Genomic DNA, 57,671 nt, shown 5'->3' with positions numbered 1-57,671 from the left:
TCTCACAATTTTTATTGCTGTTATGGGTAAAAGTACAGATAGCCTTAAAACAGGTCTTCTATGGGGATCATCAGTCTGCTTGGTTATTTTTGTGCTTTATATTTGGTGGGACAAACAAAGAAAAAAGTCAAAAAAATAGTGCCATCTGAATTGTCGAACTCGATTTCAGAATGGATATGTCAATATAATAATGTGATTGTGATAGCTACTGACACCTATTTATATAATCTTTCCGTCTCAACGCTATACCATTTGAGTAGCTGTAAATTCAAAACATGAGGAAAATAAGTTTTTAATACACGAATAGCTCCTTAAAGTTTTTTGTTAGCTAATGACTTTTATTATATAGAATACTGAATCTAAGTTCTATAATTTTGTCTCTCTAGGGATTGAAGTGAGGAATTCTGCATTATGGAAATTGTTTCAGATGGAAACAAGTTTCCCCACATTCTTAACAGGTTCGTAATTCGGTGAGTAAATTTATGGTAATAATTTCAATAAATTGATTATCAAAATTTTGCTTTTATTGAAATTGGCCATTTTTTGGCTGGAGATCCCCGTAAACACAAGTGTTTACGGCGTTTTATTTTTACGATGTCGAATTAGTTGTTATGACGGATAAAGGATCATGTCAAACTTGTGCGATTTTAACATAGTACATGAGCATAGATTGTTTATAGTTACAATACTCCTAATTGATGAGTACTTTTTTAATTTGGTAATGTGTGCCATTACTTAATTTCACAACATAGATACCGGTACCTAAACTTTTGGCGTCTATCGTGTTTTTTTCTGAGAAAGCTTTTATTATTGTATTGAAAACCAAACGTCCTTGAAGATCATATATCGATATTTTGGCATCAGCCTGAAGTTGACCATAAATAAAAAGGATCCGATCTTTTGCAAAAATTTTCAATTCTTTCATTTCACTATCACTATTTGATAATGCTTTATTCTGAAATTGCAAGTAAAAACGTCCGGTTTCTGAAATGGTTTTTTCAGTTTTAAAACTGTAATTGCTGTCATTTAATAACGTTACATTATTTTTATGGTTGTCGTGCAAATAAACGCTTATATTTTCCGATAGCGTGGAGGTTTCAATACCTAATGTAATGTTATTGCTCATTGGTGCTTTTAAACCTAAGGGAATCATCACATCATCCAAATCATTCAAGCCAATACTTTGAATCGCCATGCTTTGTCCTGTATCATTTTTAACCAAACGAGAGTAAATCGTGAATCCAGACCCCAAGCCATCAAACAGAGCAGCATCATACCCCGGATCCACCCCTAAAGTTGAACTCGAATTAAAATAAATCTCTGTAGCGAACGCATCAGAACCATTGGTTGCTTTTAATCTAATCATCAGATTAGAATTGGCATTGCGTCCTAATATAAAATCATCATTTCCTGAAAAGACGCGCATGGCCGTCGTAAAAAAAAGTTGATTAGATAGCGTGTTAAGCTTGTTTGCAACCAGAAATCCCTGACCAGGTGCAATGTTTTCATACCTGTACGTCAACCTATTTATGATCGTGAAGTTCCCAATAGTACCAGGACCTTCTCTTGTTCCGCTATTGTAACCATAAATTGCCGCCGCATTTTCGTCCAATTTATTAATATTCTCATCTAAAAATTTTTGTGAATCGAGATACGTAGGGTACGGATTTCCGACCAAGTTCCATCTATTTTTACCAGCTGTAGTAATGTCTACAGTTTCTGTTACTGTGGAAACCGTACCTGTAAATCTTACGGTGTGGCCAGTGCTTTTGGCAGCTGCACGATATCCAGCGCCTCTCTTAAGAACAACCATGCCATCGGTAAAAGCATCATAATTAAGATATTTTTTTAAGATATTATTATAAGTTCCAAAGGCATATGTAGTTAGAAAAGTAGGATGCTGCGGTAACACATCTGTGTTTGATAATAAACCATTTGAATAGCTTAAAAACTCCGAATAAGTTACTGTCCCATCTTTCTTGACTGGCATTGAAATTAAATCATTCCCACCATTAACTCCAGAAGATCCCATAACGTTTACAAATCGATCGTAGTTGACCACTGTAGAAGACCCTAAGGGTTCATTTAAAAATAAACTTGAAAAGCTGTTGGATGTCGATTTTAAATTGAATTCTGATGCGGCAACTGCTGTACCTGATTGGATATAAACGCCCGTGCCACCAATAACGGTTATAGCTTGTGACTTGTCCTGTGCTTTACCAGAAAAACAAAATGTTACGGAAAAAATAATAAGATAAAAATGTTTCATAAAAGTAGGTTGTACCATAAATAAAAGAGTGGGGCTCTAATTAAATACCTTGATTTTTTAACATGGGATTGGTGATTACCGGAGTAAGAATATAGATGCGGTGATCTTCTACTTCTCCGTATAAAGCATTCCCGGTTGATTTAGTAGCATCATCAATGGCACCAAAATACCTCAAGCGCACATAAGTGCTGTAGGCTTTACGGGACTGAGGAACCGTCCATTGTAAAACTACATTCCCATTACCAGAGGTGGTAACGTTAGCTGTAACGCGTTCATTCTCATCAAAAGTTCCATTCAGGTTAAAATCAATCCAACCAGAAATTTTATCTCCAGCAACACCGTTTTTATAAGGAATGTTAACGGTAATTTTGTCTCCTGGTTTATAGTATTCTTCAGCCGCAAAACGTCTGAACTGTAAGGGTCAGGCATCTTCTTCATTGCTACCTGCCGTACCAGAATTATCATCACCTAGTGCATCTATGGAAAACATCGTATCAAAATCGGCATCTGGTGCCGTGCTTCCTAAGTAACGTCTTTTCTCACTTGTTAATGATCCTGGGGTGTATGCAGCTGTATTGATGTTAACGGCAGGACCATTCTCTACCACCCCATCCGGACCAAAAAAGATATCATCGATGAGATGAATTGGTTTTCCATAAGATTCAGGAGCATCTCCAAAATCATATCCTGATGTCAATAAGCCAAAGGCAATCGCCGTTTTTCCGGCCCCTTGAAATTCTGCTGAAAATTCTACAGCATATCCGTCCGCTTCTGAAGCATAAGCGGAATTATTATATTTAAGAAAAGCGACGGCACCAGTTCTTTTGTTATTTCCCTTTTGAAAAATTATACTTTTTGTTCCAGAAGAATTGTTCTCCTTGCGCATCACATATTCTCCTTGACCAATGTTTTTTTGCACTCTCGCGACCGTCCAATTCCCATCGCCAGATGCAATTATATGTTCATTTTTATCTTCCAATGCCTCGGCATCTGCTAATACCATGCCCCGTATTCTTACCGGTTTACCATCTGTAGTAGCCTTCACTTTAATGACTATATTAACGGTTCTTCCAAGATTATAATCATTTATAATGCCCGAAGCCATTTTATTGTTGGGTTTTCCATTAGACACTCCTTGTCCCCCTATGTTGTATAAGATGTCAAGAAAATCGCCCTCTTGTCCTGAAGCTTGATAAGTTCCTGGAATATAAGACACAATTTTTTTCCTAGACGCCGCAACTCCAGAGACATCTAAAAGCATAATCTCGGCTTCAACACACATAAAGCGTCCTGCACCAAGAGGGATACTCCCATATGTCTTAGACCCGACGTTGAGCTGAACTCCCGGCTTACCGTATGGATATGCACCAATACTTTCCGCATAGGTTGATCCCCAAGTAAGCCAAAAGACTCTATTGGCATTAGGACTTGCACTCGTCGCAGGATCTGCAAAGGCACTTGTGGCCGGTAAATTTGGAAAACACTGGGCCATACTTTGCTGATCCACAGCTAGCAACAACACCATTAGCGGTAGTATTCTAATATATAGTTTCATGGCACTCTATTTAATAAAATAAGGATTAAGGCTTTACTGCAAAAACAATGTTCATGAACGTACGAGAAGAAACTACAGCATTAGCTTTTACCTTATAAGATAAGATACCTGCATCGGTTATAGTAATATTTTCAAATACAGCCTTGTCATAACCTGTGATATAATAATCCATTTCATTGGCGGCTAAAACAGGAAGTGATGTGGTCCTTGTTGGATTTGAAATTTCAGGAGCACCAAATTGCTCTAGGTATCGCGCATATAAACTCACTGAAAATACACCGGCAGTTACTGAAAAGCCGTGCCGTCCCCGCTAACGATATGAGTTCCAGCCGTAGGCAAAGAGATGGATGGCATATACAAGAAGGTTGGCATAGCAGCTTTCATTTGCTTTAAAACACCAGAAGTTTTATCAATACCCACGATATCATTGTTGTGAGAAGCTTTTACCAAACCTCCAATGGCCAAGGTATTTGAAGCACTGGTCATGATTGCGGTGGACTTATTTAAGTTTCCACCTAATAGAATAGCACCAGTGTTCTGGTCAATACTTAAACCATTATTCACCTCAAGTTCTGGCAAATCAGAATCAGTGGCCAATCTTTTCCATGCGCCTTCAAACCAATAATAATACCCCGGCGAAAGCGAATTGGTGGTCGAGGTATTATAGACCAATAAACTATTGACATTGCCGGCCGTAATGGTTGTCATATCAGATAAACCGGTTAGCGTTACTTGAGGAATCAATACACCACGATTCGTGGCAGAGATATCCAGTTGTGAAGAAGGATCCGGGGTTTCTGTGCCAATTCCCACTTGTGCATATAGGAAGTGACCAGCTAGTAAAATAACTAGGAATAATTTTTTTTTCATAGGTTAAAATGTGAGAATTGGGATTCTGATGAATAAATAATCAATTTAGAACTTTACATATTTTGTTTCTTTTCTAGTTATGATGTCTAAAAAGTGCTGCCAATTTAAATTAGGGGCACAAACATAATTTATATTTTAATTTAAAAAATTTTTATCATTAAAATTTTTTGAATTTAACAATTTTCGAAATCAATTGAATGTAAAATTAATCGTCTCGTTTTCATAATAGCCCATTAACTTATTCATCGATAAAAAGCTATAACCAAAGACTAAAACCTATAGGCTTAAGCAATCCATATATATCTGCATGGAACCAAAACTTTTCTTAGTTTTTAAAAAGCTTGGCGGAGATCATCGCTCGATAGGGATCTTTATGCTCAATGATTCAATAATTTAATTAACATTGAAACATAGGTTTCAATAGTTGTAAACAAACAGCGCTAAAGTCCATCTTTTCATAATTGCAAGGAATTATCGTTAAGAGAATATTTCAACTTTGCTATCTGCAATCATCTTTAATTTTTCGTAAAGATGATCAGGATTAAATGGCTTGGATAAATAGTCGTCCATGGTGGCTTTTAAAACTTTTTGAGCTACTTTCTCATCAAATTGGGCTGTAAGGGCGATAATGGGAATATCTGACTTACTTGGGTCTTTTAGTTTTCTAATTTTAGCAGTTGCTTCGTAACCATCCATTATCGGCATAAATAAATCCATCAGTATCAAATCAAAATTGCCCTGCTTTAATTTCTTTAAGGCAACGGCGCCATTTTTTGCAATTTCTGGAACAATATTCCATTGTTCTAAAGTTTTTTTGATCACCAATTTATTTACCTCGTTATCTTCAGCTACCAAAATTCTGAGATGTCCTATATCCACATCTCCAGTTAACTGATCTGTCACTACCGACTCAGTTGATACCTCATATTCTAAATCTATATCAAAAGAAATTTTTGTACCCATATTTGGTGTGCTTTCTAACTGCAGCTGACTCTTAAACATGGCCAAAATTTTCTTTACTATTGGCAGCCCCAGTCCTGTACCTCCGTAGTGCCGTGTGGTATTTGAGGCTGCCTGCACGTATGGTTCAAAAATGCTCTCCTGTCTATTCATTGCTATTCCAATACCCGTGTCTTGTATACTGAAATAAACTTTTAATGTAGTGTTAGATATAGGTTTGGCACTCACAGACAAACTCACAGAACCTTTCTCTGTAAAGCTTAGGGCATTGTTCATTAAATTCGATAAAACTTGGGTAATCTTGGTTGGATCGCTAATCACACTAATATCTTTTAATTTTGGATCCATTTCAAGATACATTTCCAGTGATTTTTTTTGTGCTCTCTGTTCAAAACTGTGAAAATTATTACTGATCAGCGCGGAAAGATTAAATGAAATCCTTTCCAATTCCATCTTGTCCCAATCGAATTTATTAAAATCGAGAACGTTGTTTATGAGAGATAAGAGATTCTCAGTTGAAAATTTCAGGAGCGCAAGATTCTCTTCTTGATCTTTCCGGGGGGTTTTGGAGCAACAATATATTTGACATACCAATGACGCCGTTTAAAGGAGTTCGCAACTCGTGAGACATTGTTGAAAGAAACTCCATTCGGGCATTGGACAATTGTTCAACTTCCCACAGACTTAATTTAAGCCTGTTATTGAGGTCTCTAAGCTCATTTTTGGTGTTGGTCAAATTCAGGAATTTCCGATTAAACTCCTTAAAGAAATAATAATGTAGAAATAGGATAAGCAGGAAATTATAAAAAACAACAAATAGATAAGAAATTCGGCTTTGCACAGGATTATTGACACCTAAGCTAAATAAGCCTTCACTATTATACGTCGTAAAAATAACGACTGGCAAAATATAAAGCGTCGAATAAATCCATCCCCATTTTGAGCCATGCATGTAAAAGCTTAGCATACATCCCAGCCAAATACACTGTATTGTTTCTAGATCAAGACCTTGATCGAAAACCAATAGATTACTCCAAATAACCAGACCACAGATAAATAGTACAACATGTGATACAAGCCTCCAAACATGTGTAACATAAAGTACCACTAGTAATGACAGCGTTCCACTAAAAACAACAATTACCCTTATCAGGTGCAAAGTTTCGCCAGTGATGAGGTAGGCCATGATAAGGATACCCGTAAATAAAGGATACAAGATCAAAATATAGGTAAGCATCTTAATGCGCGCTCTATCTATAGGATCTTTTTCACTAAATAATATATGGGTAAAAATACGATCAATTTTTTGGAAAATATAAGTCATTCTAAATGAAATGGGGATTCATTGGCAAAGTTACAATTTATTAATGCAAAACAAACAATAAACAACTCAAGGACAACCCAAAAGAGTGTATTTACCGTACTCTATTCGAAAGAAATTAACAGCCCCAAAAATTATCCATATGCATTCAATAATGCTGCTATAATGTTCAAGAAACTATTGAAGAAATTAGGAGACTGATGCTCTGTAGTTATAGCTGATTATCTTTTGAAGTTCATAGGTGTCATTAAAAATATAGACACTTCATATATCTTCTCTAAAGTAACGATTGAATAACTCTTTGTCTCCATTTTGCATCGATCTACTAGGTTAGGTGCGCTTGATTTTTAAAATTTTCATTTTGCACCTGACACAAATGTTCCACTTTGGTGATACCACATTGATTTGTTATGAGCCAAAATGTACCACGCACGTCTTATGGGAATCACCTATTTTTGATAAGATATGCTACGCAAACTTTTTTGTCGGAAGGCCTTCGAGCTTTTTTGGTAATACCCCCTTAAACGTAAATCTTGCTGCGTTTAAATGTGATAATTTGAGTTTACAATGAGTAAGTTCAAGTTAATGCCTGTTCTAATTAAGAAAAAGTCTACAGAATGTCTTTGTTATTTTTAGTATTTTTACACGCTTGCATTAGTAAAGACTATTTGATCCAAAATAAACACGGAAATTTTGCACATATTGGATGTTATAAATGTGATTACTTATTTCTAATAGAATTGATGCGTTACAGAGTACAACCCTACATTTGCACTACATTAAAATCCTTAACGCCTAAATCAGAAGTGCAATAAATATTGAGTTTTTCGCTCGAGAACACGGACCTAAATTTCAAAACAGATCTTTTAAATTAAATGAAACATATTGCAACAAGTCTCATGCTTTGGTTTGGTTTATTCACTGCCAGCGCACAAATTGCCGAAGATATCACAATCTTAGAAACACCTGCCCTAGACGAAACTTCCGGTCTTCTTTTTTATAACAACATCCTCATGACACATACTGACAGTGGTGGAAAAGCAGAATTATATGAAGTAAATGCCACCACCGGTGAAATCACAAGAACCGTTGAAATAACCAATGCTACCAATGTTGATTGGGAAGATATCGCCCAAGATGCCTCTTTTATCTATATTGCCGATATTGGAAATAACTCTGGAGACCGAACTGATTTAAAAATCTATAAAATCTCAAAAGCAGATTATAATGCTGCTGAAAATGCCGTTACGGCAGAAATTATAGCTTTTACCTATGCCGATCAACTTGATTTTACGCGGCAACCAAACAGAAACAATTGGGATGCCGAAGGACTAATTTCGTATAGAGATAAGCTGCTTATATTTACAAAAAACTGGGAAGACAACACGACGAATGTTTATGCGGTACCAAAAAACAGTGGCACCCATAGCGCAATTTTAGAAAGCAGCTACCTAATTAACGGCCTTATTACAGGTGCTGATAGTTCTCCTGATGAACGAGTAATTTACCTTGTGGGATATAGTACTTCAGAAGCACCATTTGTTTGTACCATCCATAATATTCCTGAACATAGTCTAGATGTGTTTTCAGGGGAAATCTCAGAAAAAATTTCGGATATTGTTACCCTGGGACATCAAGTTGAAGGGATTGCACTTTATAAAATAACACCAACTTCGCATCGTTTATATCTTTCCAATGAAAAATTCAATGCTACCATTGGTCCCATTAAGATAAGAGTGCCGGCCAAATTAATGGGTATCGACATTGATACGCAAACCTTCTCTAATTAAGTCCGGCTTTTCAAGTTTGAAAAGGACTATTTTAGGCCTTGTCTGACTCAAACGCAGCGATGGCGCTCAAAAAGTAGCGACTGTACCGTTCAGCCTTCACTTTACCAATCCCTGATATCTCTTTAAATTCTGATTTGGTCTTTGGCCGTCGTGCTTCCATATCCTTTAAAGTCGCATCACTAAAGACGACATATGCTGGCACTTTCGCTTCTTTGGCAATCGCTGAGCGGAGTTCACGTAATTTTTGAAATAGTTTGGAATCTGATGTATGCTTGGGGCGATCTGCCTTAATTGCCAATACTTGTTTTGGAGGAGTGGCCAAACGCACAGGTCGGTCATCAAATAAAATAGCATTGGCCAACGGCGTCAAGAGTAACCGCCCATTTTCATGAAAGCGGATTTCCAAGATTCCTTGATTCAACATCTGAATAATATACTGTTGCAAATCTAACCAGGACATATCTTTTAGCAGTCCGTAAGTTTTGATATTCTGATACCCTTTTCCTAGAACCTGAGCATTTTGTGCACCTCTTAACACATCAATGACCATCCCGGTTGACTCTTGTTCTTTAAGCCTGTAAACCGCTGAGCATACTTTTTTGGTAAGAAGTGTGCCGTCAAAATAACGCGGCGGCGATTTGCATACATCACAATTATTGCAGTTTTCCGTGTGGTGCTCTCCAAAATAATTAAGAAGCGCAATGCGACGACAGCTGAGAGCCTCGGCGAATTGCTGCATCCGGTCCAATTTTGCTATTTGATAATCAGCGTTGGTAGCACCATTCGTAAACTTTCTAAGCTGAACGACATCAGCATAAGAATAAAACAAAATGTTATACGCAGGAAGTCCATCGCGTCCACCACGTCCTATTTCTTGGTAATAGCCTTCAATGTTTTTGGGCAAATTGTAATGGATGACCCAACGCACATTACTTTTGTCAATGCCCATTCCAAAAGCTATGGTAGCCACAATAATTGGGGTGACATCATTAATAAAACTTTCCTGAATGTTGTTTCGCTTGTCGGCAGAAAGCCCAGCATGATACGCTTTGGCTTTAAATCCACTTTTATTAAGTTTTGTGGTGACCTCTTGCGTGCTTTTTCGGCTCAAGCAATAAATAATGCCACTTTCCTCGGGTCGTGTCTTTAAAAATCGTGTAATCTGATTGATGCGATCGGTTCCGGGGCGCACTTCTAAATAAAGGTTTTTCCGATCAAAAGAGGACAGATGCACTTTGGCATTCAAAATATTCAGTTGTTTAAGAATATCCTGTTGCGTAGCGCCATCGGCAGTCGCTGTAAATGCAGCGATCGGTTTGTTGGGAAATTGCCGTTTCAGGTAGCCCAATTTGGTATAAGCGGGTCTAAAATCATGACCCCAAGATGAAATACAATGCGCTTCGTCAACCGCAATTAAGCTAACATCTATCTCTGAAAAATATGGCGCAAGGGTTTGCAAGCTTTCTGGTGCAACATAAATCAATTTTAAGTGGCCTTTTTGCAATTTTTTGAGAGTCTCATTCTGTACCGAAACCTCCTGACTACTATTATAATATGCAGCTGAAATGCCATTGGTTAAAAGCGCATCCACTTGATCTTTCATTAAAGCAATCAAAGGCGAAATGACAATGGCCGTTCCTGGAAGTGCCAAGGCTGGCAACTGAAAACATACCGACTTCCCTCCTCCCGTTGGCATAATGGTCAAAACATCTTTGCCATTGATGATATCATTGACAATCCGCTCTTGGTTAGGCCGAAAACTACGGTATCCGAAATGGGTTTTTAAAAGTTTTAAAGTAGTATCTGTAGTAATCATTTTTTATTTTAAAGAGACACTGATCCTAGTGTCTATACTATTTTGACATTTGAATAATCGCTTAGCATTCAAAAACACATTTGTAATTGATGTCGATCAATATCATTAAAAGTGCAGAAATATAGTTTTAATTGATAAACTACAAAGGCATAAATTCACTTTTATAAGCGGCGTCAAAGGTACAAATTTCAGGATTGAATTATAGAATTCTGGAGAACTGAACTTTGCTTAATTCTCAACCTGCTTTGTGATGGAATTTATATTTTCTAATCATGTATCTCATATACATTTTGTTGGCATTTTAAGGGCTCTTTATGGGCACTCCTTACAAACAAGCAAACGGATGGACATGCAAAGCGAACAGCAGCGGACAAACGAATAGGCATCAGGAAAGCGGTTAATACTGCCTTCTAAAAAGCTGCAAAACACCTAGATCCATCTATTGAATATTTTAGGGAAAGGTGTTAGATTGGCGGCTGGAAATTCGTATCAATACAGTATTTTATGAAAAAATTGGGTGGCGACAATTACTGTCACATTCATAAAAACGTAGGTATAGATAGGTTTATTACTTTTAAATATATACTGTAAGACATTATGAAAAAAGCTTTAATGCTCATCATTATAATTCTGACTTCAAATTTAGCCGAAGCACAATTTATTAAAGAAAAATCAATAAATGCCCAAATTGGATATGGATTAAGCGCTCCGTACAATAGCGTTGACGAAATTGTTGACACTGGTTTTTTTGCACAAGGAGAACTGATAATGAAAGTTACTTCTTGGGTTGAATTTAGGCCGTATGCAGGCTTCATTTTAACAAACTCAAATGGAAAAGATCTAAATGACAATCCAACGGATGAAAAAGCTGAAACAAAAGCCTTTTTACTTGGTGGAAAAGTAAGATTACGTGCGCCAATTCCTTGGGTGGCACCTTACGTTGAAGTTGGCATAGGGACTTCAATTGGAAAATTTGATACCTTCACAACCTATGATACTTTTGACAAAAGTGGCATTATTTACCATATTCCTTTTTCATTTGGACTTGAATTGGGAAAGAACAATAATGTGGATTTAGGATTTTCTTATTACTTTCAACCATCAGTGCAACAATACGCTGGAGCATTTGCTGTAGGAATCGCGTTTCCGTTGAATAATTAGAGAATAATAGATTTCTCGCTTGCATTCATTTGCAATGCATAAATCTTCATTTGTCCACAGCTCACGCTAGCACGTCCTAGTTTTTACAACCATCATTTGTCACAATAACTCCAACCGTGTGAGCATCTTTCATGTTTCAACTAACACCATGATCAAGACCCGTTTTATTTACGTATGACACGCGGATCTGAACCCCAATTTGAGAACCTCTTTTTCTTTACATTTTAAAATACAACAAGAAAACCCCTTCAAAATTGAAGGGTTTTCATTCTCATAAGAAGCATTACATTCTAATTGTTTTGAATAGAAGTTTGTAAGGCTTCTACATAATTATTTCTTTGATTCCGCAATAGAAACCTTACGGAATTCTTTTAACAATTTCTCTAAGGCCAATGACGATTTTCTCGCTCTTGTACCTGCTGATTTATTTCCGCTTTCTGACTGTAATTTAGCGTCACTTTCAAACGATTCGTAAGTGCTCTGCATGTTCTCAATAAGTTCTTTCATAAGATTTGAATTTAAATTTATTTTAAAAAAGCGAAAATATAGTTATTCAGACTAAAAACCCACAATAGTTTTATCAATGTTTTCATAATTTTATGGAAATCCCGTTTAACGCTTCTATTCCATAGCTGTTTTTTACGCAACTGGAACTTAAAACATTTATTAATCGTTTTTTTTTAATGAAGGCCTTGCCTGATTAAAACACTTCACCAACATTTTATAAAGTTCTGGATGCTTCCTTTTAAGCAGGTCTGGACGCTCAAAGAAATATTCCGAAGCTACCGCAAAAAATTCCGCTTGGTTGGTACCTCCATATTTTCGAATATCAGATTTATTGTCATTTATGGCCTCCATTTCTTTGTGGATTAAATTTAACCAAGGAATGGTATATTGATGTTCTAATAAGCGTTCTGGCACACCATCTACGTTATCATCCAGCTTATCGATAAGATGAACAAATTCATGAATTGCAGTATTGTTTTTATCAGTGGTATTATTAAAACCGTGATATAATGCTTTCTTGGACAGAATCATTTGTTTCTCAAACCTTCCGTTGCCAACTATGCCTCCTATATTACGTGAATCGTCTTGAGCGCTAAATTGCATATCCTCGTTAAAATTATCTGGATACAAAAGAATGCCACTTAAATTGGTATAATGCCATTCATTAAAGCCAAAAACTGGAATTACCGCACTTGCGGCAATTAAAATTTTGTCCAATTCCTCCAATTCAATCTGGACGCCATCTATATAAACCTCACTTAGAAATTCCATCATACGCTGTTCAAAAGTAATCTTCCTGTCTTTTGATAGCTTTCTATAATAAAGAACATTATCCGTCAACAGTTTGCGCCAATGCCAAGGAAAAGGCTGAATACTCTGGCGTTTGGATTTTCTATAAAAATGAATTCCAAATATCAAGGTCACAACTAAAACAACTATATAAATCATATTACATCAAAATTATTAATCAAAGATTCCGTTTCAACATCTACCTTCCGCAAAGTAACCTAAATAAACTTTATACTTTTCTCTTAAAAAATTTAGTACATCCATTTTTAGCTCTACATATAGAAACACTGCGAAACCTGCTGATCAATTTAGTACTTATACATATACGATGTGGTGCATTTGAAAAAAAAGTAGACAATTGAATTTTAATAAAACTATTTAATTTGATAAAAACTTTTAGACCTATATTAGCTTGCTCAGTGTAACATTCAAATATTATTTAAAAGCTATCATGGAATATTTAAAGACTTTATGGGTAAACCTTAAGTATTTGATTTTAACCGTAGTCTTGTTTGCTCTTTTAATCCCACCCTTCATTATAAAGTTAAAAAATCGGAATTTGGAGATTTTTCCGTCTATTATTATGCCTTCAGGAGCTGGACTGATTTATAAAGATGAATTGATAACATTTGCAGCTTATGAACTCTACGCTAAACAAAATGGCGTTCTAAAAAAAGTGGAGATTAAATCCTTTTTGGCGCCAATTCCAGAATGGTATATCAACCACATTGCCCAAAGTGATTTTGGCTTTGATTCCGTCTCTAATGAAATTACGATAACTAAATTCCCTATAACATTCAGAAACTTCAATAGATTCGTGTCTTCAGAATTACCGAATGTTAAAACTTTCTATAAAAAGAAATTGCAAAAAATAGGGTTTGATGACTCTTTATTTATCTATAGAAATTATAATATTCAAGTGTTGGACTCATTTAAAAATAAAATCTTAGTCAATGAAAAGACTTATTATATTAAATGAAAACCTGCGTTTAATTTTCCATAGATTAATTCGAAATACCAAGGTTGATAATCTTCATTATTTTAGAATTTTAATCGGTAGCATTTTTATTGGAAGAATCAAAAATCTTAGCTTTTTAAGTGAACTTCCCCACTCATTATTTAGACCTAACATCCTTAATTTCACGAATCTGTTTGACGCGTGGCCTTCTGTCTTATTTTTCAGTTCATTGTTCTACCTAAATATACTGTTAGGCGTTTGTGTCATTATAGGGATTAAAACTCGAATAGCTTTCATCTTAATTGGAATCATAGCACTAATTGAGAATGGTTTCCTATATAGTTTCGGCAAAATAGATCACGGGATCCTATTGAATACGATTCCTTTTGTAATGGCTTTTACCAATTGCGGTACTAAAAAAGCCTTATTTCCGGATAAAATTGTAAAATCAGAAAGTTTGGCGATTGCGATTTTAGCCATTTTTGTCGTCTTTGGTTTTTTCACGGCCGGACTTGAAAAAGCATTCGTATGGGTAGATTTTGACATTTATTCGTCAGGGTTTCTCTCATGGTTTTATGCTTCCTATTACTCCATTGGAAGAACCGAGCTCTTGGCACCAATGGTTTTACATTTTCCGTGGTGGTTGACTGAAATAATGGATTATACTGCGGTGCTGTTTGAGCTGAGTGGAATTATATTTTTATTAATCAATCGTAAAATCTGGTATGCCTATCTTTTTATTGCCTGTATCTTCCATCTCTTAAATACGCTGTTTTTAAATATCGGATTTGAGATTCATATCATCATCTTTGCAACTTGGTTGATCACACCTTTCTTAGCGAGATTCAAAGCATTGATAATCATCTTTCCGATCCTCTTATTTTTTGATGCTGTAATATTCAACTTAATAGCTTGGCTTTTAACTATTGGTTTAGGGGTCTATGGTTTTATGAATCATTGTTATTGGCCGAAAACAGAAAGGAAATTGACGAACATAAATAATTCTTGATAAAGTGCTTAACATAAGTCGTTACTTTTTAGGAAGTGTTATAAAAACCTAAGAATTATAAAGCAAAGCCCAACGCAAAAGCCACACGGAAGCCATCCATAGAATGAAAAACACCAAGATTGGCGGAGATTATATCAACACCTGAGATAAAAAAACCGCCGCCGTAAGAATTATGCCATTTATGCGTATCCTCGCCCTTTAACCATACCCTGCCATAATCGAACCCTGTAAACACTCCTACTCGGATAGGTAAGATTTTGGTTCTGAACTTCCCAAAACTATATCTTATATCCGTGTTTTGAAAAAAGGATTGGTTGCCTGTAAAGCGTTGGTTTCTAAACCCTCTTAATCCATCCGTACCACCAATGGAAGCGGCCTGATAAAACTCAAAATTCTCTCCAAAATTAATCTGGCTTTTAATCCGAGTGGCTAAAACAAACTTTCCTGAAGATACAAGTTTATGGGTAAAACTTAATTCAGGAATAAGGTAGGTATAGCCTATATTGTCATGATGTAGATTAATCTTATAACCAAATTCAAGACGTGATTCAAAACCTAAGGTAGGATAGGCATTGTTGTCATAATTTTTAAATTCGAATTTAGTTGTTACGCTGGCATATTGATTGCTCTCAAAAATATAACTTGGTACTTCTGGACTTTCTGAAACATATCTATTTTCAGTATTTTCAACCTTTACAGATTCGTAACCTACCCCTAAACTAAATTTACTGCCACCGTTGGCTCTATAAATAAATGATGGTTTGATCAAGAACTCGCGCATGCGTACCCGGTTGTAATCAAAACCGAGATCATCATCCAAATTTATGGTTTCGTTACCATATCCAAAAAAGTTAAAGGTGTAATTAGAACTCTGATAATGAGCGTCGATTTTCAAATTTAAATTGCCAATAATATGTGCAAACTCACCTTGATACTTAAACTCAAAGGCGCTGGTTGCAAAATAATAGGCGACGTCCATTTTATGCTGACTGGTAAACGGATTCCTTTCAAAACCATATCTTGTATAGACATTAGTGGCACCTAATTTTAATCCGTCATCGGGATTTAGACCCATCGAAGGAATAATTCGGTTGGTATTGTTTCTTAGTTTTTTATAATCGTAAACATTTGCGGAATAATTATCTTGTAATTTTACAGAGGCATTACCAACTTCATTTAGAGTATTTGGCCGAGATTTATAATCATAAATTTTAATGTTTTTACCATCCTCAACGATATATTCATCGTTATTTTGACCGCCTATAATACCAATTTTCATTTTTTTAATGGTTCCGGTTATTTCAAAAGTGTCAGAATCGTCCAGGCCATAAATCCAAAGTTCCTTGGTTAATTTCGGACTGTAGGTTCTATTATGGTAACTTTCTTTAATGGAATCTCCCTTTTTTCGAAATACAGTAACTTCTACATCGCCATTTTCCAGTCCATTAACTTTTATATAGTCTTCTTTATTGGTGCCAACAACCACTGCATATTCATTGATAAGCTTATAATAAGCATCAGAAATACTCTGTAAATTTCTTCTTCGTCCCTTTAACAGCTCCTTAATGGATTCTATGGTTTCGCCTTGGACCTCTTTAGGAACTGTATTAAAAGCATCGTCAATAACGGCATCAGTAAGATCGTTTTGAATTGCCGCAACCTGTTGATCCCAAACCTCCTTATTAGATTGGACTATGAGAGCCATATCCAAAGGAAAGGGTTCGATATTAAATCCTTTGACATCTTTTAAATCCGATGCATATTTCCGCAGTAATTTGGCTACTGGAATTAAATAAATTGAAGCACCAAGCAAAAAACCGTCGGACATTTTCGAAAAGGCTTGGTCCCGATCTCTCGGCAATGCTTTATAAACCATTTTGTTATCTTCTTGAAACTCCAACCATCGCCATTGGTCGTGATGCCGGTCCCAATCACCAATCACCATGTCAAATAAACGTGCTTTTATATAGGAAGGTTCGTCAACAATTTTAGATTCATCTTCATTAATTTTTAGTAAAACATCTGTAGTGCTTATAATATTTCCGGTGAAATTTCCGGTAGCCAAATGCAAATGGCCTTTAGAAGGATGTTCTTCAAACACATACAATTCATCGCCATATTCGTCATTATAATTACCTAAAGCGTCTTGTTTGGGAATGTAGTATAAATTGGAATTTAAGTACGGAATGTTTAAATCTTTAGACAGCGATGCTACTATAAATGGAGCATAGGGATAAGACCCCGTAAACACATCTTTTACAAGCGCTTCTGAAACCGTATTTTCAAAAGAACCTTCAACATATTGGTCTTTAAATGCAAAGGACTGTATATATTGAGCGGCATTCTTTTCAACCGCTCTCATGACAAATCTTGTGCCATCCGCTGCTTTTAAATGCAGTGTCTTGGACTGTGTTCCGCCACCTTTGCGCAATGGTGTGAGTCCACCCATTAGGGTGTCTAAATACGCTACTTTCGCAGTTACTGGTTCACTAAAATATTTTCGGTAGCGTTCTCCCCATAAGAATTTATAAAAACCACCTTTTTTAGTCTCTTCTACGGAATATACAGAGGCCATAATTGAATCTTGACGGATTATAGGAAATCCACTCGAAATTATTTTAGAATCCGATTTGAACACTTCGGTTTGGTAGACTACCTCCCGATCTTTAGCGGAAATGAACTTCACTTCGGAAGCACCATCCTTAAAAATATTCAGTACTGCAAATCCATTGTCAGGATAGGCAAACTTAGCGCCCTTAATCAATCTGGTGGCAGATGTTCGAGACCCTGAACCACTTATGATTTGAGGGATGTTATCCTTGACCAGATATTGCAGATTTTGCTCATGTCCGGAAATAAAAATAACCGAATTATTTTGTTGGGAAGCGGCCACCAAGTTCCGTTTTAATTCATTGTAAAACACATTGGATAGATCCGTATTATAAATCCCACTGGTATTTCTCATTAAATTCTTTAAAGAGCCCACTAAAGGAACAGGGGTTAAATGACTGCTCAGACTATGTTGACCACCATGTGGACCACTGCTGAACATAGGTTGATGAATGGCCACCAATACCGTTTTACCCCTTGCTTTTTTGATTTCACTTCTAAATTCATCTAAAAAATCCGTACGGGTTTTTAGGTTGCAATGTTCATTGATTTTTGGGTGTCTATCCCAGTTTGTGATATACCATTGCGAGTCTAAAACAAGTAAAATAGTGTCGTCGTTGATTTTAACCTTCTTCATTGGACAACTATCTTCAGGTAAAAAGGAGTGTTTCCCCAACGCCTTTTCCACTAATTTTTCTTGTTGCTTTAATCCTGAAACACCACTGTACCAATCCTGATTACCGGGAATAAAAATGACCCGACCAGGAAATTTTTTTGCAAGGTCAATTTGTAAGGACAAGTCTTGTTCTGCGGCTTCCTTTTCTGGACCATCTTGGTTAGGAATTCCCTTTGGATAGACATTGTCACCTAAAAAAAGTAGGAGATCAGATTTGGTTGCATTTTTAATTTCAATTTCTAAGGATTGAAGGGCTGTTGGGGCTTCATCATTTTCTGAGATCCCTACCCCACCGATCATATAAACTTTCAAAACAGGATCTATGTCCCTTAGAGTTATAGCATCAGTTTTTGCAATAGAAGTTTTATGAGTGGCACAATTAAAAAACAATAGTGCGATGAGCATTACTAAACAAACACTTATTTTATAAGTTTTTATCATATTACATTTTACAATGTTTTTAATTTTTTATTAGTTTTTGCTTACTACTGTGTTTTCTGCGTTTTAAAAATAAAATGGTCGTGTAAAAATACTATCCATTTCTTTAAAAAGACAAGAGTTTTATAATATTTCCCCTCTGTAGTCATGGTACGATAAATGTAAACTTTTGAACGATAAGTGCTATTAGCTACCACCCGAGTTTAAAAAAATATGCCGAAAGACCAAAACCATCTTTAAATTCTCAATACTAGATATTAAATTAATTCGAAGGTTGAGAATACTAAATGTTAAATCTTTTCATAACTTTATTCGATTCTTTGCCTTTGGAATGATTTTGTCTGGTTTTTCTTTATCGTCCTATCAAAATTTTCTCAATGATAATCACCTTAAAATTGAAATAAATGAAAATTAAATGGCCCTTATTGGCACTAATACTTGGTTTCATAATGTCGTGTGGCAATCAAAAAAAAATACCCAGCAGTGATCAACTTTATGACCACACTTGGCAATTGGAATATCTCTCTGGACCTAGGATTGCATTTGAAGGTCTTTTTCCTGATAAAAAGCCAGAAATCGTCTTTAACAAATCTATTTCTGAAGTTATCGGAAACAGCAGTTGTAACGGCTTTTCCGCCTCATATTCGCTAAATGGCAGCGCTATATCATTTGGCGATCCGGGACCAACCACCATGATGTACTGTGGTGAGGGTGAGCCTCAGTTTTTAGCAATGATGAAAAAAATAAATGGATATCGTTTTGATGCCGAAGGAAAATTGAACCTCATGATTGATGAGGTTTCCATGATGCGTTTCAAAAAAACACAAAAAACCAAGGGCATTACATCAGAAACTATGAAATCATCTAAAAACTCTGCTGCTCCTTCCATTTATTTTAAAGCCAACGGAACCGAACCATTTTGGGGCGTGGCGATAAGTAAAACACAGATTGTTTTTAAAACACCTTCTGACTCTATAATTATACCACATTCCAAGCCTATATTGGCTCAAGATGCTAATGTGAAACGCTATAATCTGGACACAGAATCTGGAAGAATGAGCATTCAAATTATTCAAAAAGAGTGTAAGAATGCCATGTCTGGAAAAGTGTTGCCCTATTCCGTAACTGTAGAAAAACATGCATCTAACGAAACTGACGTGGTTAAACTTGAGGGCTGCGGCGTTTATATTACGGATTATAGACTGCACGATACTTGGGTACTTGAAACCTTAAATGGTAATACACTAACCAGAGCAGATTTTGCCAAAGAATTTCCAACTTTAGAGATGAATACGGCTGAAAACACCTTCCACGGATTTGCAGGCTGTAACCAAATGCACGGCTCACTTTTTTCTGAAAAAGATTTGCTTAAATTCATCAAAGTGGCTACTACTGAAATGCTCTGTGAAGAAAAAAATAAGGAATCTGAATTTTTAAAAGCGCTTCTAAGTAGCACAACATACTCTATTGAAAATAACCGATTGACGCTTTCAAATCCTTCAGGGGTTTTAGCTGTATTAAAAAAAATTGATTAATACTAAAACATTAAAATTATGACACCTTCAAAAAACTCGCATTGTATTTCAGTATCGATAAAATTGATGCTGCTAACTTTTATTTCATTGACACTATTCACCTGTAAAAACAAGGAAGAAAAACTGAATAAAATGGTTACAGAAGAAAGTATTGTCGAAGAAGTGGTCATCACACCCACGCTAGAGAAGGGTTGTTATACGTACCATGAAAATGGTAGTATGGTTTCTATGGAAATCACAAAAGCAGACAATCCGGTTGAAGGAAATCTCACCTACGCATTTGCCGAAAAGGACAAAAACACGGGGACTTTTAAAGGTGAGTTTAACGACGGAAAGCTTGTTGCCGATTATACGTTCCAATCAGAAGGTAAAGAAAGCACTAGACAGGTTGCTTTTATGCTTAAAGACAACCAATTGGTAGAAGGTTATGGAGAATTGAATGAAAATGGTACGATGTTCAAGGATGTAAATTTCATAGACTATTCATCCACCACGCCTCTGACAAAGACAGACTGTAAGCAATGAAGAGCACAATGTTTGTATGAAAACGGAAAATCCTATTCCGAATTAAAAGAAACCTGTTTGGAATTAACGACTCTGAATATCAAATTGAATCCTTTAAAAGAGGCTGCACTGACTGAAGGCAAATCGGCCTATGTACTATTTAACGATAAGAATTCTGAAGCAGAAGTTTTTCTTCCTTCAAAAAACAAAGGAATTCTACTAAAAAAAACGAATGAAGGCAATTGGTCCAATACGCAGTACACACTCATCAGTTGGAAAGGTTATGTGCTTCAAGAAAATAACAAAGCGATTTTTGGTGGCGAATAGATTGCCATTTTATAGAGACGATCTACAATTTTTGGAAGACTATCGTTAACACTAAAAGTAAGGTTTGATCATTTTTTTATGAGCTGGAATTACTTAAAATTGGAGCATTTTTCTCATTGCTTTTAATTTCCTTTTAAAAAATCGTGATAGAATTTTTAGATTGATTTTGTAGGTAAATTGCGCGCTTATGAGTACTTTTAAGTGACTGATCTTAAGGGATTGGTCACACTACACTTATCAAATATAATTTATCATTGTAACTTTTATTAAATGGAGAAAGCACATAAACGGAAGAATATTCTAATCAAAATATTAAAGGGAACACTAATTTCAATTGTGGTTCTCCTGATTTTTATGTTTGCTATCCCAAGTATTTTTAATGATTTTATCTCTCAAGAATTAAAAAAAGGAATCAATGAACAGTTAAAAACGGAATTCCACTTTAAGGAATCTGATATTTCATTCTTTAAACATTTTCCGGCATTGACATTTTCATTTGAAGATATTCATTTAGCGGGTTCTGAACCATTTTCAAATGAGCCCTTAATTAGTGCTAAAGAACTAGGATTTGGAATCAACGTGTTTAAACTCATCTTTTCAAAAGAAATCGAAGTTGATGAAACTTATTTGACCGATAGTCATATCAAGATAAAGAAAGATCGGTTTGGCAAGAACAATTATGATGTCTATCAAGGCACTGACTCTCCAATTGAAGAAAAGGATTCTACGGCATTGGGATTAAATCTAAATCTTGAAAGACTCGAGATTGAAAATGCCAATATTATTTATCAAGATGAAGACATTGGCATCACAATTATATCAAATGGCTTTAATTACAGAGGCAAAGGTGGCTTGGAAGAAGGAATCTTGGAACTGGGATCTCGATTGTCCATTGAAAGTATTGATGTGGTTTTTGATAATATAGAATATATAAAAGGTAAAAAGTTAAGAGCAGAATCCTTTACTATCTATGATACAAAAAACCTTTCCATCAATTTGGACGATAACACAATTTCTGTAAATACTCTAGATGTCAATTTTAACGGCACATTGGATGTCTTTGACAGCGGCCTTGCTTACGATTTCATTTTTAAGACTCAAAACGGCAACATTCAAAATGTAATCAGTGCGCTTCCTCCAAACTTTACCGAATGGTCCAAAAAGATGGAATTAACAGGTGACATGAACGCCACGGTCTACCTTAAAGGACATTCTGGAACTGTTCCCGATAGTTTAAAAAAAGAGCGTATCTCCTTTAAAGCAGGTATAACTGACGGCAGAATAGCGCACACCGATGCTCAGGATGCCGTTGAGAAATTATTTGTAAAATTTAATGGGTCTCTAGAAAATGAATTGGTTGATTTTAACTTGGACAGTTTGAGTTTTAAATTAAAAAATGAGTTGACCAATGGGAAGTTAGCGCTAAAAGGAAAAACAGATTCCTTATATGTCAAATCCAATATTCAATCGAACATGGATCTGACCACTCTTAATAAAATTTTAGACCTCCCAGGTTATAGCTTTAATGGCGTCATCTTTTCAAACTGGATTGCTGATGGCATTTATCAACCCTCAGCTTCTAAATTCCCTAAAACCAACGGCACTATTAAACTGAATAACGGATCGTTAAAAACGCCAGGACATCCTGAACCTATTAAGAATATCAATATCGAGGCTGTAGTTCTCAATGATGGAAACTCCTATTCAGAGTCTTCATTGACCATTAAAAAGCTCAACTTTAGCTTTCTTGAAAACAACTTTACGGCGAAAGGCTTTTTTAAGAATTTTGATCAACCTGAATACCAAATTACCGCTAACGGTACTATTGATTTTACGTCTCTTAATCAAGTTGCGGATTTACCATTTCTTATCTCGAACGGAATAGTGACTGCTGATTTGAGTTTACAAGGACAGTTGGCCGATCCTGAGGGTGGCCTTCCGCAAACCAACCTACCAACTGCAAATTCTGGCACTCTGGACATTGAGAATATTGAAATTAAAGCTGATGTATTGCAATACCCTATGCAGATTTCAGAAGGTAAATTTCTTTTTCTCAATGAAAAAATGGCATTCTCTAAATTGGACCTCCAACATGGTACATCAAATTTGGAAATGAATGGCTTTTTTCAGAGTTATTTGGATTATGCACTCTTATCAAAAGGCGTTTTACGTGGCGATATAAAATTAAAATCATCGCATATTGACATCACCGAGTTCTTTCCGAAAGGAGAAAATCAACCATTACCACAGAAATCTCAAGCAGAAGTGACTGAAACTAAAATGGACAGCACGGCAGCTAAAGAAACAGTTGTTACCGCAGTGATGCAAGTACCAAAAGATTTAGATCTGGTTTTTCAAATGCAAGTGGATACGCTTACATATAACGACTTGATCATCACCTAACTTTCGGGTACATTAGGTATAAAAAACGAAGCTCTGTTTCTAAAAAATAGCGATTTAAGAATGGTAAATGGTTCAGCACACGCCGAAGGGTTTTATCAACCGGTAAATGATCAGAAAGCCATGTTTTCAATGGCGTTGGATGCCAAACATCTTGACATAAAAAAAGCATATCAAACTATAGAACTCTTTAAAGAATTAGTTCCAGCTGCTGAGCAAGCGTCAGGTCAGGTTTCTGCGAACTATAAATTGTCAGGAACATTAGATCATGAAATGATGCCGGTGTTAACATCGCTTGAGGGTAAAGGTGTTTTAAAAGCACAGAATATTCAATTTGAAGGGTATAAACTCTTAGGAAATTTATCGAAAGAATCTGGTTTTGAACAATTGAATGACGCAGCAGTCCCTGAGATCACCATCAATTCTGCCATAAAAAATAACATCCTATACTTAGAAAAATTTAAATTTAAGGTAAAACCCTTTCGATTAAAAACGGAAGGCCAAACCTCGCTTGATGGTCAACTCAACATAAAAATGCGCATAGGTTTACCACCTTTGGGCATTATTGGTATTCCTGTGACTATCAAAGGGTCTAGTGATGATTTTAAAATTAAGCTCGGTAGAAAAGGACCAGATCTCAAAGAGATGGAAGATGACAACGACGGGCTTTCAGAACAAGACATTGAACGCATGACTATGCTCAAAGATTCGATCCGAGAAGGAATGACAGTTGATGACATCGAAAAAATGCAGCAACGCATAGAAAAAGTTAATCTCGATTCACTGAAAATGAAGTCCGTTGACACTTTAAAAGTTAATTAAGCAGTATCTCAAGCTTAGTTAAATGACAATGCACTCAAATTTATTCATAGGTAATTTTCAAATCTGTTTGAATCCAAGCCTATCCAAAATATTGATTTCATCTTAACATCAAAGCTTGCCAAAAATTTTTGCTAAAAACTCTTAAAATGAACACAATTTTAAATCCGCTAAGAATATTTTGTTTTATTTTTAAGATAAAATTCCGCGATGTATTACAGAAAAAAACACGGCAAGGGTTTTACCTATAAAGATAAGCATGGGAAAACCATTAAAGACAAAGAAATTAAGGAATGGATAATCTCACTTGTGATTCCACCGGCATGGACCGATGTGGAAATTGAGGAAAATAGAAAATCAGATTTACTGGTGACAGGCAGAGACGACAAGGATCGCAAACAATATATCTACCACGCCAAATACACTGAAAAACAAAATTCCAAGAAGTTTGACCGTATTATTGATTTTGCAGATCAATTGGAACATATGCGCCGCGTTACAGGACAACATTTACGAAAGCGAAAATTGAACCGTGAGAAAGTCATGGCAACGATGCTTAGGTTATTGGAATCGGCTTTTTTCAGACCTGGAAGTGAAACCTATTCTAAAGAGAATGCCACTTACGGGTTGACCACATTGCGTCATAAACACCTCACCATTAACGACGACGAGATCATTTTTAAATATAATGGAAAATCCGGGCAAGATCAAGAAAAACATATCGTTGATAAAAAGCTAGCCAAAATAGTGCAGGAAATTGATGATATGCCAGGTTATGAAGTATTTAAATATCTTGACGAGAACGACAATATCATTGATGTAAAAAGTGATGATTTGAACGCTTATATCCATGAAGTTATGGGCGAAGAATTTTCTGCAAAGGATTTTAGAACATGGGCCGGAACGATGATTGCCGCCATCGCTTTGGATGAATTGGGGGTCGTGGACAAAAAAGACCAAAAAGCATTGGATAAAAACATCAAGGAGGCGGTGATCCGCGTTTCAGAACGTCTTGGAAATACACCTTCCGTAGCGCGCAGTTCTTACATAGACCCAAGAATTATTGAAGACTATACCCAAGGGCGCACCTTGAAATATTTTGAAAAGGAAATAAACACATTATTAAAACAGGCCGAAAACCTCTCCAAAGAAGAGCTAGGCGTGTTATGCATGCTCCGAAGTCGTTTGAAAAAGAAGTAATTTTACAGAGTACTGGGTTCACCTCAATTTAAAACCTATATCTTGAATTTAACAGAAGACCAAATAGCTGAAAGATTTTGAAATTGGTGTAATAAAAATCAAAATAAGTTTCTCCTTTTATCTCATCTCACTGAGCTAATAAAAAGCAAATTAATGCCTGAGTTTTTGGCTGAATTACGTCAATTTAGTGAAGACATCAATTTTGAAATTGGAGGACATCCTGATAATGACAATGTTGAATTGATTATTTCGGAAAAAGAAATCCCTAATCACTTTCGGGCGGTAGAAAAACACCATAAAACATCTCTAAATTTATATTGAAAAAAAGAAAAACGGGTCTTGACACTATCAATAATAAGTACTTTTTAAGTATCTAACAAGATGTTTCCTTATTAAATTTGGAGCTTAACTACACTACTTCCGGTTCCTATATACAAGTTTTAGGAATAGGTCTGACCGACTGCACTACCGTATTATTTTTTTTATATTTAAAATCAAACATAATTAAGATCATAAGGAATGCTTTTTTTACCTTAGAGGTTTATTTTCTAATCAACCCACAAAAATGTCTACAGCTGAATTAATTACGTTCTGCCTAAATCTGCTTTTCTGTATCCCCAGCTTGGCATCAGTTACAAAATTTGATTACTGGTGGATTCGCGGATTTGATTTTCCCAGAATACAGATTTCCTTTTTGATTTTATTTAATATTATTTTGGCTGCATTTGTGTATGATTTTGATCAGCAGTGGCATTTTATAATCGTATCCGCATTGCTGATTTGTCTTATATATCAATGCTGGCTGATTTTCCCTTATACCATCTTAGCTCCCAAACAGGTGCTTAATTATTCCGGTGTAAAAAACAACAATAATAAAATTAGCATCTTGGTTAGCAATGTGTTAATGACCAATCGTGATTATCACAAGTTGATTGATTTAATTAAATTAAAAGATCCGGATGTATTCTTAACCTTAGAGTCTGATGAAGAATGGGAAAAAGCATTGGATGTATTTGCAGACAGTTATAAACACGCTGTAAAAGTACCCTTGAAAAACTTATATGGAATGCATCTTTATTCAAAACTTCCCTTAGAAGATATGGAAGTTAAATATTTAATAAAAGATGATATTCCCTCTATCCATGGATTTGTAATCTTAGAGAATGGCCAGAAAGTCAAAATCCATTGTCTTCACCCACGACCACCCAGCCCAACCGAAAGCAAAACCTCAACCAATAGGGATGCTGAGATTCTTTTAATTGGAGAGGAAATTAAAGACAACCCTTTGCGAACCTTAGTGTTTGGAGATTTAAATGATGTGGCTTGGTCGCGAACAACCAAAATATTTCAAAAAGTTAGCGGATTGCTTGATCCTAGACGAGGTCGTGGATTTTTCAACACATTCAGCACTGAATATTTACTCTTACGTTGGCCCTTGGATCACGTATTTCATACTAAAGATTTTACACTTATAGATATTGCAAGAGGAACCAATATTGGCTCTGATCACTTCCCCATGTATATAAAGCTAAATTATGCGCCTGAAAAGAAAGATAACCAAGAGGAACTCAGCGTAACGGAAGACGAAAAAGAATGGTCTAAAGAAAAGGTCGAAAAGGGTCTTGAAAATCCTCAATAACCATTTCTCATAATTTTTTAGGCCCTCTTTTTTTATTCTTATAAATTTTATAAATGATTTGCACTAAAGACTGATGGATTTGGGTCAAGACTTTCCGCAAGATGTTCGTAATTTAGTTAAAACTTAAAATTATGAATGTACAAGCATACCTCGCCTTTAACGGCAACTGTCAAGAAGCCCTCAACTATTATTCTGAACTTTTTGATGCAAAAATCCAAAACAGACAAACTTACGCAGACAAAAAAATAGATGTACCTTCCTCTTATCGTCAAAAGCTACAACATGCGGAATTGAAAGGAAAAGGTGTCAATTTTATGGCTTATGATGCTTCACCGGACACCCCAATCAATCATGGAAATCAAATACACATGAGTATTGATTTTAAGGATTTAGGAAAGGCAAAAGATGTTTTTGAATCACTCTCTCAAAATGGAAAGGTCCACCATAATTTTAGAGAAAGAGAATGGGGACATTTTGGGAGATGCACAGACAAATTTGGAATTAATTGGATGGTCAACTGTGATCACTAATAGACAAACATTAAAAATAACATTTAATACCTCAATATATGAAACCCACTTTTTTATTAGGTGCTGCCTCAGTAATAATGAGAAACAGAAAGGCTCAGGTTATTTTAGTTGGACTCCAATTTGGCTACTTGATCTATAAATTAGTTCAAGATAAAAATGAGCGATCTCATAAAAGACTTAAAAAATAAATCATCTTGAAGTTTAATATAACAAGAATTACTTTTCTCTTTAAGTTCTTTTGACAGGTCTTGAAATCTAGAAATTATTCCATTAAAAAGTCTAAGCGATTTCGCTTAGACTTTTTAATGGAATATGGGTCAAACCTAACCTTTAACAATGCCTTACATCTTCCAATTTTGGATGTCGCTTTTTATGTCCTCTTTGCTTCTATTTGTTCTACGTGCAATATTTGAGATCATATGGTCAAATTCTCCCGATTTAAAATTGACATCTTCATCCGTGATGCTCGGGTTTTTCTTTCGATAATCGGCCTGAATATTACTCCATCTACCTTCTAGACTGTCGTCTCCACTGTTCAATTTGCTATCTTCTGTATAGCCCCGATGTTTGTTATTATCTTTGTCTAAGCTCATAATTATTTATCTTTTAATTGTTTGTTTCTCCAATATAAAAATAAATCTATTAGAAGACTGTCGTATTACGTAAGCATCTTGACTTGAATGCTGAAAACACCTTTATGAATAGATTTTACTTAACGTTGTAAATCCTCCAAGAGCCAGTTATGAACAACATCATCCTTAATTCTGTGCACAACCAGCATATCGCCCGTTGATTCAAAAAATAACCGCTTTAACCTCTAAGAGTTTAAACACATTGGATTCTCTTAACTTAGAGCGCAAATCACCTTCTGTAATGCTCACTGCTTTCATATTTTCTCTCAAGATATGATCACCATCCATTATTAAGGTGGGTTGATTGTCAATCACTTTCCGAAACCACGTATACCTGCGGAGAAATACCACTGTCAATTGAAATACATATAGAAAAAGAAGACCCACAGCACCTTCTAATAAACTTACACTATTTGACAAAATTGTTGTGGTAATCATAAATCCGACAGCCACAGTCATGGTAAAATCAAACTTGACATTTTGGAGAAATTTCATTTGCCAAATAACCGTGTATAAATAATGACGGCCACATAAATACAGAACGTGGTCAGAAAGATAAGAAAGAACGTTTTTTCTTTAAGACTAAAAAAGTTCACCCAATACCCCAATAAACGTATTCTCTGAAAGAGACGGAATGGACATGAGTAGCCTACTATTCATCGTAGACATTTACAGGATTATTTTCCATTAACAATAAAAGCGTGGATCACTCCAGGAACCCAGCCAATTAGTGTAAGTAGAATGCTAATGAAAAATGCAGACCCAATGCCATGCTTTAAAAAAACAGCTAAGGGTGGCAGTAAAATATTTAATATAATGGTAATTAAAGACATAGATTTTCAGTTTTAAATAAATCATTCCTTCTATTGACCATAAGCTCTATAAGATTATTTTTATACAAATTGGATGTTAGAAAACATCAAACCCTACGGAAGTCAAAAGGATATGAGAACAAAGGTATAGGGAACGGTTTTAGGCTATTAGTTCAAAATGCAGAAATGTGGACTCATTAACATTTAGAGTGGGTTATTTACCCTGAACTACATAGCGGGACTCACCGTGTTCATCATTCTTAAATTGGACTTTAAAATACTCCGACCAGCTCACATAATACTCATAAAATTGTTCAAAATTCCCCTAACTATAGATAAACTGATTATGGACGGCATCCATGATTCTGCACCAAACTGTGTCAAAGTAGGCCTTGATTTGCATTGTAAAAACCAACCCTAAAATAAAGCCGGTTACCACAACCAAAAACAACTGCCGGTTACCCATATTGCAGCATTGCCGGAGCAGTTCCTTCATCTCAAAAGGCCTACTAAACTATTCCCTAAAAAACCGACCTGCAAAAAAGGTCATATCGCCTATTTCAGCGAAAAACGATTTTGTTCGGTCTAAAAAAGAATTTTGTTTTGACCTGTAGAGATGTTATATTTCAAAGATAGCTTCGATTATTTCTTAAATATATGATTTGTATCAGTTTAGATAAATCAATTCAAACGCCAAGTATTCTTTTTAAATCACTGAAAACCAAACGCATAACATATTGTGAATCCTGTTCTTAACAAAAAAGCGCTATTTAAAAGGTTCGCCTTCGTTCATCCACTTAGAATTGATTATCTTCAGAGATGATGAATTTCCATGACTTGGAAATATCCTAAATTCTTAAAACATGAAAATGAAAGCAATACAGATTAATGATTATGGTGATGAAGATGTCTTAAAATATGTAGCGGTAGAGCGTCCAGAACCCGAGGACGATGAGTTATTAGTAAAAATCATTGCTGCTGCAGTAAATCCGGTCGATATAAAAATCCGTAATGGAAAAGGTAAAAAATTTGGCATGAACTTGCCGCTGATAGTGGGTGCTGATTTTGCAGGCACCGTTGAAAATATTGGAGGTGGGATTAAAAAATTCAAAGCAGGAGATGCCGTTTATGGAAAAATTCTTATTGGGTGCTACTCCGAATATGTCATTGTAAAAGAAATAGAATTAGGAAGAAAACCAAAAAATGTCGATTTTATAAGTGCAGCATCGTTACCAATGGCAACTTTAACGGCATGGCAAGCCATATTTGACAATGCTCATCTAGAGAATGGTCAAAAAATTTTGGTGCATGGAGCCTCAGGGAGTGTGGGTTCAATGGCCGTACAATTGGCAAAAGCTAAAGGTGCCTATGTCATTGGATCAGCTTCGGGAAGCAATGAAGATTTCGTGAATAATTTAGGAGCAGATGCTTTTATTGATTATAAATCTAAAGATTTTGAAACGATCGTAAAAGATATGGATGTGGTTTTTGATCCCATTGGAGGGGATACGCATAAACGGTCCTATCAAGTACTCAAAGAAAATGGTATTCTTGTCTCTTTGGTACAAGAGCCTTTTGAAGAATTGATGCAACACTATAAGGTTCAGGCTAAAATAATGGCTTCTCAGCCAAACCCAGAACAACTTGAAGCAATCACTCAAATGGTAGAAGCAGGACAAATAAAAACGGAGATTGGCCAAGTTTTCCCGCTTTCAGAAGCCAAAAAAGCACAGATACAAAGTCAGGACAGGAATGTACGGGGTAAAATTATTTTAGAACCTTAAGCTTATTAATATACTAGGCAAACAGTGATCAAAATTTAGGAATTTTTGAGATTAAGAAAAAAAACAGATCATATATGGAGGTCAAGATCAACACAATTTAGACTGTCTGTATGAATGACCTTATTTGACCTCAAAAATTTACAGTTAATATTCTTAGTTAACTTAGGTTTGGCTGATGGTGAAATTGGACACTCCAAAAATAGAGCTATTCAATTCAAAATCTCCTTATTCCGAAAATATTATATTTGGTACAGTAAAAGCTTTCTTTCATCTAAAAATTAGATGTGCAATTTAATCTCATCCCTTTATCATCCATGAACACAACCTTATACCAATTTTTCACTGAAGATCATCAACGTATTGAAAAGTTGTTGATTAAAGCAACTGAAAACCCGGAAGGCATTGATATGAGTTATTACCATCAATTTCGAACCCAATTGTTGCGGCATATCAAGATGGAAGAGAAAATTCTTTTCCCAGCAGCAAAAAAGTCAAATCCGGATCTGATGAAGGTGCTTCTTCCACAATTCCGATTGGAGCACGGGGCAATCACTGCCTTAATGGTACCACCCCCTACAATGTCTTTGATAAACGTTATCTGGTATCTTTTGGAAAAACATGATCTGGCAGAAGAAAAACCAGGAGGCCTGTATGAGGTCTGTGAGCGGTTGACCAAAGACCATACACAGGCACTTTTAATCCAACTCTGCACCACTAAAGAAGTTCCTGTTCACCCACCCAATCCGGCGCCAATCGCTATGGAATCTGCCAGACGTGCTATGAAAAGAGCGGGTTATGATTATGATGCCATTATTCAGCAAATTGAAAATTAGTACTAGAGTCTATCATTAATATTATATCTTCAACAAACCACCACGCCCCGAGAGTAGAAGGAATCACTTTAAACGATAATTCATAGTTCGGCCTCATTATTTTCCTACCTAAATAACATACATCAAACTATTCCAGATAGAAAGAAATCCTGCAAGATTTCTAAACTGCAGAAAAACCCTAAAAGAAAGCACAAATTAATTAGGATAATGAAATTTTTATTTAGACATTTATCTAAATAACTAAATGAATGAACGCGCTATTCAAAGCACTAAATGATGAAACTCGCAGACAAATAATTGAATTATTAAAAAAGAAAGATATGAATGCAGGGGAAATTGCAGAACAATTCAATATTTCCAAACCAAGTATCTCACATCATCTTGAGATTCTGAAAAGAGCAGATTTAATTACCAGCGAGAAAAAGGGGCAATTTGTAGAATACTCACTAAACACCAGCATTTTAGAAGATTTATTAAATTGGATACTCACATTAAAGAAATAAACTATGGCCCTTAAAAAAGAATTGCCGCTCCTTACCATTGTAGTATTACCCTTTGTTTATTTAGCCTCTATCTGGAATCAATTACCCGAAAAAGTTCCGATGCACTGGAATGTTAAAGGCGAGGTAGACCGCTATGGCAATAAAGTTGAACTTCTTCTTATTCCTATCTTGCTCCCCTTATTGGTATATGTTATCTTTTTAGTGGTTCCGAAAATTGATCCAAAAAACAAACTGAAAACCATGTGAAAAAAATTGCACACCCTGAAGTTTTTAGCCACTACTTTTATGTCCCTGTTAGCTATATATATCCTCTACTCTTCCAAAAACGAGACTTTATACAATCCAAATTATATAGTACTTTTTGTCGGTGTTTTATATATTGTTTTTGGAAACTATTTTAAAACCATTAAAGCCAATTATTTTTTTGGAATACGAACGCCTTGGACTCTTGAAAGCGAAACAGTTTGGAAAAAAACGCACGAATTGGGCGGAAAACTGTGGTTTGTGGGCGGAATTATTGTGGTTTTAGCCAGTTTAATTCTAGAGCAACAGTACAATTTTACCGTATTTGTTGTCATCACCATAATAATAGCGCTAGTACCTATAGTTTATTCCTATATTCTATTCCGAAAAGAAAAAAAATGGTTTGGAATAGACAACTGAATGATTTGAAGACGGTTAACTATCTATTATCTAAGAGTTATAATTACAAGAATTTATTAAAAATACCCAATTTATTTTTTCTAATCTAATACCTAAGGATAAAATGAGAATTTACTATAGCAAAAGTTCACTTTACGTTAAAACTGCAACCATCAGTGCCTTCGTTTTACTAGCATTGGCTATATGGAGCTTATTCTTGTCTAATAACGATTATGGACAATTGAGTGGCATGATATTCAGTTTGCTAATTTTGGCAACCATCGTTTTCTTTTACAGCAATTCATTGAATAAAATAATTGTTAGAAATGATATGTTCACCTTGAAAAAGAATTTCGGTCAAATTCAAATTCCTAAGACAGACATTTTAGATGTGAATTTTTTAAGATATTCAAATTTAACAATGACCTACGGAAGCAAAGGCGTTTTTGGATTTATAGGAAATACGATGGATGATTGCTCTAGCCTTGTCAAAGACAGAAAAAAGATGATTCAGGTTATCACCAAGTCCAGAAAATACATCATAAGTGCAGACACCCCGGAAGATTTGGTAAAAGACATCAAAAATACTTATGAAATTTAGTTATCGTGATTCTATTTAGAGATGACATCATATTAAAATACATTATCCTAAGAATGCAATAACCCTGGCCCCTTTAATTACAAATGCATATCTTCTAATTCAAAAGGAAGCTTCTCAAGATAGCATCAAGAGAAGCTGCAAACCACATTAGGAACTTAGAACCTCTACTTACCTTATTACCAGTAATGGCATTTTTCTGTTTCTTATCAATAAATCGTTGGTTGTACTTCCTAGAAATAAAGACGTAATATTATTGCCTCCTCTTGCAGAGACTACAACAATATCAAACTCGCCCTTTTCTGCGTGGATTTCTATCGCTTCCACCACTGAAAGTCCTTCCCTATCGGTATATTTAAAAGGAATATCACCACGTAAGTCATATTTCTTTCGGAATTGTTTTACTTTTTCCTTGAGATGTAATTTGGTTTTATCAATGGCTTTTTCCGTATTGATATACGGGAAGAAAAATGACGGAATATTATAAACATGCAAGCCTTCAATTTGACCACCTGATCGCTGAACCAAACTATCAGCCACTGCAAAACATCTTGCTGATGCCGAACTAAAATCCGTAGGAACCAGGACATTTTTCATCCTGTGTTTTGCTTCCTCTGGCACCAATAATATATGGGCATCGAGCATGCGTGCCAATTTTTGGCTTAAGGCACCTGTTCCCTGTAGCTCATCCTTATTCCCAGTGACCATAATGTCTATTTTATACTCTTTGGCAAGATGAGTAAGAATACTCTCTGTATAATCATCAGATGTAATCAAAACCGTATGTGGCACGGACCCCGTATAATGTTTTTCGATAGCTCTTTGCAATCCACGATCCACGATATCCTCTACTGTAATCCCTTCTTCTATAAATTCATCATAAAGATCATATAATTTGTAATGTTTAACATTGTGGGTAAAATAGACATGTTCAATATTCCATACCTTACAAAGAAAGCTTACATAACCCAATAAGATGGGATCCATCTCGGTAAGGTCTAAAGCCACCATCAGTTTTAACTCGTTTTCCAGTTTTATTTTCTTTGTCATATGATTTTAGGGTTTATTTTTCAAAGTATTATTTCAAATCATTAAATCAGAATCCGCTATTTCAATTCTGATTGATGGCGTTTAAATATCAGTAATATTTGGTTTCTTTTTAGGTTCGGATTCTGGATCTATCTTTTTTAAATTTTTGGCTTCCCGTTCCTTATTTACCAAATCGAGAATATTTTTTCTGTAGGATTTCTTTTCAAGGAGCTTTTCTTTACGTTCTGATTTTTCATAATCCTCATTCATGCCCCGATATAAGGAAAAGCACATCATTATCAATAGGATGGCAAAAGGCAGTCCGGAAATAGTTACCACAGTTTGAAGTGCATTCAATCCGCCACCATACATTAATACGGCTGCAATAATACCAGTGGCAACTGCCCAGATCACTCTCTGATATTTAGGGGTTTTCAATTTACCACCAGAGGTAATGCTATCTACCACAATAGCTCCTGAATCTGCAGAGGTTATTATAAAACTACAAATTAAAATGACACCCAACACTTTCAGCACCATCGCCAATGGAAACTTATCAAAAAACACATATAAGGCTGTAGAAATATTGTCATTGACCGCGGCAATCATGGCGGTATCCCCAAGAAGGATATCACGCATGGTTGTACCTCCGAAAGCACTGAACCATAAAAAGGTAACTAATGCTGGAAGTATCAATACGCAAAGAATAAACTCTTTTACGGTGCGTCCCCTAGAAATTCGGGCGATAAAAGTTCCTACAAATGGCGACCAGGAAATCCACCAGCCCCAATACATAATGGTTCTTGTTTTCTGCCAGTCGGTGCCCTGTAGCGATTCCGTCCAAGTGGACATATCTATGAAATGCACCAAATAACTACCAATATTTTGAATGTAAGATTTAAAAATAAATGTGGTTGGTCCTAAGATAAGCACTAAAATAAAGATTGCAGACGCTACCCTTACGTTGAGCTTACTCAACATTTGAACGCCTTTATTCACACCGCTAAAAGCCGAAATAGTGGCTGCTAAAGTAACGCCCACAATAATGAGCACTTGATAGAATAATGAATTCGGAATTCCGAAAACATGGGTAAGTCCAGAGTTAATCTGTCCTACACCAAATCCGATGGTAGTTGCAAGACCAAAAAGGGTTGTAATCACGGCCATGATATCAATGAGATCTCCCATCCACCCATGGATTCAATTTCCCAATAAGGGATAGAATGCCGAACGTAAGGTAAGCGGCATTTTTCTATTAAAGGTAAAATAAGCCAAAGAAAGTCCTACAACCGAGTAAATTGCCCAGCCATGGATACCGTGATGGAGAAAGGAAAAATTGATTGCTTCTTGTGCGATAAGAGCAGGTTCATGCCCTGCCAGACGCGGCGGATTTAAAAAATCCCGAACAGGATCTGCAATACTAAAAAGCACCAACCCATTTCCAATTCCGGCACTAAAGAGCATGGCAAACCAAGCCCACAAACTAAACTCAGGTTTCGCCTTATCTCCCCCAATACGTATGGCACCAAACTTGCCAAAAGCCATATACAAACAAAAGACAATAAACAAATTGACTGCCAACGTATATATCCAACCCCCATGGGCAGAGACAAAAGTTTGCGCCATACCAAAATAGTAATCGGCTTCTTCCTGAAAAATTAGGGTAAATCCAACAGAAAAAACAATTACGGCAAGGGCACTTAAAAATACGGTTTTGTTTACAACAAGACCCAAAAATCTTGAGGCACTCTCTTTTCTAGTGACTTTAATAGACATATAAAAATTGGTTTATTTCAATAATGATAAGTTTGCTTGTTATAATTAGGAAAACAACAAGTCGTAATAATTTAGCAAGGCTCATAATAACATAATATAACGTGCCTAACAAATTTTTCATCAACTGTTTTTTATAACACTCAAAAAATACTAAATCCATTAGTGAAAAGCTAGAATAAAATCGATATCTGCAAAAATTAATCAATAGCGAACCTTACTGCCCAATAGAAAAGTATGCAATTAGCATTTCGAAAAATTAAAGAAACCATAGACTACAAATTGGACAAAAGAACTACAAACGTCCTACACGAGTATTATGAAAAAATCAAAAAGAGATATTTATAAAAGAAGGCTTATGTCATAACTATTTAAATCTAAATTCTTTTTCTTGCTAACGCCCGTCAAGTTATTGCTAAATAGAAATTAAAATCACTAACTCCCTAAGTAACAAAAGTTACCAAGTGATTTTAAAATGCAAACTATCTTTAGCTCATATTAAGATAATAGTAAAATTTAGTTTGGTATACTGATGTAGTGATCAGTGTTTATTGGTTAATTAGAAAAGAGCACTCATCCTAAATTGAGTGCTTTTTTTACTTGGTAACATAGGTTACTGACCAACTTGAAATAAGAGCCTAGTTTTGCCAAAGAAATACAAATACCATGAAAAGAATACTTTACATTGTAATACTATTTAGTATGTTTTGGAACTCCAATCTCCAAGCACAGGTTGTGGTTGCCATTACCAAACAAGATGTTTTACTTAAGGTTTCAGAAAACAATACCGCTATTAAAATCTCTGAAGAAGAGTTTAATGCTGCAAAAGCCGATTTCAGACAAACCAATGCCATTTATCTCCCAAACATTACCGCAAGTCATACGGGAATAGCCACCACCAACCCGTTAATGGCTTTTGGTTCTAAATTGAATCAAGGCATATTAACACAAAGCGATTTTAATCCGGCCATTTTAAATGAACCTTCTCAAGTTCAGAGTTTTGCCACCAAATTTGAAATCCTACAGCCTATCATCAATGTAGACGGTATTTATCAACGCAAAGCTGCTAAATCAACAATGGATGCTATGGCTTTAAAAACAGAGCGTACAACTGATTATTTGGCTTTTGAAGTAGAGAAAGCGTATATGCAATTGCAGTTAGCTTACAAAGGAGTTGATGTTTTAGAACAAGCGATGGAAGCCGCCAGTGCCAACAAAACGTTAGCAGACAATAGTTTTAAGCAAGGGTATTTGCAACGTGCTGACGTATTGAATGTTGAAGTACGGATCACGGAGGTTCAAAACCAATTGCAAATGGCAAAAAGCAATGTGCAGAATGCCTCCAACTACCTATCATTTTTAATGAATGATGAACATTATGTGGTCTATACCCCATCAGATAGTTTAAGTCTTTCCATTCCCTCTATTGGCAATCAAAATATTTCTGAAAATCGATCAGATATTAAAGCTTTGGAATTGGCTACAAATGCCTACGAATCCATGAATAAGGCGGACAAAATGGCATTCCTACCACGATTAAACGCTTTTGGAAGTTATGAGCTTTATGACGATCAAATTTTTAGAGGGGACTCCAAGGGTTATTTATTTGGAGCGCAATTATCTTGGGATATTTTTCAAGGTTCCAAACGCTTCGGAAAAGCACAAAAAAGTAGGGCGGAATTTGAAAAATCAAAATTGGAATACTCTCAATATGTATCACAGACGAATTTGGAATTGAATAAGGCAAAACGGGCACTTTTGGATTCTGAAAATAAATTAACGCTTACATCCTTAGCTTTAGAACAATCTGAAGAATCTTTTAGAATCCGAACAAATCGATTTAAACAAGGCTTGGAAAAAACATCCGATTTATTAATCGCCGAAACCCAAGTCGCCCAAAAGCGTCTTGAGTATTACCAAACCATTTTTGAATACAATTATGCACAAGCGTATGTGCAGTTTTTAACCAAAGAATAATAATTGTTTGAAGTAGGCCCTCACAGGCAGCAATAAATACAACCATCCTACAAAATTTCAAAAACTTTGTAGGTAAAAATAAATACAAATCAAATGAAAAAATACATGTATCTCCTAAGCGTCATTACAGCTTCTATATTTCTAACAAATTGTGGTAGTAACGATCAAAAAGCAGTTGCTGACACGTTCCCAGCAATTCCTGTGACTGTAAATCAAATAACAGCAAATGAAAATAGTCCTTTTTTATCAGTAAGCGGAAAGATCCAAGCCACGAACAGTACCGATTTAAGCACCAAGATGATGGGATACGTTAATAAAGTACACGTCAATGTTGGTGATAAAGTCACTAAAGGGCAATTGTTGGTCTCCATCAACAATGCCGATCTACAAGCTAAACAAGGACAAGTAAATGCTGGTATTACAGAAGCAACAGCAGCATTCAACAATGCAAAAAAAGATTACAACCGATTTCAAAGTTTGTTTGCAGACAATAGTGCATCTCAAAAGGAATTGGATGATATGACCGCTAATTTTGAAATGGCAAAAGCACGGTTGGAAGCTGCCAACCAAATGAAAGCGGAAATCAATGCACAATTTGCTTATAGTAATATTACTGCACCATTTAGCGGAACAGTAACGAGTAAGACCATTGAAACTGGCGATATGGCTAACCCGGGTGTTCCATTAATAAGCATTGAAACGCCAGGTAATTTCGAAGTTATGGCCATGGTTCCTGAAACAGATATTTCGCAAATCAAAAAAAATTCAGAAGTGAGCGTTTTGGTAATGTCTATAAACCAAACGTTGAAAGGCAAAGTGATTGAAGTAAGTACATCTGCAAAAAACACAGGCGGTCAATATTTAGTAAAGATCGATTTAGATAAAACGGAAGCCAATATTCTTTCCGGCATGTTTGTAAGTGTCCAATTTCCAATTGAAAAACAAGCATCAACGGAACTGGTTCTAATTCCAAACGAAGCTATTATTACAAACGGACAACTGTCAGGAGTTTATACTGTGAGCCAAAGTAATACGGCCATATTGCGCTGGTTGCGATTGGGTAGAACCTATGGAGATCAGGTGGAAGTGTTGTCTGGGTTAAGTTCAGATGAAGCCTATATCATTTCTGCGGAAGGGAAATTGTTTAATGGAGCGAAAATCAGTATTCAGTAATCAGTCACAGTTTTCAGTTTAATCCTGCAAGATTTTTTTGTTGGCTGAGTGTAGTCGAAATCGAAAATCTTGTAAGTATGAAGAACACAAAAGCATAACAATATTAAGATTACCTCTTGGGAGGTAATGAAAAAAACAGTTCAATGAAAGAAGGTATCGCAGGTAAAATTGCAAAAGTGTTTATACAATCGAAGCTCACAGTGCTTTTGATGATTGTATTTACCGTGGTTGGTGTGTACAGTTCGTTTTTAATTCCGCGTGAGGAAGAGCCGCAAATTGACGTGCCTATGGCCGATATTTTTGTGGGCTACCCAGGTGCAAGTCCGACGGAAGTAGAATCTCGCGTCATCAAGCCCCTAGAGCAATTAATATCGAATATTAAGGGCGTGGAGTATGTTTATTCTACCTCAATGCAAGAACAAGGCATGGTGATCGTCCAGTTTTATGTAGGCGAAGATATTGAGCGTTCGTTTGTGAAATTATACAACGAAATCAATAAGCACATGGATCAAATGCCTGAGGGTGTCACATTTCCATTGGTAAAAACAAGAGCTATTGATGATGTTCCAATGTTAGGTTTAACCTTGTGGAGTGAAAATTACGACGACTACCAATTAAGCCAGATAGCACAAGAATTGGAAGCCGAAATCAAAAAAGTGAACGATGTGGCCATCACTCATAAGATTGGTGGTAGAAACCGTCAATTACGTGTGGTTTTAGATAAAGATAAACTAGCGGCTAGCGGCTTAGATTTCTTATCAGTTTCTGAAATGATCAAGGCTAACAACAGTCAATTAAGCTCTGGAAGTTTTGATAAAAACGATACAGAATTCCTAATAAATACAGGTAAGTTCTTAGCATCGGTAACAGATGTTGAAAATTTGGTGGTTGGCGTACAACAAAATCAACCAATTTATTTAAAGCAAATCGCCAATATTTTTGATGGCCCAGAAGTCCCACAAAACTATGTGAGTTTAGGATTTGGTCAAGGCAGTGAAAAAGCGGACGATTTCAAATCAGAGTATCCAGCAGTTACTATTTCAGTGGCCAAAAGAAAGGGTGCTGATGCCATGAAAATTGCGGAAGTCATTATTGATAAAGTGGAGCATTTACGCAGCACCTTAATTCCTGATGATGTTCATGTCGAAATTACCAGAAACTATGGTGAAACGGCTTCTGATAAAGTTTCAGAACTTCTATGGCACCTCATAGGATCCATATTTGCAGTAACACTTGTAGTGATGCTTGCGATGGGTTGGCGTGGTGGATTGGTAGTGTTCTTATCCGTACCAATTACTTTTGCTTTGACTTTGTTGAGCTATTATATGATGGATTACACACTCAACCGAATTACACTTTTCGCCTTGGTGTTTGTAACAGGAATTGTAGTGGATGACTCCATCATTATTGCGGAAAATATGCACAGGCATTTCAAAATGAAGCGCCTCCCCTTTAAGCAAGCCGCTTTATACGCCATTAATGAGGTTGGAAATCCAACTATATTAGCAACATTCACCGTAATTGCGTCTGTTTTACCGATGGCTTTCGTTTCCGGATTAATGGGCCCTTATATGGCACCTATGCCAATTGGAGCATCGATAGCCATGATATTATCGCTGTTTGTAGCATTGACCATTACGCCTTATTTGGGATACATTTTCTTAAGAGAAAAAGATGTGAAAGGGAAAGATGAAAAAGTAGAAAAACCTTTAGAAGAAACGTTTATTTATATACTTTATAACAAGCTAGAGCGTCCTTTATTAGACAGTACAGCAAAACGTTGGTTGTTTTTAGGTGGGACTTTTGCAGTTTTAATGGGAACAATGGTGCTGTTTTTTACCAATTCGGTTGCCGTAAAAATGCTGCCTTTTGATAACAAAAATGAATTCCAAGTGGTCATTGATATGCCAGAAGGCACCACCTTGGAGCGTACCGGAGTAGTGGCTCAAGAAATTTCCCAATACTTAACGACACGACCAGAAGTGGTGAATTATCAAAACTATATTGGCACCTCCGCCCCTATTACCTTTAATGGTTTGGTGCGTCATTACGATTTACGTGGTGGAAGCAATATGGCCGATATTCAAGTGAATTTAATTGATAAGAACAAACGTAAAGCGCAAAGTCATGACGTTGCTAAATTGTTACGTCCTGATATTCAAAAAATCGGTGTAAAATATAATGCGAATGTAAAATTAGTAGAAGTTCCACCAGGACCTCCTGTACTTTCTACCATTGTTGCTGAAGTGTATGGCCCGGATTATAATGAGCAGATCAAGATTGCTGATCATATTCAAGAGATCCTAAGAAATACCGATGATGTCGTGGATATTGATTGGATGGTTGAAGATGATCAGATTGAATACAAGTTTGAAATCAACAAGGAAAAAGCCATGTTATACGGTATAGCGCCACAGCAAATTGCCTATACTATGAATATGGCCTTGTCCAACAGAGCCATTACCACGTTATACGATGAAAACGCCAGCAATCAAGTAGGCTTGATATTGGCTTTAGATGAAAAGGAAAAATCCACCATATCTGATATCTCACAACTAAAAATCAGATCGAAACAAGGAAACATGGTGCCGATTGCCGATTTGGTAACCATTAATGAAACTATCGCAGCAAAAAGCATCTATCGCAAAAATCAAAAACGTGTGGTGTATGTGTTAGCCGATATGGCGGGCGATTTGGAAAGTCCGGCCTATGCTATTTTGGGTATGGAAGAAAAGTTGAAAGAAATTCCGTTGCCTCAAGGTTATGAGCTTAATGAAATGTACTTGGGTCAGCCCGATTTTGAAGATAATTATACGGTGAAATGGGATGGCGAATGGCAAATTACATTGGAAGTATTTAGAGATTTAGGGATTGCTTTTTTAGGAGCCATTATCTTGATATACATCTTAATTGTAGGTTGGTTCCAAAACTTTAAAGCGCCTATCGTGATGATGGTTGCCATTCCCTTATCCTTAATAGGAATTATATTGGGCCACTGGATCATGGGCGCGTTTTTCACGGCAACTTCATTTATTGGAATGATTGCATTGGCCGGAATCATGGTGCGGAACTCGGTGTTGCTTATTGACTTTATCAATTTACGGACCGCCGAAGGCGTACCTCTAAAAGAAGCTGTTATTGAGGCCGGAGCGGTGAGAACGACACCTATTTTACTTACCGCCGGAACAGTTGTTATTGGTGCCTTTGTAATCTTATTCGACCCCATTTTCCAAGGCTTGGCCATTTCATTAATGGGCGGAACGATTGTTTCCACCGTATTGACCCTATTGGTGGTGCCATTGGTGTATTATATGATTGAAAAGAAGAATTATAAATAATTACGTAAAGGCAGTAGAGATAGCTTGCAAGCTATCTCTACTGTCGGTACCTAAGCAATATAATGTAAAACAAAAAAATGAAACTAGTAATCGTTACATCAGTCGAAGAATTTAGAAAAGATGTTCTAAAGCTCTTCAAAAATGCGAATATTCAAAACTTTAGTAGTTCTGATATTGACGGATACAAAAATGGCGCTTCAGTCGTCATGACTTCGGGTTGGTTTTCTGGTGAAAAATTGAGTAATGAATCGCGTTTATTCTTCTCCTTTACAGAAGATGAGAAAATTGAAGATTTATTCAAATCCATTGCAGAATTCAATTCGAGGGTAGAAACCAATAATGCTGTAAGAGCCGTTGTAGTTCCAATAGAAAGACATATTTAAACTTAAAATCAAATAAAATGTTAAATACATATTTTAGAGTTATCGTTGGCACAATGGTGCTATTGAGTGTGGTATTAACCGTTTACGTCAACCCAAATTGGATGTGGTTGACTGTATTTATTGGTGTAAATTTGATTCAATCAGCATTTACAAAATGGTGTTTACTGGAAACTATTTTACAAAAATTAGGGATTAAAAATACAGGAATCACCTGCTCCGTACCTTCTAAAAAAAGCTAATTAACAGGAATTCCAATTTTTTAAGGTGAAGCCATCCGGATGTGGCGTATTTAAAATTCCAGTAAAGTTAACTGGCCACAAAATTATACTCCACCTAATGATCTTGTTATTTTTGGCCTTTTTTTGAATTTAAAACGTCTAAAATCACCTTGAATTGAGAAATAATGGGTTCTAAACCAAGTATGGCAAAGAGACTATTTTGAAATTTATTACTCTTATAACTATGAATTGTTTCGCAATCTTATAGTAAATTCCTTTAGGTACATAGTTAGAGCTCATTAAAAATGAATACTTTTGAATATCTCAACTTTAAAGTACGATAAGATAATTTCTTTGAAATACTGGTTGAGACATAATTTTTCACGTTACTATCCTTAAATACCTTAACTATGAAAAAATTAATATTTCTTATTCTATTGGTGAGTTTTTCCTGTAAAGATCAAGGCAAGAAAGCTGCGGATCACCTTACTATTTTGTCTCCTTCTTCATTTAAAGAAGATGTTTCTGATAAGAAAGTCCAACTCGTTGATGTCAGAACTGCGGAAGAATTTGAAGAAGGACATATTGAAAAAGCAGTGAACATCGATTTTTTGGCAGAGGGTTTTGATGAGAAATTCGATAACTTCCACAAAGACCAACCTATATATATCTACTGTAGAAGTGGAAATAGAAGTGGGAAAGCTGCCAAAATATTATCGGAAATGGGATTCGAAACCATCTATGATTTGGAAGGTGGATATTTAAATTTTGAAAAAAATCAATAAGCCGAGAATCTTTAAAAAATAAGCAAATTTTTGTTTCTCTCTGTGCTGGCCAGTTAGAAAATTCTATTTATTTTCGGTCTCTTCAACTTCCTCTTCGTTCACCATATATATGGTTCTTGTAGGGTAAGCAAGTTCTATATTTGATTCTTTATAGCGTTTAAAAGTACTTTCAAAAACATCGCACTTCATGGAAAATGAATCCGAGAAACTACTGGACCATGCCCAAGCTCGTATTGTAAGAGAAGAGTCGTTGATTTTGGTAAGCGCCGTTCTCACCATTGGCAATCCATTTTTCTTATCAAGTTCTGATCGATTGTCATAAATTAAAGGATGATTTTCACATTCCTCCCTCAAGATTCGTTTGGCATCATCAATATTACTGTCATAAGAAATTCCAACTTCAATATGCTCACAGCACTTTAATTCGCCCAAATCATAATTGATTAATTTTTCCTTATTGATTACGGCATTTGGAATGACGATCATCTTATTTTCAAAGTTCCTGATCACTGTATGGCGCAAGGTGATATCAGTAACTGTCCCCACCATGGTATCACTTACCTTGACAACATCGCCAATTTTAAAAGGTTTAAAAGAGATAATAAAAACGCCCCCCACTAAGTTGGCCAGTGCTTCCTGCGACGCTACGCCTGCAATTATCGCCAGTACTCCTGCGCCTCCCAATGCGGTTTGAGCTACACCTTTTAATGAAGGAAAAGCCAATAACCCAAACAAAATACCTACAAACCAAATCATAGAAACGGCAACATAGCGCAAAAATTTGTAGCTAGTTGGGTCATATTGATAAGCGATTTTTTCCTCTATTTTCCGCTTAAACCATAAATTGACCAAGGTTGCAGAAACGATGGTTGCCACTGCAACGATGCCTAAATGAGTTGCCAATTGGAAGTAAGCCTTTAAGGTGGAGCTTTTCTCCTTGTCTACAAAAATAAAACTCAAGGCAATAAACCCTAAAACTATCCAAAGGGTATTCAGGGTCCGTTTTAAAATTTTTAATGATCTTACCGGAACATCAGTTAACTTCGCTTCCTTTCTTAGCAACCACTTAATGATCACATTTGTGGATATCAGAAGAATGAGTACGCTTACAATAACAACTGATCCGAAAATTATATGGGATTGGTAAGTATCAAAAAATTCTGTCATGAAATACGGTACTATATATGATTGACGCGAAGAGTGTTATTGAATATTCTTATTTCTATTTACAATTGGCTATGATAGGACGCTTAGTCAATAAAAATTAAAAAAGGATTATAAAAATTAAAAATTCTGCCTGTGGCTGTGCATGATTAGAACTAGTAGTGCAATTCTTTCTTTTTCTTAGATCCAAATTTTAGAAGTACAAAACCAATAATGGCTGAAATAAACGAGCCTATAAGTATGCCAATTTTAGCAGAATCCACATATTCTGGATGACTGACAAATGCCAAACTTGCAATAAAAATAGCCATCGTAAATCCAATTCCTGCTAAGAAAGAAACACCTACAATTTGTTTAAAATCGATATCTCTAGGAACTTCTATGATTTTTAATTTTTTAGCCAACATCACGAATGAGGTCACACCAATGCTTTTTCCTAATATTAAAGCAACGATTATATTGATAACGAGAGCGGTTTCCAATTCTACTGAACTATCAATCATAACCCCTGCATTGGCAAGCGCAAAAATAGGAATGATAAAGTACGCTACCCAACCGTGTAAGCCACGTTCTAAATTTTGCAATGGGGAACGGAATTTCGCAGTCCAATCTTGCAAATCATTAATGTTCTCCAACTGTTCATTAGAAAGGATTGGTTGTTGAAGGACGACAGAATTCTTAATATCCTTGTAAACAATATCAAGATGTTGTAAAAACGTGGAGGTATCTATCTTTTGTCTGATTGGTACAGAAAACGCCAACATAATTCCAGCAACTGTAGGATGTATTCCTGCAAAGTAGAACAAGAACCAAATGGCTATACCCAAGAGTACCATAACATATTTTGAGTAATAACCTTTGTAGGATAGAAAATAAAGCACTCCCAATAACGCCAAGGCTATCAGCAAAAGTACTGTATTGATGCTTCCACTATAAAATATCGCAATGACCAAAACAGCCCCAATATCATCTACAATAGCGAAGGCGGTAAGAAATATTTTCAAACTTAACGGCACACTTTTCCCTATAACATTGAGTATCGCCAAAGAGAAAGCGATGTCTGTAGCCATCGGGATCCCCCAACCTTTTACTGTTTCAGGATTCTGATTTAGAATCAAAAAGAACGCCACGGGAATTACCATACCTCCAAGCGCACCAATCAATGGAAAAGCAATTTTTTTTGCCGAATTGAGCTCGCCAATAATTAATTCTCTTTTGATTTCTAGACCTATTAAAAAGAAGAAAATGGCCATAAAACCATCATTGACCCAAAGGATTAAAGGCAATTGAAATTCAAATGATTCTGTCACAATACCAATCTCGTATTGCCACAAATCAGTATATGAATCTCCTAAAGGTGAGTTTGCCCAAATAAGAGCTAGAACAGTAGCAAACATTAAAAGAATGCCACTAAAACTTTCAATTTTTACAAATTTCTGAAGTGGTGAAATTATTAAGTTTTTTATCATCTATTTAAATGGACTTTAATATATCTATAGTCTTTCAAAGATACACTTTCAATGGAAAAAAGCTAAAGAACTTGGCCTGATTTTGAGAAAAAAAATGTTTTTCTGATATTAATCTTCAATTAGAAGGACCAATTTGGATAAAATAAACACTTTTTCACACATCTATTACCATAAAATTGAAAACCCATGCGCAAATACACCTCTTTTAATCTGATTTGCCACTTCCTTCTTGGCATATTTTAGTCGTTTGCCCAAAAGATCCATTTTTATCTTAATTGCATTTGGAATTAACCCAAATATCCAATGATAAATTCCAAAGTAGCACTACCTGCCCTACTCTAAATACGTATTAAAGAAAAAGGTCAGATTTTGAAAAACTTCAAAATCTGACCTTAAATAAATTTTAACTCTTACCAAGTTAAGCTTTGGCAATACTTGCCCTCAGCATCCAAGCCATTTCTTCATGCTCCTGCATCAATCCGTTTAAGAAATCGGCTGACCCAGCATCTTTTAAATCGTCTTCCACTTTAGAAAGATTCTCTCTAATAAATTGGATAATGGCATCATGATCTTCCAACAAAGCTGCAGAATAATCATGGCTCGTGTTCGATCCAGAGTATTTCTCAGTAAGATGGGTAAGTTCTAAAAACTCTTTTAAAGTTCCTGGAGCATAATGCCCTACTTTTCTAATTCGTTCCGCAACACTATCCGTAAATCGTTTTATACTATTGTAATGCTCTTCAAAAAATAAATGTTTAGTATGGAAATCATGACCTTCCAAATTCCAGTGTGCTCTTAATGTTTTGGTGTAAAGAACAAATTCATCCGCTAATAATTTAGCGAGAATCTCTGTTACTTTCTCTCTGTTTTCTTTTGAAATTCCAATATTCGTTTTCATGTGTTGTAAGTTTTAATTTATGTTATGAGATCAATTTTTTTGATCATTTATAATTCTGACTCTAGTTTAATTCTTTTCAAATTTATTTATAGCCCATTTGAAAAATTTTTTAACTCAATTTAAATTTGACATGCACTTCCTTTTAAAAAGATAGCAAGGAGCTCAATTTTAATAGTGTAGTTAGTTTTATATAATTGCAGATGTCAAGTCTCTTTATAATTGTTAATTATCGAATAAGGATGCAATGAGTTATTCAGAGCATTTAAACCTCAGTAATTTCGTCCTTAATCTCATCCGACAAAGGCGCATTTTCTGGTGTTTTTCCGATCATTATACCTTGAGATTGACCCTTTCCGAGATAGGCATTGAACCAGTTCCAAAATGTCCGAAACCTATTTCTATAGCTTACCAACAGAAACAAATGCACAAACAACCAAGAAAACCAAGCCAACCAACCCGTAAGCGTAGTTTTTGGAAAAGTCATATCCGCAACTGCTTTTTGGTCGCCAATGATTGCCATTGCACCCTTATCTCTATATTCAAAAGGTGTCATTTCTTCATTCTTTACCATCGCCACAAAATTTTTCGCCAAATGTTTTCCTTGCTGTTGCGCCACCGCGCCTAGTTGCGGATGACCTTCCGGAAAATTGGAGTCTGTAGTTTGAATGCAGGTATCACCAATCGCATAGATATGATCCATTTGTTCAACTTTATTAAATGCATCCACAATTAACCGATTTCCTTTTTCATAGCAAGCTTCTGGGATTCCCTTAAATTTCATAGCCGTCACCCCAGCCGTCCAAATCAAAGTTTTAGTTTCAATGGTTTCTCCATCCTTAAAAAAAACTTTATCGTCCTTAAAATCAGACACCATCTTATTTAACTTCACGTTGATACCCATCTTTTTGAGCGTCTTTAAGGTGTATTTCTGAGATTTTTCACGCATTGGCGGCAATACCGTTGGTGCGCCGTCAACAAGATATATATTTAAACTTTCATCGACCAATTCAGGATAAATATCCCTCAATTTACGATTGCGCATTTCGGCAATCATTCCGGCAATCTCAACGCCTGAAGGTCCTGCACCAGAAATGACTATATTCCGCATTTTGCGTTTCTCGTCAACATTGGTACAATAGGTGTATTTCTCACCTTCCATAATGAGATAATTTCTCAATTTAATAGCGTCATTGACCGTTTTCATTGGTAAAGAATTTTTCTCAATATTCTCCATACCAAAATAATTACTCTTTGTGCCTGTGGCAAGCACCAAAGCATCATAATGAAGGTCTCCGGTGGATAAGATGACTTTTTTTTGGTTGGGAACAATCTCTTGCAATTCTCCAATCCTAAATGCCAAATTCTTAGAATTAATAAATAAGGTGCGAAACGGAAAAGAGATACTCGAAATATCCAACATTCCTGTAGCAACCTGGTACAATAAAGGTGGAAAGAAATTATAATTATTTCTATCGACCAAAGTCACTTTCAGCCCTTCCTTATTTCCTAATTGTTTTGCTAAATTCACGCCTGCAAATCCTCCACCAATAATGACAATATGTTTTTCTTGCATGTGTTATGTGCTTTTAATACTTAAATGAAGAGTGCCAAATAATTGACAATTTCTAACGGACCAGCGCATGAGAAAACATGTGCTTGCCTATGATGTATTATCTCAATTTAATATCTCCACCATCCGCCATAAGTGTCTGACCAGTCATGTACTGACTATCGTCACTTAAAAGAAATGCTATAATAGGCGCAATATCTTTCTGCGGATCTCCAAATCTCTGCATCGGGTTCTTACCAGCCACTTCGTCATATTGGTCACGGTGGGATTCTTTCCATTGGGCTACACCTTCAGTAAATGCGAGCGGACATACGATGTTTACCCGTATTCCATCTTCAGCCCATTCATTAGCGGCTACCCGAGACAATCCGCGGATGGCTTCCTTGGCTGCAGCATAACTCACTTGATTTTTCTGACCAAGCAATGCGGCCCCAGATCCGAAATTCACGACGGCTCCTTTTGTTTTTTTAAGCTCAGGATAGGCCGCTTTCATAAAATTTAAAGTGCCATATAATCCGGTATTCATAGAAAGAGCCCAATCCTCCTCAGTCTGTTCCATGAAAGGCTTTTGTTTTGATGCGTGTGCATTATTAACCAACCCTGTTAACTTTCCAAATTTTGAAATCGCCATTTTTACAGCGTCGTTGGCTACGGCTTCTTTCGAAATATCACCATTCATGAATACAATCTGTTCAGGGTTTGATAGTTCTTTGTCCTTGCCGGCGTCTTCATTGAGATCTATAGCCACAACGGACGCTCCTCTTTCTGTCAAAACAGTGGTGATTGCGCCTCAAATTCCGGCTGCTCCACCCGTAACTATAATCACTTGATCTTTTAAATTTTTCATGTGTAAATTTGATTACTTATATTTAAAGATTTTCTTTATTGACCTAAAGGCATCAGTTCTGATTCAAATAAAAATAAGAAATAGAGAGCTCCTTTTTTATCGCAATTGCGATTTGTGTTAGCCCAAGTCATACCTATAATCTATAATAAGTGATGACCGGTGATGCCATTGAAATAAACCCTATAATCATTAAAAAAAAAGAGGATTTCTAATGAAACCCTCCTGATTTTTGATCAAATATTATTGGTTGTCGTTCACCGCTCTTTTAGCCTGGGAAGATGGCAAATGAATTTGCAATCCGACATTAAGACCTAAACTATGCTGATAGGTAGTATTTCCTCCACCAACAAGTCCGTTATACTTTAATGAGGTTTCCAAACCTACATTATCCGTAATGAAATAAGAGTAACCAGGTCCAAATCCAAAAGCAAAACCATTGGTTGTAGGTCCTTCTTTAACATTTACCCCAGCAAAACCTGCATTGGCTTCCATGAAAAATCGTCCGTTTCTAAGAAGGTTATCTACCCCCTTTTCTCCCGGAGCAAGATAGTATCTTGACAAGGCTTGGATACCATAAAGTGTCGATTCAGAAGCTCCTTCAGATTTGGCTGATTTTGTAAATCCAAGATTTACAATTGCACCAATCATGAAATTGTCGGCTACAAAATAGCCTACCTTTGGAGCGAGCCCAACATTATAGCCTGCCCCTTCATTTAAACCGAAGTTAAAACCAAACAAACCGTTACTTGCGGTGCTGGTGATGCCGCTACCCAAGTCTGTTCCAATCATATAATCTCCTTCCGCCAATTGCGCTTGAGACATCCCCACTGCACCCAATATCATTATTATTGTTAATAATAGAGCGTTGTTCAAGTTTTTACCAAGAGATCTTGGTTTTTCTAGAAGTTCCGTTTTAGTTTCAGCAGTGGCTGAAAAAGAGTAATTTGTTTTCATCATAGTGTTCGATTTTTAGAGTTGAGATATCATCCATAAAGTCCTTACAGACCTTGTTGCTTTAGTGGAATGATAGCCTAACATTGTTAAAACTGATAACCTCAAATATACAAAAGGTTCGTGTGGTTACGAACTATATAAAATTAAAGTTGTGTTAAATCTTTAATAAAGAAGTATTTAGAGAAATGGGGATAACAAGCGCACCATTTTTTCCCACAATTTCATGTATTTTGGACGACTTAACCATTGTTCTGCATCGATGAGTTCAGACGCCGCTAAATCCTCTTCAAATACTTCGGTAAGTTGTCTTGCAATTGTTTTACTGTAGACCATTGCATTGACCTCAAAGTTGAGATCAAAACTTCTGTAATCCATATTTGCCGACCCAACTATGGCTAAATTATCGTCAATAACCATAGTCTTGGCATGAACAAAGCCTTTGTTATATTTATAGATTTTGGCACCATACTGTATTAATTCTGTATAATAAGCACCTGCCGCAGCATTGACCATTTTGGAGTCTGAGATGCCCGGGATTAAAATTTTGACGTCCAAGCCACTCTGAACGGCTATAATCAATACATCCATTAAACTTTCACCTGGAATAAAATAAGGGCTGGTGATATAAATACATTTCTTTGCAGAAGCAATTGCTTCCAATAAAGAATAAAAAATAAGCGGCTGTGGACTGTCTGGACCGGACGCTGCTATCTGAACAACTTCATCTTCTAAAACCTCGTGATTTGATTGGTCAGGAAAATAAACTTTGTCGTAATCTAAACGGTGTGGACTGCAAAAATTCCAATCGCATAAAAATAAATATTGTAAATAGGATGTTGCCACCCCTTCTATCATCAGGTGGGTATCTCGCCAAAACAAGTGGTTTTCTTTTTGAAAATCATTACGGTAGCGATCACTCATATTGATACCACCAATAAAACTGGTTGTGCCGTCAATGATAATTATTTTCCGGTGATTCCTATAATTGAGCCGGTTGGCAAAAGCATACCAGATGATCTTGTAAAATGGAATGGTTTGAACCCCTGCGTCTTCCAATTTTTTGATGAATGCCCTTCCAAGCCGACTACCAAAATCATCATACATAAAACGAACCTCAACACCTTCTTGTGCTTTCCTAATGAGAACGTCAGCCACAGAATTTCCTGTAACATCATCTTCATAAATATAATATTCAATATGAATATGGGATTTGGCGTTTTCTAATGCAGCTAATAGTTCCGGAAATTTTTCTTCGCCGTTGATAAGTAATTTGACTCTGTTATTAGCTGTTAGGGGACTACTGCCGGAACGAAGGATAAACTCTGACAAGTTTTGGTACTCTGAAGCCAATAAGCCCGAATGACTAATAGATTCAGAATATGCATGTAACTTGCTTTTAATACTTTTTCGAAAAGGCTCATCCTCAACGATTTTTTTCGAATAGAGCTTTCGCTTTCGGTAATTGATACCCACCGTAAAATAAAAGATCATTCCAATGAACGGAACAAAAATTATAAATAGAATATATGCCAAAGCCTTTGTACTACTTCGAGTATCAAGCAACACTCTTAAAATGACAATGATCACCAAAAGTGCATATGCTATTTCTGCGAGTAAAATCCAATTCATATTTTGAAACCCTATTTATACCAATTACACAAACAACTCTGATTGAGATCAAAAGTTAAAGTAATATATTTCTTCATCATAATTTCATTCAAAACCAAAAAAAACCTCACAGATCCGAAGCGTTCGGTTTGGCATCTGTGAGGTCTAAATTAACATTTTCAGGAAGAGCACGCAAGGTATTCAACCCAAGGTTTTGACATATTTCTAGCTCAAAATAATCAAAGTGCTTATATGGGCTGCTTTTCAACAGTTTCCTCTAAAGCCTCTTCGCTTTCATCCTGAAATAAATACCGCTCCTTGCTATCGTCCAATTCATCCATCCATTCAGTATGGTGCGTCTCTGCCATAGTTCCTGTAACTACACTTTGAAAAGTTTTGTCACGATAGGTTAAAATGTTTTCATCCTTATCCTTAAGCCATTCCTTAAACATTTTTCCTACATCAGCTACGTTAAAATCTGGATAATCAGAGAGGTCCAGCAAATCTTGAATATAAGCACTCTGAAAATCGACATGATCAAAGCTGCTTTCCAATTTATCATTGGCCTCTAACCATCGGTCAATATCCACACGACGTTCTCTTTTTGACGGCATTGCCAACTTGTCCATCATATAATCTCTCGCCACCCACGCCTGTGCATCAAACATATTGAAGGTATAATATTGGTCTTGCATCCCTAAAAAGATCAGCTGTGGAAGATTGTTATAGAAAATGCCTTTGTACAAATGATCTGGATAAAGGTTGTTTTTAGTCTTTAAGCGCAACTCATCCGGTAAAAAAGGGAATTTATGCTGATACCCTGTACACATAATTACTGCATCATAGCATTCCTTTGTGCCATCTTTAAAATGGGCAATATCTCCTTCAAAATGGGTCAATAAAGGCACTTCCTTGATGCCTTCTGGCCAATTAACACCAATAGGATTACTCCTATAACTCAATGTGACTGATTTCGCACCGTGTTTGTGACATTGCACACCAATATCTTCGGCAGAATAACTACTTCCAATAATTAGAATATCTTGATCTCTATAAGGATCAGCACCTCTAAAATCATGGGCATGCATTACTTGACCAGGAAACTGTTCTATGCCTTTAAAATAGGGCATATTTGGCGTTGAAAAATGTCCAGATGCCACAACCAGATAATCAAATTCTTCAGTGTAAGTTTTATCAATTTTTAAATCGTCAAAAACCACTTCGAATTTTTCAGTGTCTTCGTTGTAGTTGACCCAGCGTGCCGTTGTGTCAAATCGGATATAGTCACGAACTTTATTCTTTTTGATTCTTCCTTGAATGTAATCAAACAATACTGGTCTTGGAGGATAGGATGAGATTGGCTTTTTGAAATGTTCGTCAAATGAATAATCTGAAAACTCTAAGCATTCTTTTGGACCATTGGACCATAAGTATTTATACATGCTGCCATGTATTGGTTCGCCATACTTGCCTACGCCCGTACGCCAGGAATAGTTCCACATGCCACCCCAATTACTTTGTTTCTCAAAGCATACTACTTCTGGCACTTCCAATCCAGCACTTTTAGCTGCTTCAAAAGCTCTCAATTGCGCTAATCCACTTGGTCCTGCGCCAATGATCCCAACGCGTTTCTTATTCATGTTTCGTTTTTTGTTCATATATATTCATACGGTTTTATATTTGTAAAAACATCGAAATTCATCGGTGCTTTTTCAAACAATTAATAATTCTATGGAATGGAAAAACTGCGATATTGCCGCAAAAGAAATAACGCGAACCTCCGTTAAATGATGGAGCAAAACCGAAGTTTTGGCGTTATTTTTCCGAAGTGAAGAATATAATGAATTTTGAAAGCATTTACAAATATTCAGGCATAAAAAAACCTTAAGAATAAGACAAGTTTTCGCTTGTGCTAAATTCACAAATGGATTATACAATAACCAACCCCTTCATAAACGTCTAGTTGCGTGGCACCAGTTGCGGATTTTTCTTCTTCTCGCGAATTAAATAGATACCTATTAAAATCAATACGCCTCCAATAACATACCAAAAGGTGAATGTCTCACCATCCAAAATACCCCAAATTACGGCAACGATAGGCAATAAATAGCTTACAGAACTTGCAAAAATAGAGGAAGTGTTTTGAATGAGTTTATAATACAGGGACATTGCAATAGCGGTACCGAAAATTGTCAGAAAACCAAGATACCCGATGGCTTCAGTTCTTTCCGGCGTCATCTCAAAATTTTGGAACAACCCCGTAAAATACAAGATGACCACAGAAGGAATGGCCCAAAATGTAAACACTGCAGCGGTAAGCTTTAGGGATGACAGGTTGGGAATTTTCTCTTTGATCAACAACGCATTAATCCCGTAAGACGCTCCGGCCAACACGACCAACATGGCATACCAAAATTGGGAACCTTCAGTATTGGCTTCGGAAAAATAAATAAGGCTTGCTGCTCCAATAAATCCAATAATGGCGCCAACAACTTGAGACCACCTGCTTTTAATTCCGAAAAACATAAATCCAAAGGCCAATACAAACATAGGCACCAATGAATCTAATATGCCCGCTAAAGAGCTGCTCACTTCCTGTTGTGCAATAGGAAATAGGAACATCGGTAGAAAGTTTCCAAAAAATCCGGCAACAACTACCCAAAATAAAGTTTTACCCGGCATTTTAATAATAGCAGGAATGCCAATTCCTGCCAAAATCAATCCAGAGACTGCAACACGAATGGCACCAATCTCATAGGGCGAGAATGCGACCAAAGATTTCTTAACTAATATAAAGGAGCTTCCCCAAGTCAACGCGATAATCGCAAGGAGAAACCATTTGTTTTTAAATAATTGGAACATTTTATCTACAAATTAAAGCAATCTCATTCTAAATTTTTGCTTAATTGGGCAAAGGTTGCGGTTTTTTATTTTGCTCCCTAATTAAATAGATACTAATTAAAATCAGCACGCCTCCTACAAGATACCAGATCGTGAATTTTTCACCATCCACCAGTCCCCAGAACACAGCAACCGCAGGCGACAGGTAGGTCACTGTGCTGGCAAAAATGGGAGACGCCCTCTGAATAAGTTTATAATACAAAACGCCACAGATGGCAGTACTCCAAATGGCCAATATTATCAAATAGCCCATGGCCTCCCAGGTTTCTGAATTGGATTCAAAACCCTTAAAAAAGTTTGTAAACAATAAGGCGATAAAAGAAGGGACCATCCACAGCGTGATGGCGCTGCTGGATAATTGAAGTGAGGGAACATGGTCCAATTTATATTTAACGATTAAGGCGGAAAGTCCAAAGCAAGCGGTAGCCAAAACAATGAGTAAGGCATACCAAAATTGGGTGCCTTCATTAGTGGTTCCCGAAAAATAAACTAACATGGCAGCGCCCAAAAACCCAAACACGGCACCAACCACTTGAATGGTCCTACTTTTGATCCCAAAGAACAAAAACCCAAACAGCAAGACAAAGATAGGTACCAAAACATTTAAAATTCCCGCCATGGCGCTGCTCACATGGGTTTGGGCCATTGGAAACAAAAAGGTGGGAAAAAAATTCCCGAAAAATCCGGCAACAGCCACCCAGAGCAAGGTGCTTTTTGACATCTTTCGCAATGCTGGCAAGGCAAATTTCACCAAAACAATTCCTGAAATGACCATACGCACCGCACCAATTTCGTAGGGATCAAAAACCAGCAATGATTTTTTGATCAATATAAAAACGCTTCCCCAGGTTATGGCTAGGGTGATTAATAAAACCCATTTATTCTGCAGTGCTTTTTCCATTGTTTTGAAGCATCAAGTTTCAAATAATAAGCGCAGTCGAAGATTGAGCCGCTCCTATTGAAAGCATTTCGACTGCGCCCGTAACATCAATACATTTTAAACTTAAGCTTTTATGTGATATGTTGCTTTACATGTCCAAGGTCTGTTCACCGCCACCATTGACAAAAATCACCTGTCCACTGGTCCAGCTGGAGATAGGTGCTGCAAAATAAAGGACGGCGCCTGCAATATCCTCCGCTTCTCCCAATCTTTTGATGGGGGTATGCTTTAACATTGCCTTTTCCAGCTCGGGGGTCAACACCGTACTAAGGGCATGTGTTTTTGTGGCTCCAGGGCCAATGGCGTTGATTCGGATATTTGCCGGACCATAATCGAATGCCAAATTACGCGTCATGTGGTTGATGGCAGCTTTGGAAGAGGCATAAGCACTAATGGCCGGACTCTTGTTAATGGATGCCATGGATGACATGTTTATGATACTGCCGTAGCCCGCCTTTTCCATGTGGGGCGCCACCAATTGGCACAATCGCCACATACTGAAAACGTTCATTTCGAACACTTTTTTAAACTGCTCCACGTCAATATCATACGGGCTTTCCTTACCTGCACCGCCTCCACCAACATTGTTTACCAAAATTTCGATGCTTCCAAATTCCGCCATGGTTTTGTCCACTAAATTAACCAGAGCTTCGTCTTTGGTTACGTCACAATCGATAGCAATGCTTTTTCCGCCGTTGCCATTGATTTCTTTGGACGTTTTTTTGGCGTCCTCCAAATTGTAATCGGAAACCACAACGTTGGCGCCAAAAGCAGCCAGTATCTCACAACTCGCTTTCCCGATGCCGTTTGCCCCGCCAGTGACGATTGCGGTTTTTCCTTTTAAGTCAAAAAATTTTGATGTATCCATATAAGTGTTTATTAATGATATTTTATTTTAGGCCATTGTTGTAGGCTTCTAGTTTTATTCGGGTGTTGCTGGGAAAAGAACTGGGATTCAAGACCGCTTCGCTTTTAGAGCCAAAACGCTACATGCGAGATCGGATGTTCCAAGGCAGGCTGAAATGACTTTTAAAAGGTCTCCTCCTTTATACCACTGCGACTCCTTATTTATTCTTCCTCTGAAACTTTCACCATTTGTTTTCCGATATTTTCACCAGAAAACAAACCGATGAATGCTGAGGGAATGTTCTCAAAAC

Annotated in this window: 53 protein-coding genes and 2 pseudogenes (2 of these 55 running past the window's edge); 26 read left to right on the top strand and 29 right to left on the bottom strand. The window is 36.4% G+C overall.

Translation table 11 applies throughout. The features are described from left to right. Positions 1–139 carry the final stretch of a TVP38/TMEM64 family protein gene (locus G525_RS0112275; protein WP_027126433.1) on the top strand. It extends 575 nt beyond the left edge of the window, so the window shows 139 of its 714 coding nt (coding positions 576–714); the start codon falls outside the window, past its left edge; its stop codon occupies positions 137–139. 552 nt (positions 140–691) lie between these two features. Here G525_RS0112275 and G525_RS0112270 read toward each other — a convergent pair. From G525_RS0112270 to G525_RS21765, 7 genes are all read right to left on the bottom strand, one after another. Continuing rightward, positions 692–2,269 (bottom strand): T9SS type A sorting domain-containing protein, encoded by a 1,578-nt coding sequence (locus G525_RS0112270; protein WP_169514442.1) that lies wholly within the window; start codon positions 2,267–2,269, stop codon positions 692–694. A 40-nt stretch (positions 2,270–2,309) separates the two neighbouring features. After that, positions 2,310–2,579: a GEVED domain-containing protein gene (locus tag G525_RS22680; RefSeq protein ID WP_281170398.1), complete on the bottom strand. Its 270-nt coding sequence runs from the start codon at positions 2,577–2,579 to the stop codon at positions 2,310–2,312. Between the two features lie 111 nt (positions 2,580–2,690). After that, the gene (locus G525_RS20900; RefSeq protein WP_157491933.1) at positions 2,691–3,824 is read right to left on the bottom strand and encodes a CshA/CshB family fibrillar adhesin-related protein; all 1,134 of its coding nucleotides are present in this window, start codon (positions 3,822–3,824) and stop codon (positions 2,691–2,693) included. 25 nt (positions 3,825–3,849) lie between these two features. Beyond that, a complete protein-coding gene (locus G525_RS20895; RefSeq protein WP_051209916.1) occupies positions 3,850–4,092 on the bottom strand; it encodes a hypothetical protein in 243 nt (80 codons plus the stop codon). A 17-nt stretch (positions 4,093–4,109) separates the two neighbouring features. After that, positions 4,110–4,694, bottom strand: coding sequence for a hypothetical protein (locus tag G525_RS0112255; RefSeq protein WP_027126430.1), 585 nt, complete (start codon positions 4,692–4,694; stop codon positions 4,110–4,112). A 477-nt stretch (positions 4,695–5,171) separates the two neighbouring features. Next, the gene (locus G525_RS20890; protein WP_211222929.1) at positions 5,172–6,014 is read right to left on the bottom strand and encodes a response regulator; all 843 of its coding nucleotides are present in this window, start codon (positions 6,012–6,014) and stop codon (positions 5,172–5,174) included. A 151-nt stretch (positions 6,015–6,165) separates the two neighbouring features. Further along, positions 6,166–6,978: a sensor histidine kinase gene (locus tag G525_RS21765; RefSeq protein WP_051209914.1), complete on the bottom strand. Its 813-nt coding sequence runs from the start codon at positions 6,976–6,978 to the stop codon at positions 6,166–6,168. Positions 6,979–7,850: 872 nt separating this feature from the next. On the opposite strand from G525_RS21765, the gene G525_RS20885 reads away from it, so the two are divergent. Next, positions 7,851–8,765: a hypothetical protein gene (locus tag G525_RS20885; RefSeq protein ID WP_051209913.1), complete on the top strand. Its 915-nt coding sequence runs from the start codon at positions 7,851–7,853 to the stop codon at positions 8,763–8,765. A 31-nt stretch (positions 8,766–8,796) separates the two neighbouring features. Here the strand turns inward: G525_RS20885 and recQ are convergent, their stop codons facing one another. Then, positions 8,797–10,581: a DNA helicase RecQ gene (recQ, locus tag G525_RS20880; protein ID WP_051209912.1), complete on the bottom strand. Its 1,785-nt coding sequence runs from the start codon at positions 10,579–10,581 to the stop codon at positions 8,797–8,799. A 597-nt stretch (positions 10,582–11,178) separates the two neighbouring features. On the opposite strand from recQ, the gene G525_RS0112235 reads away from it, so the two are divergent. Continuing rightward, positions 11,179–11,742: an outer membrane beta-barrel protein gene (locus G525_RS0112235; protein WP_035479569.1), complete on the top strand. Its 564-nt coding sequence runs from the start codon at positions 11,179–11,181 to the stop codon at positions 11,740–11,742. A 330-nt stretch (positions 11,743–12,072) separates the two neighbouring features. Here the strand turns inward: G525_RS0112235 and G525_RS0112230 are convergent, their stop codons facing one another. Together G525_RS0112230 and G525_RS0112225 are read right to left on the bottom strand one after the other, a co-directional pair. Beyond that, positions 12,073–12,249 (bottom strand): histone H1, encoded by a 177-nt coding sequence (locus G525_RS0112230; RefSeq protein WP_027126428.1) that lies wholly within the window; start codon positions 12,247–12,249, stop codon positions 12,073–12,075. A gap of 159 nt (positions 12,250–12,408) precedes the next feature. Then, positions 12,409–13,197 carry a M90 family metallopeptidase gene (locus G525_RS0112225; RefSeq protein ID WP_027126427.1) on the bottom strand — a complete coding sequence of 263 codons (789 nt, stop codon included), beginning with the start codon at positions 13,195–13,197 and terminating at the stop codon, positions 12,409–12,411. Positions 13,198–13,489: 292 nt separating this feature from the next. On the opposite strand from G525_RS0112225, the gene G525_RS0112220 reads away from it, so the two are divergent. Together G525_RS0112220 and G525_RS0112215 are read left to right on the top strand one after the other, a co-directional pair. Beyond that, the gene (locus G525_RS0112220; RefSeq protein WP_027126426.1) at positions 13,490–14,017 is read left to right on the top strand and encodes a hypothetical protein; all 528 of its coding nucleotides are present in this window, start codon (positions 13,490–13,492) and stop codon (positions 14,015–14,017) included. After that, positions 13,992–15,005 carry a hypothetical protein gene (locus G525_RS0112215; protein ID WP_027126425.1) on the top strand — a complete coding sequence of 338 codons (1,014 nt, stop codon included), beginning with the start codon at positions 13,992–13,994 and terminating at the stop codon, positions 15,003–15,005. Before G525_RS0112220 ends, G525_RS0112215 begins: the two co-directional genes overlap by 26 nt. A 55-nt stretch (positions 15,006–15,060) precedes the next feature. On the opposite strand, the gene G525_RS0112210 is transcribed toward G525_RS0112215, so the two are convergent. Then, the gene (locus G525_RS0112210; protein WP_027126424.1) at positions 15,061–18,732 is read right to left on the bottom strand and encodes a metallophosphoesterase; all 3,672 of its coding nucleotides are present in this window, start codon (positions 18,730–18,732) and stop codon (positions 15,061–15,063) included. Positions 18,733–19,133: 401 nt separating this feature from the next. Between G525_RS0112210 and G525_RS22080 the strand changes: the two genes are divergently transcribed. From G525_RS22080 to G525_RS0112155, 9 genes are all read left to right on the top strand, one after another. Further along, positions 19,134–20,264 carry an META domain-containing protein gene (locus G525_RS22080; protein ID WP_084647756.1) on the top strand — a complete coding sequence of 377 codons (1,131 nt, stop codon included), beginning with the start codon at positions 19,134–19,136 and terminating at the stop codon, positions 20,262–20,264. An 18-nt stretch (positions 20,265–20,282) separates the two neighbouring features. Continuing rightward, on the top strand, positions 20,283–20,789 hold the full coding sequence (locus tag G525_RS20870; RefSeq protein ID WP_157491932.1) for a hypothetical protein: 507 nt from the start codon (positions 20,283–20,285) through the stop codon (positions 20,787–20,789). A gap of 57 nt (positions 20,790–20,846) precedes the next feature. Next, a complete protein-coding gene (locus G525_RS20865; RefSeq protein ID WP_157491931.1) occupies positions 20,847–21,095 on the top strand; it encodes a hypothetical protein in 249 nt (82 codons plus the stop codon). 270 nt (positions 21,096–21,365) lie between these two features. Beyond that, positions 21,366–23,498 (top strand): AsmA family protein, encoded by a 2,133-nt coding sequence (locus G525_RS0112180; protein ID WP_027126422.1) that lies wholly within the window; start codon positions 21,366–21,368, stop codon positions 23,496–23,498. A 60-nt stretch (positions 23,499–23,558) separates the two neighbouring features. Beyond that, positions 23,559–24,317: an AsmA-like C-terminal region-containing protein gene (locus G525_RS0112175; protein ID WP_027126421.1), complete on the top strand. Its 759-nt coding sequence runs from the start codon at positions 23,559–23,561 to the stop codon at positions 24,315–24,317. Between the two features lie 207 nt (positions 24,318–24,524). Further along, on the top strand, positions 24,525–25,514 hold the full coding sequence (locus G525_RS0112170; RefSeq protein ID WP_027126420.1) for a DNA topoisomerase IB: 990 nt from the start codon (positions 24,525–24,527) through the stop codon (positions 25,512–25,514). A gap of 153 nt (positions 25,515–25,667) precedes the next feature. Further along, positions 25,668–25,835 (top strand): hypothetical protein, encoded by a 168-nt coding sequence (locus G525_RS22275; protein WP_157491930.1) that lies wholly within the window; start codon positions 25,668–25,670, stop codon positions 25,833–25,835. A gap of 244 nt (positions 25,836–26,079) precedes the next feature. Continuing rightward, on the top strand, positions 26,080–27,153 hold the full coding sequence (locus G525_RS0112160) for an endonuclease/exonuclease/phosphatase family protein (protein WP_027126419.1): 1,074 nt from the start codon (positions 26,080–26,082) through the stop codon (positions 27,151–27,153). 131 nt (positions 27,154–27,284) lie between these two features. After that, positions 27,285–27,683 (top strand): VOC family protein, encoded by a 399-nt coding sequence (locus tag G525_RS0112155; protein WP_027126418.1) that lies wholly within the window; start codon positions 27,285–27,287, stop codon positions 27,681–27,683. 341 nt (positions 27,684–28,024) lie between these two features. Here G525_RS0112155 and G525_RS0112145 read toward each other — a convergent pair whose 3' ends face one another. From G525_RS0112145 to G525_RS22895, 4 genes and pseudogenes are all read right to left on the bottom strand, one after another. Further along, positions 28,025–28,276 (bottom strand): hypothetical protein, encoded by a 252-nt coding sequence (locus G525_RS0112145; protein WP_027126417.1) that lies wholly within the window; start codon positions 28,274–28,276, stop codon positions 28,025–28,027. Positions 28,277–28,477: 201 nt separating this feature from the next. Then, a complete protein-coding gene (locus G525_RS20860) occupies positions 28,478–28,810 on the bottom strand; it encodes a DUF421 domain-containing protein (RefSeq protein WP_245577793.1) in 333 nt (110 codons plus the stop codon). A gap of 182 nt (positions 28,811–28,992) precedes the next feature. Beyond that, positions 28,993–29,148 carry a YqaE/Pmp3 family membrane protein gene (locus G525_RS0112135; RefSeq protein WP_027126416.1) on the bottom strand — a complete coding sequence of 52 codons (156 nt, stop codon included), beginning with the start codon at positions 29,146–29,148 and terminating at the stop codon, positions 28,993–28,995. Between the two features lie 297 nt (positions 29,149–29,445). Beyond that, positions 29,446–29,677, bottom strand: a pseudogene (locus G525_RS22895) (ABC transporter permease); the annotation flags it as partial. A gap of 319 nt (positions 29,678–29,996) precedes the next feature. Between G525_RS22895 and G525_RS0112125 the strand changes: the two are divergent. The 6 genes from G525_RS0112125 to G525_RS0112105 all read left to right on the top strand — a co-directional run bounded on the left by G525_RS0112125 (position 29,997) and on the right by G525_RS0112105 (position 33,490). Then, positions 29,997–30,911: an NADP-dependent oxidoreductase gene (locus G525_RS0112125; protein ID WP_027126415.1), complete on the top strand. Its 915-nt coding sequence runs from the start codon at positions 29,997–29,999 to the stop codon at positions 30,909–30,911. Positions 30,912–31,225: 314 nt separating this feature from the next. Further along, entirely contained in the window at positions 31,226–31,744 is a 519-nt protein-coding gene (locus G525_RS0112120; RefSeq protein ID WP_027126414.1) for a hemerythrin domain-containing protein, read from the top strand. Between the two features lie 248 nt (positions 31,745–31,992). Then, the gene (locus tag G525_RS0112115) at positions 31,993–32,247 is read left to right on the top strand and encodes an autorepressor SdpR family transcription factor (protein ID WP_027126413.1); all 255 of its coding nucleotides are present in this window, start codon (positions 31,993–31,995) and stop codon (positions 32,245–32,247) included. Between the two features lie 3 nt (positions 32,248–32,250). Further along, positions 32,251–32,493, top strand: a complete 243-nt coding sequence (locus G525_RS22855; protein WP_342662761.1) for a DUF1648 domain-containing protein — start codon at positions 32,251–32,253, stop codon at positions 32,491–32,493. Positions 32,494–32,532: 39 nt separating this feature from the next. Next, complete coding sequence (locus tag G525_RS22850; RefSeq protein WP_342662760.1) at positions 32,533–32,910, top strand: SdpI family protein; 378 nt, start codon at positions 32,533–32,535, stop codon at positions 32,908–32,910. Between the two features lie 103 nt (positions 32,911–33,013). Next, positions 33,014–33,490, top strand: a complete 477-nt coding sequence (locus G525_RS0112105; protein ID WP_027126412.1) for a PH domain-containing protein — start codon at positions 33,014–33,016, stop codon at positions 33,488–33,490. A 168-nt stretch (positions 33,491–33,658) separates the two neighbouring features. On the opposite strand, the gene G525_RS0112100 is transcribed toward G525_RS0112105, so the two are convergent. Together G525_RS0112100 and G525_RS20850 are read right to left on the bottom strand one after the other, a co-directional pair. Further along, positions 33,659–34,537, bottom strand: coding sequence for a universal stress protein (locus tag G525_RS0112100; RefSeq protein WP_027126411.1), 879 nt, complete (start codon positions 34,535–34,537; stop codon positions 33,659–33,661). Between the two features lie 81 nt (positions 34,538–34,618). Then, positions 34,619–36,292 (bottom strand): annotated as a pseudogene (locus G525_RS20850) (BCCT family transporter). Between the two features lie 663 nt (positions 36,293–36,955). On the opposite strand from G525_RS20850, the gene G525_RS0112085 reads away from it, so the two are divergent. The 6 genes from G525_RS0112085 (at position 36,956) to G525_RS0112060 (ending at position 44,163) form a co-directional block, all read left to right on the top strand. Then, on the top strand, positions 36,956–38,266 hold the full coding sequence (locus G525_RS0112085) for a TolC family protein (protein ID WP_027126410.1): 1,311 nt from the start codon (positions 36,956–36,958) through the stop codon (positions 38,264–38,266). 93 nt (positions 38,267–38,359) lie between these two features. Beyond that, positions 38,360–39,439, top strand: a complete 1,080-nt coding sequence (locus G525_RS0112080; RefSeq protein WP_027126409.1) for an efflux RND transporter periplasmic adaptor subunit — start codon at positions 38,360–38,362, stop codon at positions 39,437–39,439. Between the two features lie 143 nt (positions 39,440–39,582). Then, positions 39,583–42,777, top strand: a complete 3,195-nt coding sequence (locus G525_RS0112075; protein ID WP_027126408.1) for an efflux RND transporter permease subunit — start codon at positions 39,583–39,585, stop codon at positions 42,775–42,777. A gap of 77 nt (positions 42,778–42,854) precedes the next feature. Beyond that, positions 42,855–43,160, top strand: a complete 306-nt coding sequence (locus G525_RS0112070; protein ID WP_027126407.1) for a hypothetical protein — start codon at positions 42,855–42,857, stop codon at positions 43,158–43,160. 17 nt (positions 43,161–43,177) lie between these two features. Next, a complete protein-coding gene (locus G525_RS0112065; protein WP_027126406.1) occupies positions 43,178–43,399 on the top strand; it encodes a YgaP family membrane protein in 222 nt (73 codons plus the stop codon). A 389-nt stretch (positions 43,400–43,788) separates the two neighbouring features. Beyond that, positions 43,789–44,163, top strand: coding sequence for a rhodanese-like domain-containing protein (locus G525_RS0112060; protein WP_084647754.1), 375 nt, complete (start codon positions 43,789–43,791; stop codon positions 44,161–44,163). Between the two features lie 63 nt (positions 44,164–44,226). Here the strand turns inward: G525_RS0112060 and G525_RS0112055 are convergent, their stop codons facing one another. The 12 genes from G525_RS0112055 to G525_RS0111995 form a co-directional block, all read right to left on the bottom strand. Beyond that, positions 44,227–45,330 (bottom strand): mechanosensitive ion channel family protein, encoded by a 1,104-nt coding sequence (locus tag G525_RS0112055; RefSeq protein ID WP_035479565.1) that lies wholly within the window; start codon positions 45,328–45,330, stop codon positions 44,227–44,229. Between the two features lie 152 nt (positions 45,331–45,482). Continuing rightward, positions 45,483–46,796 carry a Na+/H+ antiporter NhaA gene (nhaA, locus tag G525_RS0112050; protein ID WP_027126403.1) on the bottom strand — a complete coding sequence of 438 codons (1,314 nt, stop codon included), beginning with the start codon at positions 46,794–46,796 and terminating at the stop codon, positions 45,483–45,485. Between the two features lie 418 nt (positions 46,797–47,214). After that, on the bottom strand, positions 47,215–47,694 hold the full coding sequence (locus G525_RS0112040; RefSeq protein WP_027126402.1) for a Dps family protein: 480 nt from the start codon (positions 47,692–47,694) through the stop codon (positions 47,215–47,217). A gap of 262 nt (positions 47,695–47,956) precedes the next feature. Next, positions 47,957–49,267 (bottom strand): NAD(P)/FAD-dependent oxidoreductase, encoded by a 1,311-nt coding sequence (locus tag G525_RS20845; protein WP_035479563.1) that lies wholly within the window; start codon positions 49,265–49,267, stop codon positions 47,957–47,959. A 97-nt stretch (positions 49,268–49,364) separates the two neighbouring features. Next, positions 49,365–50,048, bottom strand: coding sequence for an SDR family NAD(P)-dependent oxidoreductase (locus G525_RS20840; RefSeq protein ID WP_211222930.1), 684 nt, complete (start codon positions 50,046–50,048; stop codon positions 49,365–49,367). Between the two features lie 303 nt (positions 50,049–50,351). Beyond that, positions 50,352–51,068, bottom strand: a complete 717-nt coding sequence (locus G525_RS0112025; protein WP_245577791.1) for a hypothetical protein — start codon at positions 51,066–51,068, stop codon at positions 50,352–50,354. Between the two features lie 174 nt (positions 51,069–51,242). Next, entirely contained in the window at positions 51,243–52,694 is a 1,452-nt protein-coding gene (gene cls / locus G525_RS0112020) for a cardiolipin synthase (protein WP_027126400.1), read from the bottom strand. A 227-nt stretch (positions 52,695–52,921) separates the two neighbouring features. Beyond that, positions 52,922–54,313 carry an NAD(P)-binding domain-containing protein gene (locus tag G525_RS0112015; RefSeq protein ID WP_027126399.1) on the bottom strand — a complete coding sequence of 464 codons (1,392 nt, stop codon included), beginning with the start codon at positions 54,311–54,313 and terminating at the stop codon, positions 52,922–52,924. A gap of 319 nt (positions 54,314–54,632) precedes the next feature. Beyond that, complete coding sequence (locus G525_RS0112010) at positions 54,633–55,535, bottom strand: DMT family transporter (RefSeq protein ID WP_027126398.1); 903 nt, start codon at positions 55,533–55,535, stop codon at positions 54,633–54,635. A 40-nt stretch (positions 55,536–55,575) separates the two neighbouring features. Further along, positions 55,576–56,475 carry a DMT family transporter gene (locus tag G525_RS0112005; protein ID WP_027126397.1) on the bottom strand — a complete coding sequence of 300 codons (900 nt, stop codon included), beginning with the start codon at positions 56,473–56,475 and terminating at the stop codon, positions 55,576–55,578. A 127-nt stretch (positions 56,476–56,602) separates the two neighbouring features. Beyond that, on the bottom strand, positions 56,603–57,382 hold the full coding sequence (locus G525_RS0112000) for a glucose 1-dehydrogenase (protein ID WP_027126396.1): 780 nt from the start codon (positions 57,380–57,382) through the stop codon (positions 56,603–56,605). 200 nt (positions 57,383–57,582) lie between these two features. Then, positions 57,583–57,671, bottom strand: the end of a protein-coding gene (locus G525_RS0111995; protein WP_027126395.1) for an NADP-dependent oxidoreductase. The gene runs 937 nt beyond the window's last position; 89 of the gene's 1,026 nt are visible here — the last part of the coding sequence; its start codon lies beyond the right edge, outside the window; its stop codon occupies positions 57,583–57,585.

This window comes from Gelidibacter mesophilus DSM 14095 (assembly GCF_000423005.1).
Taxonomy (GTDB): domain Bacteria; phylum Bacteroidota; class Bacteroidia; order Flavobacteriales; family Flavobacteriaceae; genus Gelidibacter; species Gelidibacter mesophilus.
Note: the sequence above shows the minus strand (reverse complement) of the source record. Positions and strands in the feature narration are given on the sequence as shown.

Excerpts from the sequence above, each read along its gene's own strand:
- G525_RS0112270 (WP_169514442.1), bottom strand. The coding sequence starts at position 2,269 with ATGAAACATTTTTATCTTATTATTTTTTCCGTAACATTTTGTTTTTCT.
- G525_RS0112065 (WP_027126406.1), top strand. The coding sequence starts at position 43,178 with ATGTTAAATACATATTTTAGAGTTATCGTTGGCACAATGGTGCTATTG.
- G525_RS0112075 (WP_027126408.1), top strand. The coding sequence starts at position 39,583 with ATGAAAGAAGGTATCGCAGGTAAAATTGCAAAAGTGTTTATACAATCG.
- G525_RS0112125 (WP_027126415.1), top strand. The coding sequence starts at position 29,997 with ATGAAAGCAATACAGATTAATGATTATGGTGATGAAGATGTCTTAAAA.
- G525_RS0112100 (WP_027126411.1), bottom strand. The coding sequence starts at position 34,537 with ATGACAAAGAAAATAAAACTGGAAAACGAGTTAAAACTGATGGTGGCT.
- G525_RS0112145 (WP_027126417.1), bottom strand. The coding sequence starts at position 28,276 with ATGAGCTTAGACAAAGATAATAACAAACATCGGGGCTATACAGAAGAT.
- G525_RS0112070 (WP_027126407.1), top strand. The coding sequence starts at position 42,855 with ATGAAACTAGTAATCGTTACATCAGTCGAAGAATTTAGAAAAGATGTT.
- G525_RS22855 (WP_342662761.1), top strand. The coding sequence starts at position 32,251 with ATGGCCCTTAAAAAAGAATTGCCGCTCCTTACCATTGTAGTATTACCC.
- G525_RS0112175 (WP_027126421.1), top strand. The coding sequence starts at position 23,559 with ATGGTAAATGGTTCAGCACACGCCGAAGGGTTTTATCAACCGGTAAAT.
- G525_RS20885 (WP_051209913.1), top strand. The coding sequence starts at position 7,851 with ATGAAACATATTGCAACAAGTCTCATGCTTTGGTTTGGTTTATTCACT.
- cls (WP_027126400.1), bottom strand. The coding sequence starts at position 52,694 with ATGAATTGGATTTTACTCGCAGAAATAGCATATGCACTTTTGGTGATC.
- G525_RS0112230 (WP_027126428.1), bottom strand. The coding sequence starts at position 12,249 with ATGAAAGAACTTATTGAGAACATGCAGAGCACTTACGAATCGTTTGAA.
- G525_RS0112080 (WP_027126409.1), top strand. The coding sequence starts at position 38,360 with ATGAAAAAATACATGTATCTCCTAAGCGTCATTACAGCTTCTATATTT.
- G525_RS0112060 (WP_084647754.1), top strand. The coding sequence starts at position 43,789 with ATGAAAAAATTAATATTTCTTATTCTATTGGTGAGTTTTTCCTGTAAA.
- G525_RS21765 (WP_051209914.1), bottom strand. The coding sequence starts at position 6,978 with ATGACTTATATTTTCCAAAAAATTGATCGTATTTTTACCCATATATTA.
- G525_RS0112085 (WP_027126410.1), top strand. The coding sequence starts at position 36,956 with ATGAAAAGAATACTTTACATTGTAATACTATTTAGTATGTTTTGGAAC.
- G525_RS0112225 (WP_027126427.1), bottom strand. The coding sequence starts at position 13,197 with ATGATTTATATAGTTGTTTTAGTTGTGACCTTGATATTTGGAATTCAT.
- G525_RS0112155 (WP_027126418.1), top strand. The coding sequence starts at position 27,285 with ATGAATGTACAAGCATACCTCGCCTTTAACGGCAACTGTCAAGAAGCC.
- G525_RS22850 (WP_342662760.1), top strand. The coding sequence starts at position 32,533 with ATGTCCCTGTTAGCTATATATATCCTCTACTCTTCCAAAAACGAGACT.
- G525_RS0112055 (WP_035479565.1), bottom strand. The coding sequence starts at position 45,330 with ATGACAGAATTTTTTGATACTTACCAATCCCATATAATTTTCGGATCA.
- G525_RS0112015 (WP_027126399.1), bottom strand. The coding sequence starts at position 54,313 with ATGAATAAGAAACGCGTTGGGATCATTGGCGCAGGACCAAGTGGATTA.
- G525_RS0112025 (WP_245577791.1), bottom strand. The coding sequence starts at position 51,068 with ATGATGAAAACAAATTACTCTTTTTCAGCCACTGCTGAAACTAAAACG.
- G525_RS0112135 (WP_027126416.1), bottom strand. The coding sequence starts at position 29,148 with ATGTCTTTAATTACCATTATATTAAATATTTTACTGCCACCCTTAGCT.
- G525_RS20870 (WP_157491932.1), top strand. The coding sequence starts at position 20,283 with ATGACACCTTCAAAAAACTCGCATTGTATTTCAGTATCGATAAAATTG.
- G525_RS0112210 (WP_027126424.1), bottom strand. The coding sequence starts at position 18,732 with ATGATAAAAACTTATAAAATAAGTGTTTGTTTAGTAATGCTCATCGCA.
- G525_RS22275 (WP_157491930.1), top strand. The coding sequence starts at position 25,668 with ATGCCTGAGTTTTTGGCTGAATTACGTCAATTTAGTGAAGACATCAAT.
- G525_RS0112255 (WP_027126430.1), bottom strand. The coding sequence starts at position 4,694 with ATGAAAAAAAAATTATTCCTAGTTATTTTACTAGCTGGTCACTTCCTA.
- G525_RS0112005 (WP_027126397.1), bottom strand. The coding sequence starts at position 56,475 with ATGGAAAAAGCACTGCAGAATAAATGGGTTTTATTAATCACCCTAGCC.
- G525_RS0112010 (WP_027126398.1), bottom strand. The coding sequence starts at position 55,535 with ATGTTCCAATTATTTAAAAACAAATGGTTTCTCCTTGCGATTATCGCG.
- G525_RS0112170 (WP_027126420.1), top strand. The coding sequence starts at position 24,525 with ATGTATTACAGAAAAAAACACGGCAAGGGTTTTACCTATAAAGATAAG.
- G525_RS20890 (WP_211222929.1), bottom strand. The coding sequence starts at position 6,014 with ATGTATCTTGAAATGGATCCAAAATTAAAAGATATTAGTGTGATTAGC.
- G525_RS20845 (WP_035479563.1), bottom strand. The coding sequence starts at position 49,267 with ATGCAAGAAAAACATATTGTCATTATTGGTGGAGGATTTGCAGGCGTG.
- G525_RS0112220 (WP_027126426.1), top strand. The coding sequence starts at position 13,490 with ATGGAATATTTAAAGACTTTATGGGTAAACCTTAAGTATTTGATTTTA.
- G525_RS0112000 (WP_027126396.1), bottom strand. The coding sequence starts at position 57,382 with ATGGATACATCAAAATTTTTTGACTTAAAAGGAAAAACCGCAATCGTC.
- G525_RS22080 (WP_084647756.1), top strand. The coding sequence starts at position 19,134 with ATGAAAATTAAATGGCCCTTATTGGCACTAATACTTGGTTTCATAATG.
- G525_RS0112115 (WP_027126413.1), top strand. The coding sequence starts at position 31,993 with ATGAACGCGCTATTCAAAGCACTAAATGATGAAACTCGCAGACAAATA.
- G525_RS0112160 (WP_027126419.1), top strand. The coding sequence starts at position 26,080 with ATGTCTACAGCTGAATTAATTACGTTCTGCCTAAATCTGCTTTTCTGT.
- nhaA (WP_027126403.1), bottom strand. The coding sequence starts at position 46,796 with ATGATAAAAAACTTAATAATTTCACCACTTCAGAAATTTGTAAAAATT.
- G525_RS20900 (WP_157491933.1), bottom strand. The coding sequence starts at position 3,824 with ATGAAACTATATATTAGAATACTACCGCTAATGGTGTTGTTGCTAGCT.
- G525_RS0112180 (WP_027126422.1), top strand. The coding sequence starts at position 21,366 with ATGGAGAAAGCACATAAACGGAAGAATATTCTAATCAAAATATTAAAG.
- G525_RS0112215 (WP_027126425.1), top strand. The coding sequence starts at position 13,992 with ATGAAAAGACTTATTATATTAAATGAAAACCTGCGTTTAATTTTCCAT.
- G525_RS0112105 (WP_027126412.1), top strand. The coding sequence starts at position 33,014 with ATGAGAATTTACTATAGCAAAAGTTCACTTTACGTTAAAACTGCAACC.
- G525_RS0112040 (WP_027126402.1), bottom strand. The coding sequence starts at position 47,694 with ATGAAAACGAATATTGGAATTTCAAAAGAAAACAGAGAGAAAGTAACA.
- G525_RS20860 (WP_245577793.1), bottom strand. The coding sequence starts at position 28,810 with ATGAAATTTCTCCAAAATGTCAAGTTTGATTTTACCATGACTGTGGCT.
- G525_RS0112235 (WP_035479569.1), top strand. The coding sequence starts at position 11,179 with ATGAAAAAAGCTTTAATGCTCATCATTATAATTCTGACTTCAAATTTA.
- recQ (WP_051209912.1), bottom strand. The coding sequence starts at position 10,581 with ATGATTACTACAGATACTACTTTAAAACTTTTAAAAACCCATTTCGGA.
- G525_RS0112120 (WP_027126414.1), top strand. The coding sequence starts at position 31,226 with ATGAACACAACCTTATACCAATTTTTCACTGAAGATCATCAACGTATT.